We start from the raw sequence: 50,062 nt of genomic DNA on the forward strand, positions 1-50,062 counted from the left end.
TCCACCGGTTGGTAGTCAACCAATGAATCGTCACGAGTTTTCTAGACACTCGCCAGTCGCTTAAAATATAGTTTTTTCGTAGTTCATGGGCGATAGCTGTTTGCTGAAGCTGTGCCTACGCTTTGGATTGTAGAACATCACAATGTAGTCAAAGGTAGCGCGGCGGGCTTCTTCTCATGTATTGTAGGTTTTCTGCGGATGCGCTCGCGTTTAGGCAATTGGAAGAAGTTCTTGACAACGGCATTGTCATGGCAATTTCCGCACCTACTCATGCTCTGTTGCAGATTATGAAGAAATAGATCATGAATGCTTATGTGAAAAAGGGGATGCTCACGGCAGGACTAGTTCATCGGATGCCTTATTCTGTTCGATTCAAGGCATTGAGCTGTTGTTGATGTTGGTCTCTCCCTTGCGGGCTTGGTCGCTGCTTCGCCTACCTAGCGTCTGAATCCATGTCCGAATATGTCCCATTTGAGAACGTGACTGGACAGCCGTGTGGCCTTATCGTTCCTCCGGTATTAATCAATTTATGGAGGAAACCATGACGAAGCAGACAAAGGCAGTCCAGCGCAAAGCCACGACCGGCAAGATCCCGATGTCGCAGCACCGAGCCTCGGCTATCCAGAGCCGGATGATGAAGGACAAGGGTACGGTGTCAAAGAACGATTTCGCGGCCCGCGCAGCACGCGCCTCGGCCAGCAATGGCAAGGCCGGCGGACGACAATGAGCGCCAGGCACGAAACGATGCGGAAAGACACTATCCAACTGGATCCCGCCAAGGTCTGCCTGCGCATCGCCGTGGCCGGCGGGCCGATCAAGGCTCACGCCGTGGGCATGAGCGAAAAGACCATCCACCGCATCAAGAAGGGAGCACCCACGAGCCTGGCCACGGCGCACCGGCTGGCGGCTAACCTTGGCACGACCGTCGAGGACTTGCTACTTCCGCCCGGACGCGACGAAGTGGAACGGCAGTTGCCGCGTAACTGGCTGTACGAGAGCGTTGCACCGTCCGGCGAGGTGCGCCGGCATTTCCCGGCACAGCTCGCCATCGGCGGCGGCCACGAGGGCTACGTCGTCGACGGGCCGCCATCTGGCTGGCAAGACCCGCTCGACGCGCTGCTGAAGTGGCACACACAAGGCGGCAGGAAGATCGTCCTGCGCCGTTCAGCACATGCTTACCTGGTGGAGCTGCACTATTATGAATACAGGCCGGACCATGCACAGGAACTCGATTACTTCGGGGCGAGCGCCTGCCGGTTCTTCGCGCTAGCGCGCACCGGCGACGATTTCAGGAAAGCGGCGTTGAACGAGTTCCATGCCGACTGGATCTGGGGCGACTTGCGGCGCCTGGCAATGGAGAGAGCTGATATCGTCGACGTGGAAGGGGGCATCGCTCCCGCACACCCGCGCGACTACGTGCCGGTCGCACGCTTCTACCGGGGCATGATCGCACGGCGCAAAATGGAAGGCATGCGCGTGTTCGACCAGTTGCATCGTGACTTCCGGCGGGCATTGATCGAGTATCTGGACGGACTGGATCCGCGCCGGGTACACGTGTCGACGCACGGCTTGGGCATCCAGATCCGGATCGCCGCCGTTCGGCCGGCTGTGTACGATCCGTATTGGCAGGAAGACGAACTGTGCATCGAGGTCGACCTGGCGTGGTGGATGCCAGACGGCCGCCTGGCGCCCGCACCGTGGCGCCATGAACACCGTGAACGCATCGTCGCCGCACTCGCCGAGCGCAACTGGGCGGCCGTCTATTCCCCAGGCCTGCCGCTAGCCCACCCAATGAACAGCCAGGACGGCGAGGAAGATCCGCCGCTGGCGCCTGACTTGCACGTCCCATACCGCGTGGCGGAGGCCGTCAAGGCCCTGTACAGCCCAGTGCCCGAAGAATGGGATGGATCGGTCAATATTTCCGCTTAATTCGTTCCTGCCACCCCAGCGCCGCCACAATCCGGTCCGCGACGATGCACAATTGAGCGATGACGACCAGCTGTGAGGCGTGCGCCTTAAGCGGCTCGGCGGAACGCTGCTACACAACGTAGAAGCGCACGTGCGTCACTGTCTAACGAGGTTCTTGATCAAAGAGCGCTGTGGGGCGAAAGCGGCGCGTCGACCAGGTATAAAAATTGCGCGCGCAGTTTCAAATTTTATAGGCGCAAGCTATGAACTTTGGCACCCTAGGCAAGTGATTGTGTCAAAATCTATTGTTCGTAGGCAACTTGATGCCCTCCTACATACCCAATAGCGATCACGCCGAAGGCCATCAGGATGAATTCGTGAGTCTTTTTTTTTTCGAAATCTAGCTGAGGAGAACATGAATAATTGGCTCAAAAAATTATATTTTTGCAAGTTTCGTAATATCGGGGGTAAATACCACCTGTGGGTAGTCGCAGGTACGATGTTGATCGCAATGGGGCTGCTAGCGATCGTTGCAATCCGATACGATAGCCCTCCCGAGTTCGTTTTTTTTCCAGTTGTTACGCTGATAATCTACGCTTACCTCCGCACCATGTGGTCGTATCAACAAACAAACATGATGCTCACTCCCAATGGTGATGGTCGGTGGAGCATACACATGGCTCCACTCGTATCTTTTATCCCATGCTTCTATGCACGGCAATCAAGAGGGTTTATCCTGGATGGGACATTAGCTATCCTAAAGGCTGGAAAGTCCCATGGCTTAACAGGGTCAGTGATACTGCAAAGCCATTTACTTGGTAATGAGCGTACGCGTAGTAAATTAGCACAGCAACTCGCGTTGGAATTACCGTGGTGCAAAATAACACCCTTAGCGCAAACAACCAAGTTAGGTCGTTTTAATGCATGGACACTTTCACAGACGCGCAATGCACGGCTAAAACAAAGCGTCAGTGGAAAGAAAAGAGAATTTAGCAAAGACCGTCCGGTTGGAATGATTGCTATCGAAAACTGAAATGTGACATAGTTTTTCAGTGGATCGAATGGCGTCCTCTTGAAGGCGTCATCAGGGCCGCTCCTCCCTAGGTTCGAATGGCTCGCCGCTCAGGATTACTTTTAGCCGCCCTCCCTGAGCGTCAGCTGCTGCCGATGTTCGGCAAGGAAGGCCCGCTGGCGCGCGTTGTACGGCGGCGGCTCCAGTATCGCGTGCTAGATACCTCGAACCTTAAGCAGTGTTCTTCCAGTGCAGTTTCATCAATACCAACAACATATCATCGTCGTGAAACGAGAAATAGTCCATCTCGAACGGGAATAGGTAAATTCCAGTAACTCGGCTGAAGCATATCGGCGCCGCTCTTGTGGGCTGCGGCGCTCACCTTAGCGCATATTACTCAAGCAGTCTACGATTAAGTTCTTTCCTGATTTTCTGCAATCTGCAGAGCCATTAACCGTTCCAACCCAGTTGGATTTTCAATACCGGCCCTTTGACATACAGAAATAATCTTTTCTTCTTGTGCAATCGTTTGTGCAGCACAGCGCAGTGTAGACAGGAATTCCTCCTTGTCGGCACATGGGGCAAGGGCCGCGGGAAAATTATCAAGGCTCCTTTGAAGGATAGGGTTAGTTCCAGCAATTTTTCTAGCAATACCGATATAGTATTCATGAGAATGTTTACTACCACTCAACACCATACACAGGAAGGCAAAGCCGCATAACAATAGCATACAATATGAAACCAAATCCATTTGGCAATCCTTTAAATTAAATAAGAAATTTCATATTTTATACAACTAAACTATTTAAGCAAATCTTCCAACTCGGATCTCAACATATTTTTAGATTTACTTTTTTGAATTTCAGGGAAAATAGGTTGAGCACCATCAACCGTAGTCAAATATATAGGAAATACAATCACATTATAATCGTGAACAGATATTTTTTTATCAAAAAAAACCCGCTTTATAGCTTCCTTATCAGCATTGCTGCCATGAAGAACAGCGTACTGGGCATGATAATATGCAGAATTATTGGCTTCCTGTATATAGTCGTATGGGCTAAAAATCCATATAGCGATACTTAAACCAACAACACAGCCAGAAAAGTATTTTTTAATCATTTTTCTTACTATTCACGGTACATTAATTTCAATTAAGTCAGCTGCCACTGATTGATGAAGATGTCACCCACATTCCGCTTAACTAATATTGCGCTTATGGGCTACCCGGCACACTGCTTGACCTGCTTTATAAAGCAAGAGTAGAGGAGCCAAGAAAGTCAAACCACAAAGAATGAACGTCCCGCCAAAGACGACGACAAGTACAACAAAATCGTTAAAATTTTTCATACTTTTCCTTGCCGGCGTCGGCCGGTGCGGGGCCTCCAGAGCGCCGAGATATTCTTAGGTAAAGCCTGGGATGACCGCCGCGCATGTGCAGCGACAACCCTTTTTGCCCCCTGGGAGGGGTTTTTCAGACTTAAGATAGGATGCAATCTTGTACTTTCTCCCATCCAGTTTGCTGTGATCAACGCCATTGCAGGGTAGCTTAACACCACTGTGCATCCACTTGAACTCAGTTGCCCCGATCTCCAGCATGCGTAGCAGTTTCAGCCTTGCCCGCTCTTCCTCATTGGTAACAGCAATAATCTCTGGCTTTCGACCGACCACACGGGCGACACCTTGCTCATCGATCGCCACCGTTTCTCCTGGTCGAGCACCGATGGCGTATATCTTCTTGGCGAGGGCGGACTTTCGCCCAACTCCACACATGAAGAAATTGATCTCACTTCCTTCATTGACGGGCAGTTCAAGTTCTCCTCGGTGACGTCGGCCGAAAAGGCGATTAAGTACCAAAGTTATTTTTCTCACAATTTTCCTCGCTGGCCAGCACCGTGCTGACCTTCACATTGCACCAGGCCGCATCATGTGCGGCCGTGAGTGCTGCTGGCCGTTTTCCTCGATCAGTTCATGCGCTTCCAGGCGCACAGTTTACAGGTCAGACGACCATCAAAAAGGTAATGTTCGGTGTCACGTTTGCAGCGGCCGCAGTAGCGCATAATGTTCCTATTTACTTAGATACAGAGCGCTGGTGGCTAGCTTCGCTGCTCTAAAATACTTCAATTTCGTACAGTGTGTAATCACCGTCAAAATGAATTCCCTGTAGTGTGAATTGCGCATTCTTTGAAAGTAAGACTTCCCTCTCATGGCCAAGGTTCTGACCTCTGTGTCCAAAGACGATTGCTCGAGTATTTGACCCGCTCGCTATCCGCAGAATCCAAACATCTTTCGGTGTGTGATAGCTGGAGTGTGTAGCAGCGACTTGCGCACAAAGGCTTGTTGAGATCACTGCCGTGCTGGTAAATTTTGCAAATTGCTTGCCTGCACTATCGCGAGGGTATATGCCTCCGTGAAAGATAACTTGGCCTGGGTGAAGTGGTCGGCCGAACTTCGCCATCTCAATATCAACTCTTGCCGCGTCGTAGTGAGGGTACGAATTTCTGTATTTGTTGATCGCTGGAATGTCTTGCAACCGTGGCATCTCAGCCCGGGCCTCACTGAACGATGGCACCGCATTGAGCTTTTGTTCTATCAAGCTGGGCAACAGGTTATTGTGCAGATTTACTGCACGACGTGCATGACTTAAGGGATCATGAATCTCGAATCCGATCTCCACCGGCGGCAGATGCGGAATCATCCCCGCATTGTCACGAAGTGCGGCAAATTGATCGAACGGCTCGTTGACTAGGGGGTAAATTTCAATGAGAGGAAGTGTAATTGGATTCATTTTGATTTTTTGAGTGCACAGGATTGGAGCTTGCTTCGGTCGGCGTTACCGCTCGTCCTGTGACATGTCATAGTTGTAGGCTGTCGTCGCCACGTCTTCAGCATGGTCACTAAAACGGATCCCCAGCCCGTATAGCCGCTATTCTGCGTATGCGCGCGTCCTAAAGATACATCTGCGTTTTCCTATTTTTTGCTTGGCGGATAGACTGGCATGCGATTCAAAAGATCGAGCAGCTCCTGCCGATCAAGCACCAACTCACAAATTTTGTGAGCAACCCCATCAGCATTTTGGGTCATGACATTCGCAAATACCAACTGCTCGCAACCTCCAGTTCCGTCGGGGTTTTCTTGAGCGTTGGAGTTGAAGTGGAGCCACCGATTTGATACGCGGCATTCCGCGCGATGCTCGATTACGTTGGCTAATCGAATTCTATCCGATCGTGTCGATTTATCACTTTTTGACATCGCTGCGTTTTCCTTTTGTGCTTACTGGATGATCAGCGAGTTCTTGACCGCTTGCAGCGACGGTAAGACATCGCCCAGTTGCTTCTTACTGATCTGGTACTGGTATCCACCAACTACACGGTAGGTGGGTATTTCGGACCAACGTGACCGCTGATTCCGGTCTATCGTGACCTGTCAATCCGGTCCATCGTGACCGCCCATTCCGGTCTATCGTGACCGATTTTGGCCACCACCGGAATCGGCGGTCACGATACCGGAATAGCCGGTCACGATACCGGACCGGCGTCGTGCACAGCAGTAGTGGTGTTACGTATTTTGAAACCCAAACGGGTACGCTTCCAGCTTTTTCTGGAGATCGCGTGCCCGCACCAAGGATCACTATGCGTAAGATCAAAGACGTATTGCGTTTGAAACTGGACGCCCAACTGTCGCACCAGCAGATCGCCGCCGCGCTGGGCATCTCGAAGGGCGTCGTCACCAAGTACGTAGGCCTGGCCGCTGCCGCAGGGTTGGACTGGCCGCAAGCCAGGGACACGGATGAAACCGCGCTGGAGCGGCGCCTGCTGGTGGCGCCGGAGCGGCCGCGTGACCACATCCAGCCGGACTATGGCCGCCTGCACCAGGAGCTGCGCCGCAAGGGTATGACGCTGATGCTGCTGTGGGAGGAGCACCGCGCCGACCACGCCGGTGAGCAGACCTACGGCTACACCCAGTTCTGCGAGAACTACCGCCGCTTTGCCAAGCAACTGAAGCGCTCGATGCGCCAAGTGCACCGCGCCGGTGAAAAGCTGTTCATCGACTACGCCGGCCCCACCATCGGCCTCACCGACGGCACCCGGGCCCACGTGTTCGTGGCGGCGCTGGGCGCCTCCAGCTACACCTACGTCTGCGCCACGCCGCGCGAGACGATGACCGACTGGCTTGAATCGACGGCGCGCGCCCTGAGCTTCTTCGGCGGCGTGCCGCAACTGATCGTGCCCGACAACCCGCGCGCGCTGATCTCGGACGCGAACCGCTACGAGCCACGCAGCAACGACACCGTGCTCGACTTCGCGCGCCATTACGGCACGTCGATCCTGCCGGCGCGGCCATACCATCCACAGGACAAGGCGAAGGCGGAATCGGCGGTGCAGATCGTCGAGAGGTGGATCATGGCGCGCCTGCGGCACCAACAGTTCGCCAGCGTGCACGAGGTCAACGCGGCCATCGCGCCGCTGCTGACGCGGCTCAACGACAAGCCGTTCCAGAAGCTGCCCGGCACCCGGAGCAGCACCTTCGCCGCCATCGACGCGCCGGCCCTGCAGGCGTTGCCGCTGCAGCGCTACGAGATGGCGCACTTCAAAACCGTGAAGACTCACATCGACTACCACGTCGAGGTCGAACGGCACCGCTACAGCGTGCCGCACGCGCTGGTCGGCCAGGTGCTGGAGGCGCGCGTGACGGTGGCCATGGTCGAGCTGCTGCACCGGGGCCAGCGGGTAGCCAGCCACGCCCGTAGCAGCCGCTTCGGCGGCTTTACGACGGTGGCCGCGCACATGCCGGCGGCGCACCGTGCGCACATGGAATGGACGCCGCAGCGGCTGATTCACTGGGGTGCCGGCATCGGCCCGGCGACGGCGGAAGCGGTGACGCGATTGATGGCCGAAAACAAGCATCCGGAGCATGGCTACCGCTCCTGCCTGGGGCTGCTGTCGCTAGCCAAACGCTATGGAAAAGTGCGGATCGAGGCCGCCTGCATGCTGGCCCTGCAGCTGGGCGCCTGCCAGTACCGGCACGTAAATGCCATCCTGAAAAACAACCGTGACCAAAGCACGCCGGCCCCTGCCGGCGACTGGGTCAGCCCTGCGCACGCGCACCTGCGCGGCCCCGGCTACTACCAATGAATGAGGACATGACGATGATGATGCACACCACGCTGGCGCAGTTGCGCTCGCTGAAACTGGACGGCCTGGCGGCCGGCCTTGAAGAACAATTGGCTCAACCGGGCATGGGCGCGCTGAGCTTCGAGGAGCGCGTCGCGTTGCTGGTCGAACGCGAACTGCATTGCCGCAACGACCGCAAGCTGCTGCGTCTGCTCAAGAACGCTAGGCTGAAATATGGCCAAGCCGCCATCGAGGACATCGACAGCCGCGCCGGTCGCGGCATCGACAGGCGCGAGGTCATGAGCCTGGCACTCGGGGACTGGGTCAGCGCCGGCCACAGCGTGCTGGTGACCGGCCCGACCGGGGCCGGCAAGTCGTGGCTGGCCTGCGCGCTGGCGCAGTACGCCTGCCGGCGTGGTTACTCTGCGATCTACCAGCGTGTACCCCGTTTGCAAGAGGAGTTGCGCATCCGGCACGGCAGCGGGGCCTTCGGCAAATGGCTGCTGCAACTGGCCAAGACCGACGTGCTCGTGCTCGACGACTGGGGCATGGGTGCCATCGACGGCATGACGCGCTCGGATCTGCTGGAGATCATTGACGACCGTGCCGGCAACAAGGCCACCATCATCACCAGCCAGTTGCCGGTCGAGCACTGGCACGCATGGATCGGCGACGCCACCATCGCCGACGCCATCCTGGACCGCGTCATGCAGCGTAACCACCGCTTCACACTGACCGGCGATTCGCTGCGCATGCAAAAAACTAAAACCGCTAAAAAGGAGAAAAATATCGACCCATCGTGACCGCAGGCATTAGAATTTAACCGCGTAACACCACCACATGCGCATCGGTCACGATGCGCCGGAATGCGCGGTCACGATGACCGAAATACGCAGTAGATGGTCCCGGTCTTGCTCTTGCCGAGAAAGACATCGACCACCGTACCGATTTTTGACACTTCGCGGTTCTTGAACGTCACTGCTTCCATAGTCGTTTTCCGTTACAAGTCAAGTGGGATCAGCCCCGGTTCGTGCCTTCGGGTTTCCCGCATGGTCTACCAACTCTACCGGAAGGGACCAAGTCGCCGGATGTGACCCAACGATGGCTCGAAGAGAAGCGGCAGCTCCTTCCCCTTTGTTCCATGCGCGCCACTCGTTGTAACCCAAGTAGACGCCGCAGCATTCACTTTCGGTGCCAGAGTGGATTTGTAACCCGCCAGCATAAATTTTCTACATGTGTTTATTCCTTGGGAAGCTTCTTATGCAAAAACTCTACAACCGCCTGATCGAGGCGGACGCTTTCGACCGTGTGATTTGCGAAGTCGGTAGGCATGATACGCTGGCCCCACCACGCACGCCCATATTGCTTGTTCGGTGAGTAAAAAACCTGAACATACATGCTTCCGTCACAGGCAAATATCAGATAGTAGTCTTCGTCATCACGTGAACGGTAGAGGTCACCTCAGATGTAGAACTGCCGCAAAATCTGACCAGGTGCATTGATCGTTGCCATAACTTTTCCGCTCAAGGCGGCCTTTCAGGTCGCCGGCAGCCGGCCGGCTCGGTGCACTACCAAGGCGCGGTTTTCCAATTCGGCTACCGGCCGGTACGGTGACGCCAGGTGGCGCCGGTCTTTTCCTTGAATTTAAGACCTACCCAGGAGCCTCGAGAATATCGACGGTTTGGTCTTGCTCCGAACCTCAAACTGCTCCTCGTCAGTGCGTATGTGATGATCCTGCATGGTTCGATATTCCATTGGCCAGGTATTAGCCATTACTCTATCAAATCGGGGATCCGCGCCGCAGTACTGCACCAGTAACGAAAAAAGACTTGGCGTGATCGCGATTGCAGCTTTTGCAGGGGCACTAAAAACCAAAGTATCGTGGACCGCCGCCAATCCTTCGAACAGCGCTCGAATACCCTGCTCGGATACCGGAGTCAGCGCAAGTGGCGATTCATTACAATGACCATTGATTTCCACCAAGTTCGTCATGGATAATTTCCTTGCTCAAGCCACCTGGCGAGCGCGGCCGTAAATTTTGATGAACGAAACACGATCGAACTCTTTGATCTGAGCCTCGGTCGTATCCTGGTCCGGCATCGAACACCCGCACCCAATACCCAGCGACTTTGCCAACATCGGCTCCATGCCGGCAGCTGCCTCAGTGATGACCAGGCTGCACAGGGCGACGTCGTCGCGCACATCCAGCCCAGGACACGGGGCTGACGCTCCCGGGAAAGCCAGCTGCCCCACTTCGCACAGCTGCTCCTTGCAGCACAGGCCGCAGTGGTTGCACGGCGCAGAGAAAGCGGGTTTTGGCTGGAGTAGCATGGCTAATCTTTTCCTCGATCAGCTGATTCGGCTGCGCACCATACCGCGCAGTACCATCACGCTCAATGCTGCAAGCACAACGAGCGAATATGCAACTAACCATTTCCCCTGATTGATCGCCACCACAGAACCCACGACTTGCGCGCATAGCACTATCCCCAACAGTGCTATTGTGAATCCCTTGCTGGGCCGGTTTTGCTGCTGTTTTATGATAGACATATTTTTCCGGGTTAGATCAAATGCGGCGTATCAGTCCGGCCCGTAGGCCGATGGCACGGGATTCGGTCAGGGTCGCACGGCTCAGACCGTCGCGGCTCTTCCCCATCACTATTTTGTGCGCGGCCTGGTCGTCGATGTTCTCGGCCTGGCTATTGAACTGATACGGCACGATCACCTTGTCCTTGAAATGCTGCGCTATCTGCTCCGCTGTCGGCGGCGGAGGCGTTGCGGTTGCGCGAAGTGCTATGTATGCCCATTGCTTTTGCAGTTCGATATTCATGGTCATCCTCGATCAAAACGGTACGCCTGCAGCCGGCCCGCATGCGGGCGCCCAGGGCGCGATTTCCTTGGGTCAGTGGCGAATGCGGATGTATTCAAGAAAACCAGCTTGCTCTTTCTGCATGCGCAAATTTTTACGTTGGCATATTGCGGCCGTGATGATTATGCAGACCACCAGTAGAGCCTTGAATATTAATCCTGGCACGAAGGTTAGAGTCACGACCAGCAGCACAACGAAGAAAATGAGTTCGCCGGGACGCAGTAGTGCCAAAGTTTTCAGCTTCTTTTTCATGGGTTCGATTTCCGTTCAATCCTGGTTCACGGTCGTTTCAAGCACCTTGATCTTTTTGGCGTTTGCGGAACCCAAAAATAGACCTCCGGCCAGCATCGCAACGCAGCCCAACGAAAGGTATGGCACGATGGCATTGATCTTTTCGATGCTCAGGGCCCCAAGTGTGGCGCCATTGTTCAGCGCGAAGGCCACGATTGCATAGCCAATCAATCCCTGCGGTGCCAGCAGCACCACGATGCGGTACAGAGACAGCTTTTCGCGCAGCTCGCTTATTACTTTTTGATTTCGATCGGTAATCATGTTTATCCTCGCTGGCCAGAACCACGCCGGCCTTCTCAATGCGCCCGCCGCCTTGTGGGCGGCTACTGCACGATCTGTCGTTTTCCTAGACCTTCGTGGCAGGAAGACGGTCGTACTTCACTGCACCGTTTGAAAGCAGCGTGAACACAATATCGGATTGGATAAAAATGTCCGCTGTCACTCCGTTGTAAATCGAATCGCACAACCAAGCTGCCATTGCTGCATTAGCAGCATGCATCTCGATTTCAGTCGTCGGTTTTTTCGCTTTTGCGGCCGCGATCAGCTCTTCGGCGAAGAAGGGAACCGCACCTTCAGTCCAAACCCGGCCGCGCTTACGCGCCTCGGCTTCTCTCGACTCGGCCATAATCGTCAAGCGCAACGCGTCGACTTCCGTCTCTCCTACCAACTTAGTTTGCATGGTCTCATCCATACGATAGACACTTATCAGCATACTATTCCCTATTGTTCATCAAGTACTTCAAGCGCCTCTTCGCCAGCAAGCGTCGGCATCAATTCAAATTGCGACTCCCAGAGGTTCCCGCTTTCGCGTACAAACAGAAAGCCAGCGGTCTCCAGATCCTTCGCGGCTTTAGAAAGCTGCTTGCGCTTTACACCAGTCGCTTCGACCGCTTCAGCCAGAAGCTTGCGAGCAGGCGATCCGAGCCTCACAAGAATTACTGCCGATTCCCGTGCTTGCTCCATCGACTCATGGGCGATCAGCATCATCAGGGTATTCCTTAGTATCTATCAACTTCGACACCACCACGTCGGGCCTTTTTGCGTGCCCCCAGTACAATAATGCCATTAGAAGCCGCGGTCCATCCTAGACACATCAAGCCGGTCGTGACCACAGTCTCAGAGGCGTCAAGTTTCCATATCGCCGTCACCAGCCCCATTACGGCGCTGATCACCAGCATTCCAACGCCTGACTGTACAGCTACTGCACCCGCCCCGGCTTTGTACCAGGCTTCGCGCTCACGGATGAACTGGGGATCCATATCAGTCATCATTCAGCTCCAGTGTCCTTTTACAATCAACCCGACGATAGCAATTGCGCTTCCCACCAACCACTTCCATTCTTTAGCGCAGAACTTTGCACAGGATCGTATCAGACGTGCTGACCAATGCGCCGGCTGATAAGGTTCACCTAAGTAGTCATAAAAAGAGGTGGGCTTTTCATCTCCCCACCATTTTCGGAACCTGTTCATCCTTCTCCTATTCTGTCTTGAGTGCAGCTTGGAGCAGCTTGTGCATGTCGGATTCAGCGATGCTCAGCTTCAACCGGCGAGCTTCCGCCAACGCTGCATTTACCATTACCAACGTGACGTTGTATTGCACTTCGGTTTCCCCGCCCGCACCAACTTCCAGCTGCACAATTCCTAAATCAATCTTCATCTATTCCTCTTTACTCATACCATTGAGTGCTTGCAAGGTTTGTTGAAACTGCTCGCCGTCAAGCCGGCCAGCAATTCGTTCCTGAACGACATGTGCGATGTTCTGACAGGCGATGTCAGCCGGAGCTTGAGTATTACGCCAGCGCTCACCAGCATCCCAACGGTTGACGTGCTTTTCACACTCGCTGCATACGCCAGAGGCGACCTCATAATCTACTCTAAGCCACCAACAGCCATTTTCGCATGCGTGATGATCCTGGCAACCGCAGCCGATGCAGTAGGCGACGCCAGGTGCAAGCTTGTAGTTCATGGCCACTTTTCCGTGTTAGGTTTGGTTCGACAACTGGACCGCATTGGCGGCACATTCAGTGCATTATTCTGCATGTTGCGACGACGATCTCCCAACCGGGCAACGGTTCTATAATTTCTATGTCAGAGCCGGATACACCACTACCCTTTTCGACGCGGCTAGCTAATTTGCCGTCACGCCAGCGTTGGATATGCTTTTCAACCCATGCGTCCACGCCGATGCGATGTTGGTCGGACATCTCATCCCGAATGTACTTGGTTTGCCGCGTTGTCTTGACGCTGTACAAGAGCGCCCCAATCGATGCGATCAAAGCGAAGCATGCGACGATTATTGACAAATACTGAAAAGGCATAGGTATTTTCCGCTCTTACTTGCCTTGCTTGAGGACAATGACCAATTGGATAGGAACACCACTACGCCCGAGCCTCGCCGCGATTTCAAGATCCTCCTGAAAATGCGCCTCCGCTTCCTCTAGGGTAGGGAATTCTGCAACTGTATTTTCTTGACTGTTTTGAACTTCAAAACGCAAGCTCCCTGGCATCATTTCTTCCCGCATTTTCACTCCATCAAAATTTCCGGCTACCGGCCGGGTTCGGGACGCATGCGCCGTTTTCCTCACATCGTATAACTGAATTGGAAGTACCGGCCATCACCCAGCGGAATCGACACAGTGCCCGCGTACTCGTCGCCGGTATAACCGCCGTTTGTGGTCTGGTCCACGTAGTGCTTGCCCCACGCAGCGCCGCCATATTGTTCTTGGCCTTTTGGAGACGAAGCAATCTGGTAGTCGAACGTGTAGCCGTCTGCGGTCAGCTCTTCCACAATGTCCGTATAGACCTCGGCGCTCACGACGCGCTGGACTTCTTGCAGTACTGCCTGTCGTTTCACGTCCTCGGCACGCTCATGCGCAATGTGCGCTGCATCGGCCGCCGCCATCGCGGCGCGGTCTGCCTCACTTAATTTGAATTCGGTTTTCACGATCTTTTCCGATCAGGCCAGGGCTTCGCTGCGGTTCTGGTCAGCTACCGTCCGAGCCAGGCTGCGCAGCAACTTCGACGCATCATCATCCCCACGCTTACCAGCCAAAAGGTAAGCAGCGCCGTTTCGCTTCAAAAGGCCGTTGGTTGCGCGCTTGAACTTGCGGTAGACACGGCTTGCGTTCGTTGCACTCATTTGGTTTGTCCTCGTTGGCCGGCACCGTGCCGACCTTCTCAACTCAGATGCCAACTCGAGGCTGGCGTCAGTACTGCTGTGGGCGTTTGCCTCGATCAGACCAGCTTGTCCCGAATGGACTGGTCGGAGTCTTGTAACACCAACGTGCCTGCATCCAGCGCGGCTTTGACGGCGGCAACCGACTCGTCTTCGGTAAGCCCCCAATACAAGAGCCTTTCCTTAATAACCAATTGATACATTGAATCTACGCCGTGCGACTGGAACGCTTCGACCGCCAATGCAGCCAAACGGCCCCCTCGGTTCGGAAACGGTGTGGTGCCGGACATGATATCGGCTACGCGTTTGGCTTGTGCTTTGTCTTCAATGAGCTCGAAAATGTTCATATTCATATTTTTCCCGGTTAGAGGTAGTGCTTCGCCGCAGACGAAATGACCAGTGCTGCGACTACTGATATCCCGATGATGTATGGAAGCGCCTTCAGGAATTCCTGTCGGCCAACTTCAATTTCTTCGCGCTCTTGATCGTTCATTTGTTTTCCGATCCCGTTACTGCCAATCAGGCAGCGCTGCAAAATCGGCCACTGACATGGCGACGTACTCGACTTTTGGGGCTACCGTCATCCCAGGCACTGGATCACCATGCAACATCAACATTGCTTGGCCAACTTGATTTGCGTGAACAACGAGAACTTCATCGTTCAAGGTCACGCGAGCTGCCAATACCTCAGTCCCGGCCATGATGCGAGCCACGCTAGCAGCATGTTGACTTTGAAAATTATCACTCATCACATTCTTCCTATTTCGGCTTCCGGCCGTTGCGGGCGCCGCTAGGGCGCGATTTCCTATTCAGTATTCGTCGTCGCTCGGTGCAGCTTCCATGATCTGCTAATACGCTGGCCTCTGTCGAGCAACATCACGCACTGATGGATTGCTGCGGCCCATTTCGCAAGTGGAAATATCCAAGGTATCCGACTGTCGGCCGGAGCATGGACTGTTAGCGCCCCATAGACCACCAATCCCAGCACAAGCACTTGCACCCAACTTAGAAGCAATGCATGGATGATTCTATGCCGTCCTCGAACGATCCTGCGATAGAGTTGAATCCAGCGGACTGGCTTTCTTAGACCTCGACGCTTTTTGGTGAATAACTTAGCCCATTGCTCTCGAATTTTTGTTAGAGGTCGCACAAATACTTTACCTTGTTGAGCCGGCGAGCCGGCCGGAGCGGTGGCGCGTTGCTACGCCGGTATTTTCATCGATCTTATGGCGCTGGTTTCAAGAGTTCAAAAAGCAGCGGCGCCTGAGTACGCTCAGCGGCAAAGTCAAAATTGTCGAGCAGTGCATTGACGCCGTCCTGGGTATCAAATGCAGTGCGTAGATGCGACGCAGGGATAACGACACGGCCATTACCTGCCAGCACCTGTCGAGCCAAACTCGGTCCGATTACGCCACACGGTACGGACAGGGGTCCATCAATTCGGCTGAGCAGTTCGAGATTGGCATGTGGCCTTGGCGTTACGATAACCATGAGTTTTTTATTAGACATGTCGGTTTCCTATCCCTGTACTGGTGGCATCGAGCCAAGCATTTCGACGCGGTCAAACTCGATCCCGGCTTCAAGCACCTGATGTTCTACATCGTCCTTCGACGTGCAGCCAGCCACCCGGCCGTCCTCAACATCGCCACGAAGAATTCGGCCAGCCCATTGACCGCTTGCCGCCTTCCATATTTGCAAAATGACTTCATCCATGATGTTGCTCTTTCCCTCGAACTTTATGCGGTCTGAGCCGCGTCAAAAAATGCCGCGATCCATTCATCGGTCGCAGGCTGGACATCGCTGCAACCGCCGTCTGCCGACAGCACGCCATACCAGACATATGCCACACCTGGCAGGCTTGCAAATGCGCGCAGCGTAGCGGCGTAGATGACCGGCTGACCGCCATCATTCGGACGGTCTGGCGTCCAGTAGCGTCCCAACCTTCCAATCCAGAGACGGCCCTCAAGGCTGGTTTCGCCTAGCAACGGAGAACTGCGAGCATCCGCACGGTATTCCAGCTGGCCAGTAGGTGACACCCAGCAATGCAGGTCAGCGTCTTCAACCATCGAGAGGCCCATAATCGAGCCATCCACTACAGTGGACAGGACTACTTCCTTGCGCGGGGTTTTAAAAAGTACCGCAATTTCTGCGTCGACGCTCATGGTGCCATTTTCCTTGGAGAGCAATCAACTCGAAATTGCGCGGTAAAACCAGCACAACAGCCATACCTGACTCGCTACCACTCCCAAATCAATAATCCAACTAGCGATAGGCCAACGTGCACGGATTTCAGGTTTCAGCCCTTTACTAAGAAGGCCAAGAGCGTCAGGTGGCAATTTCATATATTTTCCTTCTAATTCTGGACGATCAGCTTAGCCACCAAAGACCGAGTCAGCAGATCGATCTTCAACAAGCCCTCGGCTTCCATATGATCGACAAGCTCATTAGCCAAATTCACAGAATCTTTCGATCCAGATTGTTTTTGCGGCGCAGTAAGCCACCATCCAGTACCGCGATTGGCCAACTCATATCCAGCCCGCAACTTCTCAATCACATCGTTCTTAGTCATGTCGTTATCTTCTTAGGCTGAGATCGTTGCGCCGGCGGCAAGCAGTTCTCCTTTTCCCAGGAGCTGGCACTCGGCGCAGTAGCGCTCATTGAGGTGGCTTTTCATACCCCAGGAGGACAAGGGGATAGCTGTGTGCATGGTCCGCTCACCGCACAGCCCCCTGGCGTTTGTACCAGCTGTGGACAGGTGGTAGAACCAGGTGCCGGAAACTCCCTCGGTCACGTGCAGGCCTTCACATTTGATCTCGTTCGAATTCATGGATATTTCAGTTCAGGTTACGCGGCCACTGCCGCTTGTTTGTATGCTTTTTCGACAGCGCTTTCAAAGATGCGCTCACCTGTCACCACATGCTCTACCCACACGCGCCAGCCGTTGGCCGCGACTTTCTCGGCGCCGGCCAACGCCTCCCCGCGCTTGATTGCACCTGCAGCGTCCGTTGTCACGCGAGAAAACATGGCCGGGTTCCCAGCCACGTACTTGATGATCCAGTTCTTTTGTGTAGCCACGGTCTTTTCCTAGAGCTTTCGTTTAGCATCTAAAACTACTTTCCGCGCGCCCGATTCGGCAAGAATCTGCTCGTTATGGAGCGTAGCCATCCTGCGCTCGATCGACTGCTTCGCACCGTCATATTCTGTCCACGTAAGCCACTTTCGGGTAACCAGATAATCTGCCCTCTCTTGACACTCTGCGTCGCCTTCAGCGAGAAGCAGTAAATGCGCCTTCTCCGCCCGGCTCACCGGCCGTGCCATATGCGCAACGCAGACAAGCGCAGCCGCTATGCAGCCGATTGTAGTAATTTCATCCATGTCATTTCCTTGTTAGTCGAGTTGTGTCACTAGTGCGCGTACCGGAACGTCCATGCGCTTACCTGCGCTGGCGCCGCCCGTGCGCTCTACTTCCCACATTGACTGGCCACGATATGGCGTTGTCGGTGCAATGGCGCGAACCTCGTTGCCTGATTTCGTGAAAAAGTAGGTTTTACCTGGCTCGATGGTCATGATGCGCTTTCCGTGGCGGCTTGCGTGAGTTGCGCGAATGCGGCAGAGGCGACAGCATCCAGATCAGCGGTAGTTGGAACGCAGAGCCTCGATTCGGCCAGAACATCACCCTGTTGCCGCACAATTACCATAAGCCATTCCATCGAGTCTGCAATGCCTTGCATACGGAACTTCAGCGCGAGATCTTCGATGTCATACTGTGCAATGTGTTCGGCGTGATTCGAGCAGCGCACACTCACCTCAATCGCTTGCGCTGCACCAGGTGCACCGATCATCACCTGCGAACTGATCGCCTCCGATACTTGCGAGAGGTATCGCATCGCCTGCATCGTAATTTTTCTATCACTCATCTATGTCCCGCTACTCGGCGGCCTTTCAAAATACCCCTGCGATCCGGCCGGGACGGTTACGCCAGGTGGCGCGATCATATCCTTGCCGGGACCAGCCGGTGCGGGGCGCCCTAGGCGAAGAAATTTTCCGAGTTGTATCAGATGCGGGAAATCTTTTCGATTGCCTGCTGTTGAACGTCGTTTTCAGCAATGCGGGCCGCCTCCGCTTCGTGCGTTAGCTGAAGATCACGGATCACATTAAGATCGTGCAAACTTAAGGCCGGACGATTTGCGCACCTGTTTCTAAGCTCATCTTTCGCACTCAAACACCAGGTGTAGTCGGCAATTTCCTTAAGTGTCTTGGTTTCCAGAGGCGATTTTCTGTAGCTCACTTCCATGCCTATGCCTAAAAAAATACCTAAACAAATAAACGATATGCCTACCATCACGGTTGATGCTAGTATTAAAACGCTACCAATCACAATAAGCAAGGTAGGGATCATACGCCCGACGATTAAATGGATGACATTTTCTTCATCTGGGACTTCGTTCTTATTCGATCTCTTTTTCATATTTATCCTCGCTGGCCAGCACCTTGCTGACCTTGTCATTGGGTCTGGCCCGTCGCGCAGGCCCTGGATGCTACTGTGTGCAATTTCTCGATCAGGCCGGAGCTTCTCTTCGTTCGTAGACCTCATTAATATCACCACCAAAGACGCTGCGGAAGGCTTCAAGAGCGTCGTTCAGAAGAGAAATGATTTCAGTCATCAGATCCCTGAAAGTCGTTGCTTTCCATCTTAAGTGGGGCCAATGCGGTTCAAGAATCTCGGCGATGTACTGGTCAACACTTTCTGGTTTGTGAGCCATCCTGTTCCGTTCAGCAGGCCACGCCGCCATGTTCACGTACTTCGCCATATTCATGTGTCCCATAACCAGGCCAAACGTGCCGTAGTGGTGCAGCAGTTCGTTAAACCGGTCGCTCTCCGCTCGCGTCATACTCGCTACCAACTCGTCTCGTCGAGGGTTGAAAGGCTCCACAAAGTCCTCTAGGCTTTCGCCCGCATCGCCCACCTGCCTGCAAAACCATCGCTCCCACCAGATCGGAAAATACCGTTCTTGCAATTCGAGGTAAGTCATTCCAACTATATTGGTATTATCCGTGTACCTCTCTGCTCCCGCTTGCAGACCTTTTCGAGATACGATGAATCCGATGTTTGCCCCAGTCTCAGCCATCACAGTGTTAAAAGCGTGGACGACGGTTTGCGGAATCGCTGAATTCCAATTTTTACATTCGACGAGGTAGCGAATTTTGTCGACTGATGCTTCATCCACAGCAAAAACGTCGATCTCCACTTCGCCCCTCGGCGTCTTTAACTTCTCCTCAATCCTGGCACTCAATCCTATTTCGTTGAAGAGCCTTGCAACACCAGCTTGAAGCGCTTTCCAGTCTGGCGGATATGGATCCTCGATCATCTAGTATTTTCCTCATCGGCTTCCGGTTGGGCGCCACCAGGGCGCGATTTCCTTGAATCAGCGGCGCATCAAGATTTACCTCGTTACTTGACCGGCGTGCACCGTTCCGTTCGGGGAAACGGTGCCATCGTGAATGCCACACCCTCCGACTGCCTCAAAACATCGAAAGAGACAACATATTCGCACTTAGCCTTCGTGCCATCGTCGTAGGTCAAAATCGCAACGACTTTGGCCTTGTCGCCCGGCAGAATTTTTACTTCCTGCGGCTCTACTTTGTGAGCACGCTTCATATCAGGTGCGTTAGTGGCCAGCTCTGCTGCTTGTGCTGTGCCGAGCAGGCTAGTCATATATGCCGCCATGACGATAAACTGTTTCATCTAATTTCCTTGCCGGCTACCGGCTGGACTGTCGGGCGCCACCAGGGCGCGATTTCCGATGACATTTAGCGGCGACGGGTGTGAAGCAAACCTTCAACCAACACGATGCCCATAGCGGCGGCCGCTGGCGCGAGGACAAACACCGCAATCGCTGCCGCTACCCAAGCCGGCAGGTACGCATGCACCAGGATTACGAACAGCATTGGAATGCCTAACCCAACAACAGCGTGCGTGCGCTCGAAGAACGCACAAAATACGTCCAGCACGCCGAAGCAGTATGAGAAAGCTACGTCTACAGTTTTTTCTAACATGATTTTTCCTTGCCGGCGCCGGCCGATGCGGGGCGCCCAGGGCGCCGGGAATTTTGCAGCGGACGCAGTAGCGCATCTTTTGTCTAAGACTTCACGTTGTAATTAAGCCGCATTGCGCCGCCTGGGCTTGGGAAATGCGTGCTCACCTTGGCCTACTCACCTGTGGCCGAAAGTGGTTTCCTTCCCAATCGGACAAAGAAATTGATAACGTGTGTGCCCGGTTCAACGCCTGGTTCCATTGGTAGCGTTTGTTGATTTGGGAAAAACGGGTCGATGACGTAAAAGGAATTGAAAGCGACGTTCATTGTACCTACGTGTTTATCCAGATCGCTGTTAGCTAGTCCTCCAGATTTTTTTTCGACCTCCTGAAGAAACTCCTTAACGAGTTCGTCTTCTGAAGTGCCAGAAATTATTGCGTTGCGTGCTTTACAGAATTGAACGGTTTCTTCCAGATTTTTCTTCTGGTACATCAAATCACCAATCTTTTTATACATATATCTCCGCTGAGAGCGGCCTTTCAAATTACCGACTACCGGCCGGTTCGGTGGCGCCAAGCCGCGCCGGAATTTTTCTGTCTGCGATTAGCTTTTGAGGTAGACCGTAAGTGCTTCGCGTTGGCGATCATCCAGTTGCTGCCAAAGCTTCGCTGTGGTCGACGTCGATTCCGGCAACCACAACGAGCGATCACAGGCAGCGAACGCGACCATGATACGTTCGGTCGTTGATACGCTAGAACGCTCTGGGCCAAGCTTCAAGGCCTCGCGGATCGTAACAACAGCGAGCCGGACCGACTGCTCATACGTGAGGGGTTCAATTGACATTCATCACTACTCCATCGGCTGCCGGCCGGTTGCGGGCGCCACTAGGGCGCTTTTTCCATTCAAATATATCGGCGGTAGCAGTAGAGCACCTTGCCTGTTTCCGTTCTGCCTGCAGGCAGCACTAATATGCCGCGTTTGCGTAAAGTTCTACCTCGCTTGGCACTGACGACCTTAATATAAAACCGGCCGCCGTCTGACGGCAGATCAAAAATTTTTCGCTGTGTCGCCACGCTGTTTTCCCCTCGCTGACCAGACACCTCGCCCAGTCCTCTCAATGCCCCATGGCCCGCGGGGTGCTACTGGGCGTTGTCCTCTCAAGCTCAAGCGCCGTAGTGGCCTTCCAGTTTCAGATTCCGGAAGGACCGACGGACGCTTGCAACTATCGGCTTTAAGTTCTCGATCAAAGGGTCCCACCAGGCGATAACTTGCAACGCCGAGTCGGACGAATTAGCCAAGCCGATATCAAGCATCTCGGCAGCAATGCAATCGCGGCGCGGATCGTCGCTTGTGAGTACGTCGTTCGGGCATACCCGACCGTAGAGTGCGATCAGCTTGACTTTATCCTTCTCACGGATGGTTGCCGGATCAATTGGTACGCTAGATTTCATAATCAGTTCTCCTCTATGCGGCAGATTGCGCATCGCGCTGCTCGTATACGATATTGTTTGTCAGGTTGTACTTGATCATCAGATCGACCTTCCGAACTTCTTTGCGGGCAAATTCTTGCATCGTTGCCTCAGACCGTTTTGCCGTAGGATCTAGCGCCAGGCCTGCACGGATATACGCTGTCTCCTGGATAATAGCCAGCAGCTCGTTCAGTTCGCTTTGTACGTGATCAAACATCTGCCGTTTCCTTGATCAGAACAAATAGGCGCGGCCATCACCAGGCAGCGTCCAGTGCGTCGGCTCAAAACCCATCGTGCGGGCAATTTGACGCGCGTGGCCAGGCCCGATGGCGCCGGTCAATTGGTGAGCGCGAACGTCAGCGCCGACGCCTTTAACACGCAACCAGTACACGTCATTCGGGTGACTTGCTGCGAATTTCGCATCGTGCGCCACGATGACTTGGGCCGGAAAGTCGGCTGGTGGGGTCGCGTTGATTATCTGCATGTCTTTTCCTTGAATTAGGCCGCTTGCAGCCAGTGCTCCATTTTAGGGTAGCGAATATCCTCAGCAACCCAAATTCCACGTTTGCACATCCCGGCGTGCGCCAGACCGTTGATACCGATATACTGGTTTGTCTGAAGCATTGACCTGATCTCCGCTCCCGATCCGTTGTACTCCTCGTCCAAGATGATGTTATCCGGCGCCAGACCGATCGCCAAACCGGCCGCCCACGCCCAGGCCGTCGCTTCCGGATCGCTGCACTGAATGGCTGCTCGCTCAAGTGGATGGTCAGGATCTAGGTTCATAGCATTCAGTTCGTCGAACATGCGTTTCATGCCGATGGACAAATTGTCTGACATAAATCCCCGGAATCTCGCCGGCACTATGGCACAGTGGCCGGCCTCGTGCAGCAGCGCCGACGGCGCGCAACTTGGATCGACATGCAAAGCTCCAGACACAATGCGGCAACCGGGTACGAATCCGGACGCGCCGGAAACCTCATGGACTTCCAGTCCAACAGCGAGGAGATGTGTGATTACTGTCTGCAGCATTGATTAGCTCCTTCTTTTTCGCTTGCTTCTGGTCTTTACGGTGCCGCCAGTCTGCGCAGGTCTTTTTCTTGCAGTCCTACGCGGCTTTGCGTCGGGCGATTAATGGTTGTGCCGTATCGATGCCGGCGACGGCTCGGCTGAGCATGTTTGCACGCTCGCGCGCGCGCAACGCATCGAGTTCCCTCGCCAACCGTGCCTGTTCGTTCTTGACCCTCTTTAGCTCGGTGTGCATCGCCTCGACGTTACCCACCCTGGACAGCATCGAGGCCAGCAACAACCATTCGCGGCTGATGGCCCGCTCATGTCGCCAAGCTGGCTGTTCTGCGCGCTTGACTGTCACGTGGCCTGAAAGGACGCGCAAAATGCCTTTGGGTGTTACCTCAACTAGTCCCCACCGCGGAGGCATCTCGTGCACAGCAATAATGCCTTCTGGAACCATGAAGTAGCGGTAGAGGCCCATGCCCGCTGCACCATCTTGCCGATGGGCTTTGGCGCGATCTGCCAAGTAGTCGCTGCGGCTAACCTTTACCTCCACAACCACGGAGCCTTCATCTTCAGCCGCCGTTCTGAATCCGATGGCATCTGGAATCTCGCCGTTCCAGCCGCCTTTGGCTTCCGAAAAGGCCACTTGGCACGCCGGGCCGCTTCGACCAGGTGCGCGCTGGAGCCAGTTTACGGCCAGGCTGCAAAGGTCTTGATGGGTAAAAGGCATGCTGGTCTTTTCCGCTATTTAGTTTGTGTTGGGCGCTGTGCCCAATGAAACGCATACCGAAGTAGAATCGCACCAGAAAAGATAAGCCCGACCATTGCTTGAGATTTATCTGAGAAAGAACTGATGCCAGCAAGATCAGCTATGCAGATGCACGATACTGCGATGCATATTCCAACGATGCTCAAGCGCATTTGACGCTGACCACTAACCGGCATTTTCTCGATGTCTTCAGGCATCGGGATTGCCGGTGGTAGCGATCTTCCGGCGTTCCTCAGTGTTCTGACAGCCCAAATACTCAAGGCAAAACTAACTAGCAAGACTGGAATACCTACTATGAACCACAAATTTTCATCCATATAATCCTCATCAATGGCCAACACCTTGCTGACTACTCATTGCGCAGGCCCGTTCAAGGCGGGCCGTGTGTGCTACTGGGCGATTTCCTAACTCTATCTGGTTGAGTCGCATGCACTAGCTTCGACCATCCAGCCATACTCTTTTTCGCTCTCGGCGCGAACCATCCGCACCGTGCATTCAGCGCCTTTTCCAAAGACGGCTTTAGCAGTCGCCCTATTCCCTTCGATGATTGGTGCATCGTTGACACGAACAGGATCGGCGCTTTGCGTCATACCGACATACTTCGCCGCCAAGAACCGCGCCGCTAAGGGCGTGCCAGGTGGCGCAACTTGCTTGTTCAGCCCACGGTACCCGATCACACCCAGTATTATCGCTACAGCGAAATAAAGTAGTTGATTTCTGCGAACGACATTCATACGAATTCCTATCAGTTTACTCGTATGGCACAGACCTCAATCGGCTGTGGCCCAAAGTGAGGGTGCGTAATCGTTTGAACTTCAAACCCGCGCCACGGCCGCTCGATGATCTTGTCCACGTCGCCGGCGCGTGGATAGCCGCGCTTGATGAACACTCGGTCGAACTGCCGACCCTCCAAGCGCTTCCACCAGGTTGACTTAGCGCGGTACTCAAACAGCTTGGTGCCGGCCCGGATTTGGTCGAAGTACTCGCCCTTCAAATTGAGGTGCAAATCTGCCACGGCTATTTTCCTTAACGCGGCCACGGTCTTCTTGTCGTTCATGAAGCCAGCCACCTTGTCAGCGCTGACTGTTGCCAGCGTCTCGGAACAGTGGTCGCAGCCAAGGACAAACAGGCACTCGACATCGCTCGTGTTGAGCCGCCCTTGCTGAATGTTGGAGCGGTTGATAATAGAGGTCTGCCAGGTCAGTTCGGTACTTCCGCACACCTTGCATGCAATGATGGCCAGTGCCTTGATGTTCATGGTCTACTTTCTGAGTTACTTGTTGACGATCTGTGCAGCACACGCCGGGCAGTAATCCATATGCCCCACTTTTACCCATCCCTCACTGGCAGCATTCTTGCGCAAGGTCGAAGGGCTAACACTGGCAGTATCCTTCGCACCATCCTGATTGAACGGAGCATCTTCAGGACAATCAAATCCGCGCTTTCCGCCGTCGCACATCAAGAGAATTTCAGTCAAAATCGCCACGGTCGTTTTCCTATTAGTCAACCAGACCTTGCGAGAGACAGTCATCGTAGATGTCATCCCAAAGTTCGCGCTCAACTTCGGCATAGTAATCAGCCTCCGCCGTCAACATGGCATCCTCATTGGCGGCCTCGCGCATGATCTCGTCAAGTCCGATTAAAAACTCGCGCTGCTTTGCGACGCCAACGTCCCATGCGGCGGCCAACTCCGGTTCGTCCGCAAACAGGTGCGGGCACTCGGTCATCTGCCGTTCGACCAACATGGCGTTGAACGGAAAGCCTTCAGCCGCGACCAGCGCGACGCGCCACATCTGTTCGTGTTCGCCCAACAGGAAGCGACGGTAGATTTTCGCCAGCGCAAATGCCGCACGGATCTCGAGCGAGGTCGCGCTGTCTGGGAGATTATGGTGGGTCATGCTACGTTTCCTCGAACTTCAGTAGTTCACGTGGTGCATGGGAATCCCATGCTGCTTCAGGTTTTCTCTCCCGGCCTCGACGCTCAAGACCGGGATTCCCATTTTCTCAAGCTTCGCTGCGCGCTCATCGGCTCCTGGTGCAACATCGGACAATGTGGTGCGGTTAAGCCTGCACCCACTTTCGTTCACGCCGCCGATGAGGCGCCAGCCGTTCTCAAGTTGCACCAGAAAGGCGTCACGCATCGGAATGGCTAACGTGCCTGTGAACTGGATACCAGACGCAGATTCGCCAGGATTGACCAAGGCCATCATTAGAAATCCATCGCTGTTTAGGGCGAGGTACTGGCCTGCAAATTCGGCTGCGTTCATGGATCAGTTCCTTTACATTCGGGCCGAAGCCAAATAAGCGTTCAGTTTCGCCTCAATCATTTTTGCCTTCGCTGACTTGCGCACGATCCGCTTAGTCTCCTGGCCACAGCACCGGCATTTCCAAACAGGACGGCTTACGATTTCTCCATCCACTTCTTCATAAGCATTCGTCTTGTCTGCAAGATCGCCACCGCAGATCGGGTTCTTGCACAGGTGGAAGTGAGCGCGTGGCATGGTCGATTTCCTATTGGTGCAAACTGCCGTGTACTTCCGGGTTGTAGCTTGGCCTCAACCCAGCTTCTTTTTCTGCTGTGAACTGCTTCAGCAATCGTTTGTAGCGCTGGAGTTGAAGAAAGGTTTGTGAGAACTTATCGAAGCCATGCCCCAGTTCGTCAAACATCTTTTCTTCCTCAGCCTCTAAGACTCGAATGCCTTCCTGGCAAAAACCGATTCCGTAATTCTTCGCCACGTCATTTCCTTAGAGTGGTTCGATATGAAAGCTGTTCGCAGGCTCATATGCCACATACGTTTCGCATTCGTCGAGCGTGCCAGTCAAATATGTGTCCCCGCTGTAGATGCCGACCACTTTATGAGTCTTCATAGAATCTCTTCTCCGATCAGTTGGAAGGCGTGAAGCGGCACGGGAAGCACGAGCGCAGCAGCATCAAAATCTCGCGCTCCGAGTACTTCCCGTTGCGCTTGATGAAGGTCTTTTTTGCGTGACTACCGTAGCGACGCAAACTAGCAATTTTCTTCATGCTTCTTTTCCTTCCGGGATTAGTTAAAGGCCCACTGAGTGCGCGACATCGGTTTGATGTTGCAGCGCTGGCAAATTGTGCAATAGCCCTTGTATGCACTTGCCACATACTCTGCGTAGCCGTTGGTGACGGCGTAGGCATAATTCGCCTTAAGGGTATCTTGCTTGCTCATGCTGCACTCCATTCTAGGGACGCTGAATTGCGTATCCATATGAAGCATTATATACCCATTGGGTACTTGGTCAAGCGCTTTTGGCAATCTTGTTTGATAATTTTTCGAACTTTCGTTTCAGTTCTTCATGCTCCAAAATCTCGCGCACCAGAACCCACATGGTGGATGGCATTTCGCGGTAATTCGACTTCGCCTCTGGCGGCATTAACCACTTCTTTAACGTTGTTTCAGGCGCTCCAATGCGCTCTGCAAATTCCCGTGGCGTGGGCAAGCCAAGCTTGTCCATCGCCCCACGTAAAAACTCTTGTTGCGTCACTGTTCTTTCATGCATCATCAGCTCACCATTTCAGTACCCAATGAGTATCATAACGCGTCAATGAAGGCCTGTCGAAGTCTTTCTTTCGGGGCTTCAAGGTATGGGTCTACACACTCAAGATTGGCATGACCCAGCATGAGTTGAATCGTTTCCAGCGAATGCCCCTGTTCGAGTAGCCGGGATGCCATCGTGCGCCGGCCAGAATGACTACTACCGCCCTTAATGCCCGCGTCCCGGTACAACTTAGTCACGTGGGATTGCAAGGCGTCACAGGCCGCATAATCGACTTGCTCGCCTGCTTGGTTGATCCGGCGCTTACGGTTCATGCTGTATTTGAACCCCTTGAAGGTTAGCACCAGGGCGCTATCGGGCCGCAGGCCTCGATAACGCTGGGGATCGTCGCTCATGCGCAAACGGCGTTCTATCCTATAGGCTAGGTAGGATTCCAACGCCTCGATGAGCGCCCGATTCGTGGGATAGATGCATCGCTGGCGGCGTCCCTTCGTGATAGCGGCCCGAAGTGATACTTCTTGCCGAATCGCACCGGACGGAAACCGCACATCCTGAACTTCAATCTGTGCGATTTCGCTCACCCTCATCCCGCACATTATCCCCAACAATAGGACGAGAGTATCGCGCTCGGGATCGCGACTTATGGCTGCTGTGACGCGAAGAAGATGCCGGTACTGGCCCGGCTTTAAGACGGCGGCTTGTGCCATGTTGATCCTCTGAATAAGGTTAAAACAGGTTGTATTCAGAGCGAGTCCAATGATGGCCTCTTTTTCCAGCGTAACACAGGCACAGCCTCATTCCTCGGAAAAACCTGTCGCACCTATTTCTAAAACCGTCGCATTAATTTCGAAAAGTCACACGTGGGCGCTACGCGCACCAGGTGGCCAGTTCGTCGACGTTGGCCAGATGCAGCGCTTGCGCGTACTGACAGGAGGGCACCACTGAGGCAGGACCAGCCCAGGGCATGCATGCGTTCGATGCCGTGGTGGCCGCCAGGCCGGCGCGAGGGGCGGCCGGGATTCGTGTAAAAAAACCCAAATCCTGATGTAACTAGCTGGCGAGAAGACGGAAACCGGAAAAAATAGTACGTTAAGCCGACGCGGCCGGCCACTGCAGCGGCATCTGGTGCGCGCCTGGCCCAATAGTGCGCGATTCCGATGCACTCGCCCTGGTGGTGGTCGTGCGCCGACGGCGCCGAGCTGGCCGCGCGCGTTGCACGCTGCAGCTGGCCGACATCGAGCAGCTGGCCAGCTGGAGCGCTGCACGCTCGCGTGGCGATCAAACCGGCGTAGGCCTGGCGACCGCCACAGCATCGCGGACGCGCTTGCACTGGTGTCGGATCTGCGTCGGCGGCAACGGCTGCAACCTCGACATGGTCGATGTCCGCATGCTTCCCAAGATCCTCATCACCATGGCAGGCAGATGCGCCATCCAGGACAGGAGCGCACGGCTCTGCAGTTGGCGGTCGCCGCCTGCAGCGACACCTGGCGATCGCATGGCAAGGTAGTCCGCGGTACCGATGCACTTGGCCTGGTGGCCATCCTGCAGCACGCCGGCAAGCGCCTGCGCGCATCGAGCACTTAGCCGCGCCAGCGTCGCCGACCACGGCCGCAACATCGACCTGGTCGACGTTTGCATGCTCCCCAGGATTCACATCGCCCGGCCCGGTTCGCATACTTCTTCGGCTTTCGAACGCGCTATCCGAACTGGTGCGGGAGTTGAGTGGCATGAGAATGTAGACGCAAACCTTGCATGCCGTCAACATGGGGCGCAAACATATCCCTATTAGACCTTGATAACATCCTTTAAAGTCCCATAAGGGACAAACAGTCCCTATTAGGCCCTGATTGGCCTTGCGCTCAACCTGTGCTTCAGTTACAGTTTGCATGCATAAGAAACTTACTTCCGCCAAATAGGCGGCAATCAAACTAGAAAGATCGACAATGAGCATTATTTCTCAAACGGAAACTTTGATGGTCGTAGGGCAAGATGATGGTCACGATACTCTCAAAACTTGCTTTGGCTGGGATAGCGAGAACCAGAAGTACATGTATGGCTACAATAAAGCACGGGCGATTGAAGGATTGCAGCAAGTAATGTCGGTCGGCACAGACAGCACAACCGGTAGCGCGTATGAAACCGAAGATCGTCGTTTTACTATTGCCGGCTCTCAAAATCTTCTCCGTACATTAGACACACGTATGGACGGGTACCCTATTTCTGATCTCAACCGTACGCTAGTAAACCACGCCCTCTCTGAGTGTGGTTTGGGAGATAAAACAATTTATTTAATCACTGGACTTCCAGTTGACCAGTACTACAAGAATGGTGCCCCGAATCAAACCTTTATCAATCAGAAAATTGATAGCCTTGCAAAGCCCGTCAAGCGTATCGGCAAGGGCCTGAGCCTGGCTAGAATCTTAGGCCAAAGCGTCATCAGCGAAGGAATTGCAGCCTTCTATGACGTCCTCTTTCAGCCTGACGGCAAGTTAGATGCCGCGATTGAGCAGTTAATTAGTCGTCGGCCAATCGGGGTTATGGACCTCGGTGGCAAGACATTAGATATGGCTGTTATTGCGGAAAATGTGAGTTCTGTATATAACGATCGAAGTGGCACAACAAATGTTGGCGTACTGCATCTACTTGATAAGGTTGCAGTACGGATTAAGTCAGAGTACGAGCTGAACGCAAATCCTCCGCTTCCATTTGTAGAAGAAGCTTGTCGCACCAAAAAGTACGAATTGTTCGGTGAAATTGTAGACGTTACCCACATCATCGAGACTGCATGCAAAGAGTACTTGGAAATGGTCAGGAATTACTTTGTTTCGAAATGTGGTGATGGTTCAGATCTAGGCGCCGTTTTATTCGTTGGGGGTGGTACTGAACTCATTCTAAGCATCTTGGGCGTAGATGCTTTTGCATCTATCTACAAGGGCAAGCGTATAATTGCACCAGAAGCAGCGTACGCTAACTCCAGAGGGATGTGGAAATATGGCATGTTCGTCTTAACGGCCTCTGAGCGTGCAGTGAGTGTTCCAACCAAAGCGGCTTAAGCTCTTTTTGGTGATTCTGTGTAAAAGGATGTAACAATGGCGAAGGATAACCTGGAGGGCAAAGGGATCCAGTACAAAGTACTGATTAGACCAACCGTCATCGGTTTACTTGTAATGAAGCGGCTGAACCGTCCTCATGTAGATATGAGCGGTGAGCTACGTCGACTGATCGAACTGGGATACGCTGCCGAACAGTCCGGCTTCATTCTGGACGAGACAACTTTACGGCACGCGGGTCGTATTTGGGATGTTCAACCAGTCCTTAGTGTTCAGTCCAGCACTTCCAATGCATATGGTCAACAAACCACTTCCGTGCCGAATAATGAAGGCCATGAAAAACAGTCCAAGCCTGAGGTGTTGTCATCGAATCCTTCTATCACCGCCTCTTCAGCTATTACATCTAATCCGGAACTTGAACCAGCAGGCTTAAGCGTTGTCAATGAAGGTTCTACGTTAATGAACAACTTGCGAAGACTTTCGTCCTAACTAACTTGTTTTATACATCTAAAGGCGACCTCTCGGTCGCCTTTTTTATTAGGCTCTGTCATTGGTAAATTTGGGAATGATGGAATCACACCCTGTTTGCGCTGTCTGACACTGCAAATTCACCATACAAACAGCAGCACATGCGGACAGCCGAAAGGAGAGGCTTAATCGCGCTGGTTGTTCTCCAGAGCTGACGCTAAGGGCAGGCTGAACTCGCCATGCTGCAGGGTAATTCACCCCACGATGCGACCTTTGCGTTGCTGAAAGCGTGGTGCGGCTAAGCATGGTCTCTCCGGCCAGTCACACGAGATTCTGCACATTCATGGCCATGAACGAAGCCATCATCGTTACCGCTGCGTATTATGAAGCTGCAAAGTCAATGCCCTGATTGGTATGCAGCCGCAAGGCACTTTGGCTCGCGTTTGCCTATTGCCTGCTCGAATCAGCGTCGGTGCGCCAGGCCGCTCATCAGCTAGCCCGGCACCACAACACGTCGTTTCGAAGGCGCGACGGCTATCTCACCATAGCGATGACTGATTGGCCGCTCGGCTTGCATGGCACAGCAGAAGTCGCCAAACTCTCCTTGCAGGAATCTGAAAAAGGCGCGCGGCAGATAACGCGCCCGGCCTGCTGTCATGGCAGCCATGCTTATCAACACAGAATTTCTATACTGCAAGGCTGCTTCCTGGTGGCGAGCGACCGCGCAAGTCAAACGTGGGAATTCGCCACGGGCAATGGGGCGTTGACGAAGTTGCGGCCTCATAGCTGGCTGTCGCGTGTGACCGACAGGGATATTCTGCTAGTCACGGATGACAATGATAGGCTTCACCGTTATCGATATGTCGATCCGGAATTCAAGGCAGGCATATCTGATCTCGACGCCTCCCACCAGATTTTCGGGTACAGTAACACTTGAATGGACTCAGTCAATCAAGGTGTGTCAGGCTATGATTTCCGGGTCACAGTATTCCATTACGAACATGAGGTTGCTACTGCGTAGATACGTCGATTACAAGCAATTGATTAATGTCAAACCATGTGGCTGGATTGATGTGGAAAGTACATTCATAGTGAATGATTTCTACAAGTAAGCAAAAAGTACGCATACGAAAGCGAGACTATATGTGCAACTTGTAAAGGTCTATCACTTATTAGTTGCTATGACGCGCTTGAGAGGGGAGGTGGATGTTCAATTGTTGGTGAATGCATACCAAATCAACACCGAACAGCGACCGCCACATCGGCGGTCGCAGCTTGAGATTTTAGTCAAAATATTAGCAGCTAATGATTTTCTCTAAGTATTTGATTTTAAAGAAGAATCATAAAAAATCCAGAATACAAGAATGCCTAAGTCATTGATTCTTAAGCTTTTCTTCAGATGGCAGTTCCAACGATTCTGCAAATTGCCTCAAAGCCGCCATAGTTTTCTTACCAGCCATATCGACATCCACCCCTTCTTCAATATTGATGACGATTTGATGTGCATGTACTCGGACCTTGAATGCAGAACGTCCGTTCTTGTCCCCGATAGTACGCGGTTCAATTAAAGCTTTCCGTGGACGTTTGCTTTCAAGGGCTCTGTCGAGAATAGTCTTGAGTTCACTGCTCTCGAGCTCAGGCTTATCAATCAAGGTGTCGAGTGCGGTGATAATCGCAGGCAGCGTATTGGGGTGTTTTTCGAGGCTATCTTGTACTACCTTGGCATGACGGTAACTTAGCAGCCCTGGGTATTTTTCAAGCAAATCTAATATTTCTTGTGGCAACTTCAACAAGCCTAAGCACTGCGAAACCCGCCCCTGAGATAAGCCAGTAAGACGTGCTACGTCCTTTTGCGTCGTTGCGAACCCTGCAGTGATCAGTTCCTGATAAGACAATGCACGTTCAAAGTCGCTAAGGCCTTCATTCGTCTCATTGCTTAACAAAGTTGCTTTTTGCGCCTCACGGTCATCAATTTCCAAAACAATTGCGTCTAACTCTGCCCATCCAATTAACCGAGCAGCCCTTGTACGGCGGTGGCCAGCGATTAATTGATACTTCCCGTTTGGAAGCCTACGAACGCGTATCGGTTCATCTTGGCCGCGGGCCTTAAGGGTTTCCCCAAGTGCTTGGATCGCTGTTTCATCGTACTTGTGCCGTGGTTGCCAGGGAGAGTCAACCAAGTCTTGTACCGGTATTTTTACAATAATGCTGGATTCGGTACGGTGGAGGACATCGCTCACTTTAGAATGCTCGACGGGATTATCCGGAATCACCAATTGAGCAGGAACAGGCTTATCAGACTCCTGGAGCATTTCTTCCAGACTTTTTGAGGGTCCCTGAGGTACCGCATTCATGTGCATCGCTGATGGTTTCGTAACCGGTGCCGCGGGCGTAAGTAAAGCCGCCAACGACGCATTGAATTGTGACTCAGATTGTTTGCTTTTCACAATACACCCATTTTTTCTATAAGTACCTTTGCTACTTCTCGCAATTCACGAGCTGCGGTACTACTTGGTCGCGCCAATGCCAACGGCATCCCTTCGTCATCACTTAAGACTTTTTTGAATTCTTCGCTAGAACTTATTTGTTTGTCTAACCACGCCTTCGGGTATTGCTTGGTTAAGGCGATTACTTGAGCGGCAACTCGCACACGGGTCATATCATAGAAGTTACCCAGAATTATCAATTCTGGATATCTATTGTGCTCTTCTTGCATTTCACTGAGGACACCGGCTAAGTAAGAGACGGACTTTGTACTGTATTTTTCCATCGATACTGGGGCGATGACGTAATCACTGGCAAGTAGAGCACCACGAGTGGTTTGATTTTTTGCGGGAGGTGCGTCAAACATTACGACATCGTACTGGGACAGGTCAATATCTAAGTTTCTGCCCGAACGGTTCTCAGCTAAAAATCGAGCAATTGCTAACTCTGGCTTCTTGCTCATAATCGCATCGACCGTGAACAACGCTTCGAGTCTGTCCAAAGTTACTTCAGAAGGAATTAAATGTGGTCCGTTTTCCCCAAAGGGTTTTTTCAACACATCGTTTAATCTAGGAAGTTGGCCGCTATTCTGCCATTGTGGCAATAAATGGCCAAGATGATAGTCCACGCATGTGGAAACCGGTAACCCCGTATCCTTTGCTTCAGTATGAGTCAACTCCGGGTCGTAGCCATACGAGATTGTCAAATTTGCCTGAAAATCTAAATCAACAACAAGTACTTTTAAACCCATCAAGGCGAATAGTGCAGCAAGGTTGGATGTTTGAGTAGTTTTCCCAACGCCACCTTTTGGTGCGTACACAGTAACTATCCGTTTTGCTTTAGCCGTAATACCAAATTTTTTCGCTCGATATGCCGCAAGATCGAAAATATTCTCGATACTGAACAGCCTTGTCTTGGGGCCATCACCTGGCTGACGTTCGATTTGTAGACCAGCATCGTCAGAGTCACGTCTAACAGCGTCAACGCTGATACCCAGAAGAGTAGCCACTGCTTGTACTTTGAAAGGCTTGCGAGTCAAGAGATTCCCCTAATAATTTCACATGCCCAATGGTTACAAACTTTTTAGGTATTTGCAAGGAAAATTGCCGTTTTATGGAAAAATCCTTGCATCTAGGAAAATTCCAGCTGATGCAGTGCAGTGGCGTGATTTTTTAGCTAGCCCGCGAAATTTAAGAGTAAGCGTAAAGCCAGCACCGTCGTGAGTCTGTCGCCAAATTTATCGATGCTGGACTCTCGCCGATAGGATGCGGCGTGTTTAAGTCCGTTGGAATTGGCGCGGCCCAGTGTAGGGTCGAAAGATTTCTACCCGTTTGAACGAATGATCAACGATGTGCGTGAGCTCGCGATGCAGCCAGGCCACGAGATCGTTGGCATTGAACTCGGGGGTCAAGATTTGCGAGTAGATCGCGGCGGAACGCTCGCCGCTGCTGCTAACCGATACCGGGCGCTAGCACCGGTTCTCACGCGTTGTGGGCATGCTATTGGTGACTCGCACAACATGTTTCGCAATCGCGTCGTCCAACGGGCAGTGCGCCGCGCTTGCGGCGTCCGCCCAGCTCGGCAGCAAGGAACGATCCTGGTGGACTCGTTCGCACGCTTAGATGACGGACTCGCGATTAAACTGCAGGGGTCTGCATATGCAGAAGCGCGTCGGCATCAGTTGCGATGTTCACATTGCGCTCACCTACCAGGCCCTGGCAGGGTAGAAACAGCGCCTTCAGGGTGCACATGTAGTTGCGCAGGTCATTAGTGCGCAGCAAGTGTCAAGCTCTCCACGAGGTGTGTAACGTTTACAAGGCTGAGGTGGGGCGCCAGGTGTACTGCGGCCAGCGTAAGTCGGATACCCTCCAACTGCATCTAAAGCTGCGTCTGGGTCATTGCGATGCTGCTTCGGGCAGCCTACGGCCACACGAATCGCCCACGCTTAAGCTGATTTGGCAGCAAGCACTGGCTGCCACAGTTCCACCAGAGCACCTTGACCATGTCGACGCGCCTGCCAAGGGACAGTGACCTGTGGCCGTTGTACTAATCATCGGCCATCGCAGTTTATACTGGCGCAGCCGTGCTGTTCCTGTGGGCGTGCATGGCGGTTACGCCGGCGGACAGCCAGATTTAAGTGTTTGCAGCTAGGCCGATAAACTCTTTATGTATGCTGCCGGCAGCTGAAAATTGCGAATAAAATTTATTTTTGTGAAAATAAATTAAGGCTTCTATCCCCTTGTGTCTTGGCAGTTTTATGAACTAAATTCGCTACAAAGCAACCAAAACTTGTAGATACAGCGGGGTTAGAGAGGTGATTCGTAAGCTCTTCTATCGTTAAATTAAGTCTGCGCGCTATCATTGGAGATGTTGGAAGTTTGCAAAATTCATTTTTAAGGCCATTTTGTTCTTCCTGACTGAGTAGATTGAATGCTTCCCAACCTAGCAAAGACTCTTTGTGCTGTCTTGCTGTTACCTCTTTATCGGCGTTAGCCTCTCGAGCCGTTTTTGATTTTGAACTTTGGCGGCTAATTTCTTCCGTTTCCAAAGCTTGTTCTTTAATCTGTTTATCAATACTGCCAATCAGATAGCCTTCGCGCAAAGCTTTCATGAAATAACCGCCAGCTCGAATACGTATTTTTTTAGCAGTAGCTTGAGTTCGTGTGTATTCAATCGCTTGTTGAATTCGCTCGTCAGTGAAAACTGTTCTGTTCTTGGTGATTTCTTCAAATTCGGATTGGTTTAATCCAAATTCAGTACGTAGTATTTCGTAAGTATTGCGTAAGACAACAAAAGCCACATTTTTGTCATCTTTATGTTGAGAATCTTCCCATTTAAAACGGACATGCCCAATACTTTTAGAGCCCGGCACATTCTGTGTAACCATCACAATTTTCAGACCTGTTACGTCTGCAATTTCGTTGACTGCTACGTCAAGAACTCGTCCTCGAAAGTGCTTAAATACTTTGTAAGTTTTTTTATCACATTCAAGCCATACTCGTAATGATTCTAAGTCAAACCATGGCGTCAGTCCATCGTCCATAAAAGGTTGTAGACGATCGTAAAGGATTTTAGAATAAATTGATTTAAAAACGTAGCGAAGGCTCAGAAGATGCGAGGCTTGCGGATTTTTTATTGCTTTTTGCAATCGTTCTGAAAGTTCAAAAATGAATTCGCCATTATCAATAAAAGCGGATCCCATCAGTGGAACAGCGCCCCAGGGGATTGTATTGTCATCCTGTTCGTCTGGTCCGTTAAGTTCGATAGCCGCTTTTTGTGCTTCGCGAATCAATTTTTTAACGTGAGCTCTATTATCGCTTGTAGTTGCTAAAAGCCATTTGAACAAACCATAGTCAACTCTATACTCTTTTTTAAACTCAGGTTCTGATGCTGCCAAAAAGTAAGCAACGTCAATTAAACGTCTGCCGGCTAAACTGAGGTCGACGATTCGAACAAATGCGTTGCTGCGTCTGAAGCCGAGTGCCTTTGGCGCTTCATTTACGCCACGACCTTCGGGGGCCAGCGATTCAAACAGCACAAGTGCAAGTTGTCTAGAGTTGTCCACGATCACCGCCTGTATTTGTCAATAGGCGAAATCATGCATTGAAAAGGTCACCTTGTCAAAACAATTCCAGTGACTTTGACTATGATTTTATTAGTAAATAGCTTGAGTTATCCACAGGTAGGATGATGTAGTTTAGTTCTTCTTAGAAACAAAACCTACTTACTAGGGGAAACGGAATACCCTTTAAAAACAATAACTTAGCTTTGAAAGGTCACGTAGTTTAGATGTAAAGTTACGGTTTGTGTTGGGAAAAGTCACTAAATTCTCTCGAAAAGTCACTTTTATTGTTGGACCCTATCGCAGAGTTTACGTGAAAGGTTACTGTTCTTGTTCTTCAAAGTCACTGAATTTGTTTAGGTAAAAAATTGCCATTGATGCACTAAAAATATACTGTCAGGTCAAACTATTCGTATGTTTGTTTCAAGTTTTGCACTTGAATCGGTGGAAAGCGTGGTTTGCCAGGCCTTGGACTTGTTTTTGAAGGGTACAAGGTCACAAAAATTGTGGGAGTGTATGTACTCACACCGAAATAACTCACCTCTTGATAGGTATGTGTCGGGGAAAGGTCACTAAAATTGTGGAGTATTCGAAGGTGGAGGCACTACGGAGGTGCCAAACCATGATGAAAGTATCAATTTTTATCTTTAAGGAGCGGCAGGATGGCCAAAATCTTCTTTTCTCCAACAAATATAGTGACTTTGAGGGGAGGGATTTGGCATATGAGCTAGCTTGGCGTAGAACGAAACAATTTTAGTGACCTTTGTGCGTGATTGGGCTCTTGGGTATCTCGGTGACCTTGACTCAGCCTACTAGCAGCACGCTGATGTATGACAGGAGTCAGCCTGTCCTCACTTGGCAAACAGAATTGTTGTTGTCAACGTCGGGGGCTTCGCGAGAACTTAACGTATGATTAACCAGGTTAACCTGTCCGACGACATCTATGCCCTTGATGTTGTTGTGGCTGGCGGCTGAGTATGCAGTATGCGAGCGCAACGAGGGCGAGGCAAGGATTGCTCCTCTTGCGGCGGCCTACGTCCGCTTGGCGTGGACGTGGCTGAGCAACTGGCGTTTGTGCCGGCCAGCATCCGCGTGATACGCCATGTGCGTCCCAAACTGGCGTACTCATGCTGAAACGTGCTCGTGAAGACGCCGAGTCAGCCGATTGAACGCAGCATCGCCGGGCCTGGCCTGCTTGCGCACGTACTGGTGGCTAAGTTCGCCTATCATTTACCCTTATACCGTCAGTCGTTGATTTATGAGCCTAGGACTTCGATCCTGATCGTATCCTGCTGGCGCACTGGGTGGGCGCAGCCAGTGCGCAGCTGCGCCCACTGGTCGACGCGATCTGGCACCACCTGCTGGCTGTCACGAAGCTGCATGCAGACGACACGCCTGTGCCAGTACTCGTGTCTGGCAACGGGAAGATCGAAAGCGGGCGGCTATGGACCTATGTGCGCGATGATCGACCTGCCGGCGACATCGCGCCACCAGCAGAATGGTTCGCCTACTCGCCAGATCACAAAGGTATCCATCCGCAAACCAACCAGGCTAAATTCGATGACGCATTACAGGCCTACGGATATGCGGGGTTTAACGCCTTGTTTGAAAAGGCATGGTTAACGAAGTGGCCTGCTGTGCGCATGCGGGGCGTAAATTCCATGACCTGCATGCCGCGGCGCGGGTAAACCCCGCTGACCACTGAGGCGCTGCACGTATCGCCGAGCTGTATTTGTTCGAGGTCGATAACCGGGGTAAACCGCCTGGCGAATGAGGGCTGATTCGGCAAGGCTGCTCGCGTCCGCTGCTCGATGACCTTGAGCTTTAGCTGCGCACCAAATCTGATACGTTGTCGAGTAATTCCGACACGGTGGCGGTGATCCTGATTGCGCTCAAACTCTCGCCGGCACTGCTGAGTTACTGTGACGACGACGCAATCGAGATCGACAATTCGGCCTCGGAACGAGGTTTGCGAGGTATGGCCATAGGCCGCCGCAACTAACTGTTAGCAGGCGTCGACGGCGGAGGCGAGCGGGCCGCCGCGATCTATTCGTTGATTTGAAGGGCCCAGCTCAATGGCGTCGATCCTGAGGTTGTGCTACGCAATATGCTAACTCACATCGTTGACCTCCCGGCCTACCGTGTTGACGAATTCTTGACTTGGCACTTCGCAGCGCAGATCCCAACGGCTTGAAACACGCCCCTTCCCCGCGGGGTAATGCAATCATCAAGAAATATATCGATAGGCCCAAGACGGCATTGGTTTTCTGTTTAATTCTTTGGCATCATTGCTGCCATTCGACCGACCATAGTTCGGATGTCGTCCAATTTCAGGTGCTCTTCATTTCGTAAGAGTTGTTTGTAGAGTAATGACACGATTTGAATTCCATCGACTGCGCGTACTGGAATCGATATGGGTGTTCGGGCACGTTGGATAATTCGAACGAAATAGTGCGTATTTTGGAATTCAATCTGGAGTGATTTTTCGTGATTTCTGCCGTGGCCATCGAATTTAACATGTGATACCAAATTCTCAAAAAGGCCCAGGGTCAGATAGGCCTCTTGAACGGTAAGCTGTATGGTTATTTTGTTTTGCCAATCATACCTTTTGAGATCGCCGGCAGTGCCCATATGGAGGGCTCCTTCGAGCTGGATCGTATGTTGGTTTCCTGAACGTGTGCGGGCTTCCGATATACAGAGGGCGGCGTTAGTACTGAAAATTTTGAAGGAATAGTAGGGCGGTTCCGCGAGTGCTTTCGTTGAAGTGTCAGTGATCGCTAAATCAAGACCAATACCGTGAAGGTAAGCGATTGCGCGCGCTCGGTTACCGCTATTCATTTTGGCTATCTTAATCGTCTGAAGCCCTATGGATCCGTCGTCCTTGGCCGCAGCGATGAGTCGAACCAGGTCAAAGTGGAAGCCCAAATTCTCGACCGTATTGCGCACGCCAGGCGCGAGTAAATGAACTACGGCCGCTAAGTGCTCTCGGCGTCCTGTGTCGCCGAGAGCAAACCATTTCAAGTCATCCGCGAACGCTTTACCTTCGGCTGTACCGACGAGTTGCTGTAGCTCTCCGCTTGTGACGGATGGCAAACGTGCTGAGGCAAGCGTAGAGAGAATAATGGAGAGTTTCATTTCTTCTTGTCTTCGTTGATCTGCATGAATTTGTAGTCAGCAGCTGATCTTTCGAGGGCCAAGCCCAAGATGTCTTTGAGATCATCAGGAAGTGTTCCATTTTCCAATTGTCGTTTGGCGAAAGTGTTGCGCAAGGTTCTACCACCTGACCGAGACAAGTCCAGTCCAGCGCGTGCAAAGGTGGATCGTATCTGAACGTAAACGGTTTTTTTCGTCATTTTGTCGCCGGCCATATTTGCCGGGAATACGAAATGGCCTGGAATCTTCATTTGGTCGCGTTCCCTAAGCCAGGGGTGAAGTTCATCGACGCCCGCGCGAGGTAATAACGTTACATGTTCGTAACTTGTGTCGTGCTTTTCGTCAGGTGTGATGGTCAATTCGATTGCTCCATCTATCTCTACCTGTTTGCCAACTTCTTCGAGTAGCAGGCCAACCGCCTCAGATACTCGAAGCCCTGCGAGCGCCATCACCACCTGCATTGCACGATCACGCCGTCTTTTCCAACCATCGAATGCTGTTTTTTGTCGGCGCCGCGGGGATGCAGACGGAAGTGCGTCGAAGAATCGCAGAAGCTGATCGCTGGAAAGGGACCGTCCAGCTGCATCCTTTGCAAATTCACCAGGGGCAGTAGTGAGCATCGTAAGTCGAGCCGGATTGGGGACAATACCGAGATGGTCGTAGCACCGCTCGATTAATCGGAGGTATCTGAAGGCAATTTTGCTATTGAGCAAACGTTTACCATTTTCAGTGCGGTTGATGAATCGTAACAAGTCGAATTGAGTGATTGTGGACAGTGTTTTCTGCTCAGCAACCATCCATTTGACGAAGTTGCCGAACATGAAAATATAGGTCTTTGCAGACTCGGTTGATAAGGTTCTCAGGATCAAATCAGCTGGTTGTCGAAGACTTGTTCTTGCAAAGTCATCAGTGAATACGAAGGATGAAAACGAAGCGATGGGATCTTCGTCCCACGAAGTTAGTTTTTTCATGTTCGAAGTCCATTAATAGTGCATCGAGTCTAGCATAAAATGTAACTAACCAACCATTTGTCGATGAATTAAAGGGACTCTACTGCTACGGACTTCGGTGAGGAAGAGGTTGACTCTTTGGACTCGTTTTAGCTCTTTTTATTCTTTTAGCTCTTTTAGCACCGGGTTAGCGGGGTCGCCAGGGCCATCGGACTTGGAAGAGTCCGGTACGGTACCGGAGTTGGTAATGCTGATGGGGATGGGTGGGTTAGTTACAAAAAATGACGATGCTTTGGATGTCTTTTAAAAACTTGGCGTCGAATACTGACCGCTAGGGCGCGATTAATCAACAGGGAATCTGCGTGAAAATTGAAGCTGAATCGTTTTCCAACATGCTCACGTAACAGGAGGTACTGGCGACTATGGCGGGTAAAATTTTAAAAACGGGAAGATGGACACAGTGACATGGTAAAAGGGTGCGTATGGTCATGATTACTGGGGAATCCCACTTTTTTGACGACAAATACTGTGCCGAGGTATTGCCAACCGCTACTAATTTTTCTGATTGCCTCTGCTAGACATGCCGCAGAAGTTGCTGTACATTAATGATGTCGGCTTACGGCATTGTTTCTCCTACCCACTTACCTATGTTCCCATTGGTAAGTGACGATAGTCACTAACTCCTTTTTAACCCCGCTATGCGGAATCTATTAGGAGTAGTGCGCCATGACCATCTTGACCCAATCGGCAATTGCAGCTCACCAGGCTAAACTGGTTCAACCACAAGAAGGCCAACGCTATTCCCAGTACCCCGTTCATGAAATGGAGTTTTGGAATAATCTGTTTGCCTTCGCAAAGAACCCGAATACCGCCCAGCAAGTGCTGAACGAAATCGGGGACATTGAAAACGAACCCTGTATCGAAAACGATCGCGTTTTCCGCAACGTGCAGCACGCTCGTAATCTGGCAAAGATCGCTTTGCTGAACTAATTAGTGCTGAACGAGCACTAAGCATTTGGCGACAGGAACCTGGCAACCCAGGATCTTGTCGGCCATTGCCAACGCCATATTGGCCACGTCGACCAGTCGGCGTGCCCTTGCCTCGGTATCCATTTCGCGCATCGTATTGCTGAACAGACTGACCAGGTTCTCTTCAGTAGGGCTGTCCGGATCGCTCACACCTCCCGCCTCACGTATCCAACGCTCATAAGCTTCATCGGAGACAGCGTTCAAATCAGTTGGCATAACATTCCTTTATTTAATAATGCCACCATTGTAGGCGCTCGATAGCATCACGCAAGTCACCCCCTCCACATTCTCGAATCAGCACTGATTAAGCGCTGATCCTTCACGGAACACCTCTTTCTATTGCCGCCCTGCGGCATTTACTGGAGGTTCTATGCACTCAACAAACCCGGTCGCGTTACTAAAGCCGGCTGTGGTCATCCAGCTGGACATCTTCGACTGTTTCGACGACATCCCAGTCGATCATCAGAAACCCATCGAAGCTAAATCACCTGCCCCCAAACCATTGCACGACGGCCACCCGCCTTCAACCAAGTCCGTCAAACCTGGATTGAAATCCAAGCCGACTCGCACTCCATTGGTTCCAGCGAAAAAAAAAACTGACGCCAGAGAGTTGCTCGTCGATCCGGACGAACCGGAGTCGGTAAATCTGGAATCAATCGAAGCTGGCGACAGTCCCGAGCATATCCTTGCCAAGCGCATGTTTCTGCGAATGATGTGGGACATTGAAGGCAAGTCGGAAGATGTCGAACCCGATCTCTTCGGTCAGACGTCGGTCACTGGCACCAAATCAAACCAAGCTGACCAAAATCGGCTCGATGCTCTTATCTGGCTATACAGCCTCAATCCTGACGGAAGCCTCGTTAGCATCGAGTGGGTATGCGATGAACTCGGATTCGATCCGCATCGCGTGCGCCGTATCGTTGGTCGCAGCATGCGCAAGGAAATCAAACGCGTGGTGCAGTTGCTATCCACCATCGTGAGCCCGCAACACGCTCACGTCTGCGAGGAAAAAATTTCCGATTACCTCGATATTTCCAATTGGAGTTTCAACTAATGCGTGCGTCTTGAACGCTCCGCACCCTTTCTACAATCACCATCAAGGATGTATTTTATGAACAATGCTCTCTCTTCGCTGTTCGCCCAGGCCCCCGGCCTGGCCAGCTCCTTCAATGACATCTTCACCGACAAGGTCGCTGTACAGGTGGCGCCACCAACACCGGCAGCATTGCCAGTACCAGACGCAGTTCCTTCCAACAAAGCTGGCGAATAGTCAGATCACCAATTATCACGAGGCCATATCATGCAAGCATACGGACACAAACGCAGCTACCGCGTCGAAACGGAGGCAATCCACGCTGGCCAACCGGAACCGCGCAAGCAGGCGCCGAAAGGCTGTAACAATGCACGTCGCAAGTCTGCTCGCCAGGCAGCGCGTACCGACATCAAAGCGGCGATCTTCCACTGATCTGTCCGCGTACTATCGAACCCACCGTCGCCCCTCTCAAAGGGGCGGCAACCACCTTCACGTTCATCACTGCTGCCTGCATCGATGAGCCTTCCCGCTCTTCTCATTAAAACGCCGAATCACGGCATCAATGGGAGAATCACATGAAAATTCTGCACGCCTCGGACCTGCACTACTCTCCGGGCAATTTGGATGAAGCGGATCGTTGCTTCGGCCATGCAGTCGAACAAGCAATCGTCAACGACGTCGCAGTTGCGATGCTCACTGGCGATTTGACTGACCACGCTCTGGACGGTCACTCTCCAGCACTGCTGGCACTGGCAAAACGCATTAAGCAGCTGGCCGACCACTGCCCAGTATTCCTGCTGCAAGGTACCTTCTCTCATGAGCCGGTAGGACTGCTCAAGATGCTGGAAATGATCGGAGCTAATCATCCCATTGTCGTTTCTGACAAGATCGGCATGATTGGCCTCGCGGACGGGAAATGGCTCGACTATGACCCGACCTACGCCGATGTGCAATATGACCTGGTTATCACCAGCGTGCCGACCGTCAACAAGGCTGAACTGGCCTTGGTAGTGGGCGCCGACAATGCAAGTGTCGAAATGGGGAATCACCTGGCAGCACTTCTTGGTCTGTTCGGTCCTGCAAACGCTGCGTTACGCCGCCGCGGTGTTCCTACCGTACTGGCAAGTCACGGTACCGTCGATGGATCTCTTAATGAATCCGGCGTGCCGATGGCGGGAATGGACCACGAGTTTTCACTCGGTGCTCTGTTCTCAGCCAACACGAGCGCGACGATGCTCGGTCACATCCACATGCACCAGCAATGGACACGTGAGCATGACGGCCGTATGCAGCGCATCGCGTATCCAGGCTCGATCGGTCGGTACCACTACGGGGAGCTTGGGGAGAAATACTGCCTCATCTGGGAAGTATCAGCCGATACGGCCGACTTTACCCTAGTGCAAACGCCATCGAAACGCATGATTGAAATCGCATTCGAAGGCATTCCAAACCTGGACGAGCTGGCCACCGTAGCGGAGCAATGCCGCGGTGCCTTTGTTCGTGTCAGGTACTCGGTCGACGAAGAGTTCGCCAGGACAATTGATCGCCAAGCGATCAAGCAAATCCTGGGCGCCTCCGCCGAAGTGAAGATCGAGGGCGAGGTGCTTACAATTCAACGTCAACGCTGCGCCGGCATCTCGTCGCTATCGTCAGTTGAAGAACGATTCATCAAGTGGTGCGAGTTCACGCAAACACCAACGTCAGGTCTGGCCGAGCGGCTGTCCCAGCTGCAAACGATGGCGCCAGAGGATATCGCAAGCGCTTTCAATTCCACCAACAAACGCCCAGGGCAATCGGCACCTGATCCATCAGGCCCGCCTGCAAACACACGCCATTCGGAAACCGAGTTTGAAGATCAAATTGTTTGAATTCATCCCACTTTCACATCACGAGGAACCCATGATTCAAGCAATTATAGAAGCAATGAAGCAGGAAATCGCAAAGTACAAGCTGGAGCTGCTGCAACACTATCCGAAGGACCTGGAGATTGACATGGCGACACTTGAACGCTTCGCGCACCCTGGGATGAAAATCGCATGGATGGTTGGGGACAGTCATACACACATCGCCCCGCTAGGAGTGCATCAGAAGCTGAACGAGATTCCCACGTATTTGACAAGACTGGCGAATAACGACCGCTTTTATGTCCTCTCGATCGGCCACGGCCCAGCGCAGTTCTCGTTGAAAGAAATCACACGCGATGAATTTGCCGCGCTGGTCAATACGACGATTCCGTACAAGAGCGTTGGGCCGGTCGAAGCGTTCTGGCTATACAGCAATAATGCACGTGTTGGAACCTGCGTTCTCACCCGCGAGGGAACTTACGAAAAACCTGTGTACAAGATCTCGCTCACACCAATGGGCGGCATCAGCAAGATCGACCGCGAAGCCCTGAAGGAATGGGGCCAGCAAGCCGTCACAAGTAAATCAGGCTCGTTGTTTTCATACAGCCAGGTCGAATGGCTGGCATCGATCGATATGCCACTTGCCGCGTAAAAAACGGAATACTGGGACCTACCTCAAACGGGTAGGTGCCAGGCTTACCTTCAAATTTTCTTGCTCTTCGATGCGCCGCATCGATGAGCACAGCTCATGTTTTTTACTCGCCGATCTTCGGCACTCATTACGCCATGTGTGTACCTCTGGAATTTGCAGTTGCACGACAGATCGTCACCTCGGCTGACATTCGATCTATTTCTCACTTGGAATATATCGCTCCATCAACGGTCCGCACCGCGCGAGCCGAATTCATTCAACGATATAACGGAATCGACAATATGCTCAACACCCTCCCACTCGCAGCGCCAAATGGCGCTAACCTACAAGTTACCTCCCTCACCACCATTCCAGCGGAGTTCATCTTTGACCGCTATGCCCAAAACATCATAGGTGGCAATCGCCACATATATGACACGCTAGAGGTACATGGCGTGCGCAGCTATGAGGCCGGTTTCGACGATGCCACGCACTATGAAATCGACAACTTGAACCCGACAACTTTCTCCGTCTACATCCGCTTAAAAGGCGAGGGCGTTGAATGTGTTGGCGACTTCACTCGCTATGCCGATGCCGTCCAGTACGGCACCGAACTGAGCGCCCAATACAGCTGGCCGATGCGTAACTTTGTCCTCGACAGATTCCGTATGACCACCATCGCCAAATTGCAATAGCCGCCAAACCGCCGACGATGAGTCGGCGGTGTCGCGGGCCCATCTTTAACCAGGTGTATTTACCTGCTATGATGGCGTTGTCTCCCTGAGGCATAGAATCATACGCAAACTCACACTCACTCTGCTTCCCGATGGTCCCATCGGCAAGCTGCTTGCCAGCTGACTCCATTAAAAACACCGCTATGCGGTATGGAGCCAAATTGAAACCACTCAAACTCACACTGCAAGGCTTTACTGGCATATCCGCTGCTTTTGGCCGGGACAGCCTGGTACTCGATCTTCAAACCATTCCCCAAGATGCCTCGCTCGTTGCGCTTGTAGGCCCCAATGGCGCCGGAAAAAGTACAGTCCTGGACAATCTTCACCCATTCAGAATTATGCCTTCCCGCGCAACTACGCTCGGACCCGGTGGCTTCTCGTACTGGACGCAAATCTACGGCGCCACGGCAATGAAAGAACTGCTGTGGGAGAACGATTGTGTACTCTATCGAACCCTCCTGTCATTTAAGACGACGGGCAAAACCCAGAAATCGGATTGCTACCTGTATCAGTGGGACACAGCAGTTCAAGAATGGAGGCCGGTTCAGCTTGATGATGGCACGCTCTCGGACGGAAAGACGGCCACGTATGATCGCTGCGTTGATACCATCCTGGGGCCGCCGGAGAAGTTTTTCACGGCCCATTTCTCAGCGCAAGGTCGCAAATCTCTCGCATCCTACGGCACTGGCGACATTAAGTCGATTCTGGCTTCGGTGCTGAACCTTCAGGGCTTGCGTACGCTTTCTTCCAACGCGGCACTGGTTGGCAAGTTCCTCCGCCAGCAGCTCGCGGGTATCAACGACGAATTGGCCGAAGCACGCAACCAGGACAACACCGCAGCTGTACTGACTGGTGAAGTCACACGGGTTGATGAACTCATTCGCGCCGGCTGCGCAGATGAAGTCACGGCTCAAGCAAACGTCAACGGTGCGCGTGAAAAATTGGCAGGTATTCTCGCCAAACGAGATGCACAGGCAAAGAACGCTGAGGAAGTTCGATTTCTGACCGAGCAAATCGGCGTGGTCTTCAGCAAGGCGGCCAGCAGCAGGGCGAGCGTGGACACTCAGTACGCTCGTGAACAAATGCGTCATCAATCCGAGGCCGCCAGCGTAAAAGCTGCGATCACATCTGTGCAAATCAACGTACAGTCGAATGAAGCGGAAATGCGCAGGCTCAATGCTGTGCTGACTGAGAAGAGTGCAGTAGCGCAAGCGGTGGGACGTCTTCACCAACGCCAGCACGACCTCGAACAAATCGACGGCGCAGTCGACGCGCACCAGGTTACGCTGGCCGGTGCTGCAGTAATGCGAACCGAGTTGAATGTGCTCATCGCAGACCATTCGAAGCTGGCATCGGATGGACAAGCAAAGACCATCCGTATCAAGAGCCTTAAGGAGACTGCCGGGCTGGTTGAGCAGGTTCCTTGTAAAGGCTCGCAGATGCAATTGGCCTGTCCGTTAATGGAGCAAGCAAACGCTGCAATGCGGGATGTTCCGGCTCACGAAGCGGAGCAAGCCGCCAAGCGATTAACCTATCAGGAGATCAGCCGCAAGGTAAAAGATCTTCAATCAAGGGTAGCCGGCTTCGATACCATCGAGGCGGAGGTGAGAGTCTTGCAGAAGAAGAGAAAGATGGCTGCAGATGCTCTCGACGCTGACAACCGTCTTGCAGCGCGTGCCCCGCTTATCGCCGACGCTGAAACTCGACTGCCAGTGCTGGCCGATACAATTGCGCAACAGCGTCAAGACATCGCCGCTGCTAACGATCGCATGATGCAGGTTTCGACAATACTTGCTGCAATCGAGTCGGAAAAGGTGCAGGCCCTGGCCCTCATAGAGGGTACCAGTCTGGCTGAAACCAAAGTGCTCGAGGAGCGCCTGGCTAAGCTGGAAAAGCCGGTATCCGACGCCGAGGTAGCGGCTTACCAAAGTGCCGTTGCGCTTGCTGGCGCTGCACTGGTCGAAGTTCAGGCCCGTGCCCGTGCTCTCAGCGAACAGAAAGTTACTTTTTTGGGCAAGCTCGAGGCAGTGCGTACGCTGGCTGCGCGCTCCGTTCAGGTGAAAGAGCAAGCCGAGCGCCTGTTTGAAGAAATCGCAAAATGGAAGCTGCTGGAGAAAGGTTTAGGCAACGATGGCTGCGTGGCGTTGAGTATCGACGACTCAGGACCAGAGATTGCCGCGATTTGCAACAACCTGCTCTCGGACTGCTTTGAAGGGCGCTTTGTCGTGCGCCTCGATACGCAAAGCGAGACGAAGACTGGCAACATGAAGGAGACCTTTGATATAAAGGTCTTTGACGGCCATCGGGGTACCGAAAAGTCACTTGGCGACATGTCAGGTGGCGAAGAGGTACTGGTGAACGAGTGCCTGACACGCTCGGTTGCGCTGTATGCATCGCAGTCAAGTATGACCCACTGCGAGACCTTATTTACCGACGAAACTGACGGTGCACTAGATCCCGAAGCAAAGCGTACGTTCATGCAAATGAAGCGAGCCGTTCTCAAGCAAGGTGGCTATGGTCGCGAGTTTTTCATTACCCACACGCCAGAATTGTGGGAGATGGCGGACTACAAGATCATGATGGCCGAGCTGTAATTTCAAACACCCTGGCGCTATGCACCAGGGTGTTCCCGTACTTAATAGTAAGCCCTTTTCCCTGCAACTAAAATCCTGTAAAATGATTTTGTCGGTCCCCGGCATTGTCTTACATCCCCCAGCTGTTCGATACCAAGTATCGGAGAGCGATCATAAATGCTCACTCCTTGCTAACGCCGAATTTCGGCATTCACGGAGAATTCCCAATGAGCCAAAATCCCAAGTTCCCAGATAAAGTTGTTGACTTACCATATGGACTGCTGATTTTTCCATTTGCAACCATGGAAGCAGTTGGCGCCAAAATAATGGCAACATTCACAAATAAGTCTAAGGCCCAACCAAAACCACTGCACGAGGTTAGCCACGGAGTAAGCTTACCCAATATCACCAAAAACTTGCAGTATCAAGTCGCTGATCGGGTCTATAGCAGAGAGATCAACGGTCGCAAAGTAAGTTTTTATCATTACTACACGGCCGATGTAATTCGTATAGTGTGCCGCGAGTTGCGTCATATTAAGCCAATCGATTTTACGCCGCTCATAGCTGATGACTCCGCAGTGGTGTTTGACATCGATGGAGCCATTCAATGGGTGCGTCAAAATGGACTCAAACCTGTTGCGTTGATACGCACAGAAGAGAATCCAAAATATCCCAAAAAGGCGACCACTACGTTATCGCATACCCCCCCTTGGGATAACGAAGAAAAACAGGCGAAGAATAAGCCTACGCCCGTTTCAACATCCCCATCTCAGTCGACCATCGTTCCGGCAACAGGGAGTAAGAGTGCACCGTTCACGGGCAGGGTTGTTTCATTTGGAACATCACAGCGTACCGGTAACGGAGATGGTAAACCCTACATCACCTACGCGATGAAAATTCGATCCGAAACAGGCGCCTATGATAAGGAATTCATTGGTGAACATCTTTCCGATCTTGTGGCTGATATGAAGCTACAGGTTGGTCAGTTGATCCGTATTCAGCTCCTTGGCAAGCACTATTTTGAAGTGGAGGTTGACGGCAAAATGGAACAGCGCAACCGAAATCACTTCGCAATCAATATCATCTAACATCATAGGAAATTAATATGGCATCAGTAAATAAAGTCATCATCGTCGGCAATCTGGGCCGAGACCCGGAAATCCGCTACATGCCTAGCGGCGACGCGATCGCCAACATCGCCGTGGCCACTTCGTACAAATCGAAGGATCGCAACACGGGCGAACAAAAAGAATTAACAGAGTGGCACCGTATCTCGTTCTTCGGCCGCCTGGCGGAAATCGTCGGCCAGTACCTGAAAAAAGGTTCGTCCGTCTACGTCGAAGGCCGTCTGCAAACCCGTAAATACACGGA

Annotated in this window: 82 protein-coding genes and 1 pseudogene; 21 read left to right on the plus strand and 62 right to left on the minus strand. The window is 52.5% G+C overall.

All coding sequences use genetic code 11. The features are described 5' to 3' along the window. Positions 1–60: 60 nt before the first annotated feature. Positions 61–290, minus strand: a pseudogene (locus K0F85_RS29010) (IS3 family transposase); the annotation flags it as partial. A 251-nt stretch (positions 291–541) separates the two neighbouring features. On the opposite strand from K0F85_RS29010, the gene K0F85_RS24255 reads away from it, so the two are divergent. The 3 genes from K0F85_RS24255 (at position 542) to K0F85_RS24265 (ending at position 2,941) form a co-directional block, all read left to right on the plus strand. Continuing rightward, positions 542–727 (plus strand): hypothetical protein, encoded by a 186-nt coding sequence (locus K0F85_RS24255; RefSeq protein ID WP_219118432.1) that lies wholly within the window; start codon positions 542–544, stop codon positions 725–727. A gap of 17 nt (positions 728–744) precedes the next feature. After that, on the plus strand, positions 745–1,929 hold the full coding sequence (locus K0F85_RS24260) for a helix-turn-helix transcriptional regulator (RefSeq protein ID WP_219118433.1): 1,185 nt from the start codon (positions 745–747) through the stop codon (positions 1,927–1,929). Positions 1,930–2,323: 394 nt separating this feature from the next. Further along, positions 2,324–2,941: a hypothetical protein gene (locus K0F85_RS24265; RefSeq protein WP_219118434.1), complete on the plus strand. Its 618-nt coding sequence runs from the start codon at positions 2,324–2,326 to the stop codon at positions 2,939–2,941. 391 nt (positions 2,942–3,332) lie between these two features. Here K0F85_RS24265 and K0F85_RS24270 read toward each other — a convergent pair whose 3' ends face one another. The 5 genes from K0F85_RS24270 to K0F85_RS24290 all read right to left on the minus strand — a co-directional run bounded on the left by K0F85_RS24270 (position 3,333) and on the right by K0F85_RS24290 (position 6,172). After that, positions 3,333–3,671 (minus strand): hypothetical protein, encoded by a 339-nt coding sequence (locus K0F85_RS24270; protein WP_219118435.1) that lies wholly within the window; start codon positions 3,669–3,671, stop codon positions 3,333–3,335. Positions 3,672–3,721: 50 nt separating this feature from the next. Further along, positions 3,722–4,042 carry a hypothetical protein gene (locus tag K0F85_RS24275; protein ID WP_219118436.1) on the minus strand — a complete coding sequence of 107 codons (321 nt, stop codon included), beginning with the start codon at positions 4,040–4,042 and terminating at the stop codon, positions 3,722–3,724. 282 nt (positions 4,043–4,324) lie between these two features. Then, positions 4,325–4,792: a hypothetical protein gene (locus tag K0F85_RS24280; RefSeq protein WP_219118437.1), complete on the minus strand. Its 468-nt coding sequence runs from the start codon at positions 4,790–4,792 to the stop codon at positions 4,325–4,327. Between the two features lie 238 nt (positions 4,793–5,030). Continuing rightward, positions 5,031–5,708, minus strand: a complete 678-nt coding sequence (locus K0F85_RS24285; RefSeq protein ID WP_219118438.1) for a hypothetical protein — start codon at positions 5,706–5,708, stop codon at positions 5,031–5,033. Positions 5,709–5,890: 182 nt separating this feature from the next. Then, complete coding sequence (locus K0F85_RS24290; RefSeq protein ID WP_219118439.1) at positions 5,891–6,172, minus strand: hypothetical protein; 282 nt, start codon at positions 6,170–6,172, stop codon at positions 5,891–5,893. 359 nt (positions 6,173–6,531) lie between these two features. Here K0F85_RS24290 and istA point away from each other — a divergent pair, with 359 nt between their 5' ends. Together istA and istB are read left to right on the plus strand one after the other, a co-directional pair. Continuing rightward, positions 6,532–8,055 (plus strand): IS21 family transposase, encoded by a 1,524-nt coding sequence (gene istA, locus K0F85_RS24295; RefSeq protein WP_219118440.1) that lies wholly within the window; start codon positions 6,532–6,534, stop codon positions 8,053–8,055. A gap of 14 nt (positions 8,056–8,069) precedes the next feature. After that, on the plus strand, positions 8,070–8,837 hold the full coding sequence (gene istB, locus K0F85_RS24300; protein WP_219118441.1) for an IS21-like element helper ATPase IstB: 768 nt from the start codon (positions 8,070–8,072) through the stop codon (positions 8,835–8,837). An 841-nt stretch (positions 8,838–9,678) separates the two neighbouring features. Here istB and K0F85_RS24305 read toward each other — a convergent pair. The 49 genes from K0F85_RS24305 to K0F85_RS24540 form a co-directional block, all read right to left on the minus strand. Continuing rightward, positions 9,679–10,026, minus strand: coding sequence for a hypothetical protein (locus K0F85_RS24305; RefSeq protein ID WP_076572342.1), 348 nt, complete (start codon positions 10,024–10,026; stop codon positions 9,679–9,681). 15 nt (positions 10,027–10,041) lie between these two features. After that, positions 10,042–10,236, minus strand: a complete 195-nt coding sequence (locus K0F85_RS24310; protein WP_219118442.1) for a hypothetical protein — start codon at positions 10,234–10,236, stop codon at positions 10,042–10,044. 147 nt (positions 10,237–10,383) lie between these two features. Beyond that, a complete protein-coding gene (locus tag K0F85_RS24315) occupies positions 10,384–10,584 on the minus strand; it encodes a hypothetical protein (protein WP_219118443.1) in 201 nt (66 codons plus the stop codon). A gap of 16 nt (positions 10,585–10,600) precedes the next feature. After that, complete coding sequence (locus tag K0F85_RS24320; protein ID WP_219118444.1) at positions 10,601–10,864, minus strand: hypothetical protein; 264 nt, start codon at positions 10,862–10,864, stop codon at positions 10,601–10,603. A 72-nt stretch (positions 10,865–10,936) separates the two neighbouring features. After that, positions 10,937–11,155 carry a hypothetical protein gene (locus K0F85_RS24325; RefSeq protein ID WP_219118445.1) on the minus strand — a complete coding sequence of 73 codons (219 nt, stop codon included), beginning with the start codon at positions 11,153–11,155 and terminating at the stop codon, positions 10,937–10,939. A 15-nt stretch (positions 11,156–11,170) separates the two neighbouring features. Then, positions 11,171–11,455, minus strand: a complete 285-nt coding sequence (locus tag K0F85_RS24330) for a hypothetical protein (RefSeq protein ID WP_219118446.1) — start codon at positions 11,453–11,455, stop codon at positions 11,171–11,173. An 85-nt stretch (positions 11,456–11,540) separates the two neighbouring features. Continuing rightward, positions 11,541–11,873: a hypothetical protein gene (locus K0F85_RS24335; protein WP_219118447.1), complete on the minus strand. Its 333-nt coding sequence runs from the start codon at positions 11,871–11,873 to the stop codon at positions 11,541–11,543. Between the two features lie 41 nt (positions 11,874–11,914). Then, positions 11,915–12,181, minus strand: coding sequence for a hypothetical protein (locus K0F85_RS24340; protein WP_219118448.1), 267 nt, complete (start codon positions 12,179–12,181; stop codon positions 11,915–11,917). Positions 12,182–12,192: 11 nt separating this feature from the next. Continuing rightward, entirely contained in the window at positions 12,193–12,465 is a 273-nt protein-coding gene (locus K0F85_RS24345) for a hypothetical protein (RefSeq protein WP_219118449.1), read from the minus strand. Positions 12,466–12,670: 205 nt separating this feature from the next. After that, positions 12,671–12,850, minus strand: coding sequence for a hypothetical protein (locus K0F85_RS24350; RefSeq protein ID WP_219118450.1), 180 nt, complete (start codon positions 12,848–12,850; stop codon positions 12,671–12,673). Further along, positions 12,851–13,159, minus strand: a complete 309-nt coding sequence (locus tag K0F85_RS24355) for a hypothetical protein (protein ID WP_219118451.1) — start codon at positions 13,157–13,159, stop codon at positions 12,851–12,853. A gap of 367 nt (positions 13,160–13,526) precedes the next feature. After that, entirely contained in the window at positions 13,527–13,715 is a 189-nt protein-coding gene (locus K0F85_RS24360) for a hypothetical protein (protein ID WP_219118452.1), read from the minus strand. A 59-nt stretch (positions 13,716–13,774) separates the two neighbouring features. Next, positions 13,775–14,137 (minus strand): hypothetical protein, encoded by a 363-nt coding sequence (locus K0F85_RS24365; RefSeq protein WP_219118453.1) that lies wholly within the window; start codon positions 14,135–14,137, stop codon positions 13,775–13,777. 12 nt (positions 14,138–14,149) lie between these two features. Then, the gene (locus K0F85_RS24370) at positions 14,150–14,332 is read right to left on the minus strand and encodes a hypothetical protein (protein WP_219118454.1); all 183 of its coding nucleotides are present in this window, start codon (positions 14,330–14,332) and stop codon (positions 14,150–14,152) included. Positions 14,333–14,427: 95 nt separating this feature from the next. Further along, positions 14,428–14,721, minus strand: a complete 294-nt coding sequence (locus tag K0F85_RS24375) for a hypothetical protein (protein WP_219118455.1) — start codon at positions 14,719–14,721, stop codon at positions 14,428–14,430. Positions 14,722–14,732: 11 nt separating this feature from the next. Further along, entirely contained in the window at positions 14,733–14,861 is a 129-nt protein-coding gene (locus K0F85_RS29015; RefSeq protein ID WP_257638150.1) for a hypothetical protein, read from the minus strand. Positions 14,862–14,877: 16 nt separating this feature from the next. After that, positions 14,878–15,117, minus strand: a complete 240-nt coding sequence (locus tag K0F85_RS24380; protein WP_219118456.1) for a hypothetical protein — start codon at positions 15,115–15,117, stop codon at positions 14,878–14,880. A gap of 475 nt (positions 15,118–15,592) precedes the next feature. Next, on the minus strand, positions 15,593–15,877 hold the full coding sequence (locus K0F85_RS24385; RefSeq protein ID WP_219118457.1) for a hypothetical protein: 285 nt from the start codon (positions 15,875–15,877) through the stop codon (positions 15,593–15,595). Positions 15,878–15,886: 9 nt separating this feature from the next. Further along, entirely contained in the window at positions 15,887–16,081 is a 195-nt protein-coding gene (locus K0F85_RS24390) for a hypothetical protein (RefSeq protein WP_219118458.1), read from the minus strand. Positions 16,082–16,104: 23 nt separating this feature from the next. Next, positions 16,105–16,530 (minus strand): hypothetical protein, encoded by a 426-nt coding sequence (locus K0F85_RS24395; RefSeq protein WP_219118459.1) that lies wholly within the window; start codon positions 16,528–16,530, stop codon positions 16,105–16,107. A gap of 191 nt (positions 16,531–16,721) precedes the next feature. Continuing rightward, the gene (locus K0F85_RS24400; RefSeq protein ID WP_219118460.1) at positions 16,722–16,937 is read right to left on the minus strand and encodes a hypothetical protein; all 216 of its coding nucleotides are present in this window, start codon (positions 16,935–16,937) and stop codon (positions 16,722–16,724) included. Between the two features lie 12 nt (positions 16,938–16,949). Further along, positions 16,950–17,195 (minus strand): hypothetical protein, encoded by a 246-nt coding sequence (locus K0F85_RS24405; protein WP_219118461.1) that lies wholly within the window; start codon positions 17,193–17,195, stop codon positions 16,950–16,952. Positions 17,196–17,212: 17 nt separating this feature from the next. Continuing rightward, positions 17,213–17,443, minus strand: coding sequence for a hypothetical protein (locus tag K0F85_RS24410; protein ID WP_219118462.1), 231 nt, complete (start codon positions 17,441–17,443; stop codon positions 17,213–17,215). Positions 17,444–17,452: 9 nt separating this feature from the next. Continuing rightward, positions 17,453–17,743: a hypothetical protein gene (locus K0F85_RS24415; RefSeq protein WP_219118463.1), complete on the minus strand. Its 291-nt coding sequence runs from the start codon at positions 17,741–17,743 to the stop codon at positions 17,453–17,455. Positions 17,744–17,755: 12 nt separating this feature from the next. After that, a complete protein-coding gene (locus K0F85_RS24420) occupies positions 17,756–17,935 on the minus strand; it encodes a hypothetical protein (protein WP_219118464.1) in 180 nt (59 codons plus the stop codon). Then, positions 17,932–18,285 carry a hypothetical protein gene (locus tag K0F85_RS24425; RefSeq protein WP_219118465.1) on the minus strand — a complete coding sequence of 118 codons (354 nt, stop codon included), beginning with the start codon at positions 18,283–18,285 and terminating at the stop codon, positions 17,932–17,934. The genes K0F85_RS24420 and K0F85_RS24425 overlap by 4 nt, the downstream gene beginning before the upstream one ends. 137 nt (positions 18,286–18,422) lie before the next feature. Then, positions 18,423–18,836 (minus strand): hypothetical protein, encoded by a 414-nt coding sequence (locus tag K0F85_RS24430; RefSeq protein ID WP_219118466.1) that lies wholly within the window; start codon positions 18,834–18,836, stop codon positions 18,423–18,425. A 91-nt stretch (positions 18,837–18,927) separates the two neighbouring features. Beyond that, positions 18,928–19,737 (minus strand): restriction endonuclease, encoded by an 810-nt coding sequence (locus K0F85_RS24435; protein ID WP_219118467.1) that lies wholly within the window; start codon positions 19,735–19,737, stop codon positions 18,928–18,930. Positions 19,738–19,820: 83 nt separating this feature from the next. After that, a complete protein-coding gene (locus K0F85_RS24440; protein WP_219118468.1) occupies positions 19,821–20,114 on the minus strand; it encodes a hypothetical protein in 294 nt (97 codons plus the stop codon). A gap of 65 nt (positions 20,115–20,179) precedes the next feature. Beyond that, on the minus strand, positions 20,180–20,425 hold the full coding sequence (locus K0F85_RS24445; RefSeq protein WP_219118469.1) for a hypothetical protein: 246 nt from the start codon (positions 20,423–20,425) through the stop codon (positions 20,180–20,182). Positions 20,426–20,577: 152 nt separating this feature from the next. Beyond that, entirely contained in the window at positions 20,578–20,919 is a 342-nt protein-coding gene (locus K0F85_RS24450) for a hypothetical protein (RefSeq protein WP_070300541.1), read from the minus strand. A gap of 87 nt (positions 20,920–21,006) precedes the next feature. Next, positions 21,007–21,246, minus strand: coding sequence for a hypothetical protein (locus K0F85_RS24455; RefSeq protein ID WP_219118470.1), 240 nt, complete (start codon positions 21,244–21,246; stop codon positions 21,007–21,009). A 320-nt stretch (positions 21,247–21,566) separates the two neighbouring features. Next, complete coding sequence (locus tag K0F85_RS24460; protein ID WP_219118471.1) at positions 21,567–21,854, minus strand: hypothetical protein; 288 nt, start codon at positions 21,852–21,854, stop codon at positions 21,567–21,569. A gap of 13 nt (positions 21,855–21,867) precedes the next feature. After that, positions 21,868–22,089 (minus strand): hypothetical protein, encoded by a 222-nt coding sequence (locus K0F85_RS24465; RefSeq protein WP_070221284.1) that lies wholly within the window; start codon positions 22,087–22,089, stop codon positions 21,868–21,870. Positions 22,090–22,104: 15 nt separating this feature from the next. Then, positions 22,105–22,356, minus strand: a complete 252-nt coding sequence (locus K0F85_RS24470; RefSeq protein WP_070221282.1) for a hypothetical protein — start codon at positions 22,354–22,356, stop codon at positions 22,105–22,107. A gap of 14 nt (positions 22,357–22,370) precedes the next feature. Next, positions 22,371–22,904 (minus strand): hypothetical protein, encoded by a 534-nt coding sequence (locus K0F85_RS24475; protein WP_070221280.1) that lies wholly within the window; start codon positions 22,902–22,904, stop codon positions 22,371–22,373. A 76-nt stretch (positions 22,905–22,980) separates the two neighbouring features. After that, positions 22,981–23,616 (minus strand): adenylosuccinate synthase, encoded by a 636-nt coding sequence (locus K0F85_RS24480; protein WP_219118472.1) that lies wholly within the window; start codon positions 23,614–23,616, stop codon positions 22,981–22,983. A gap of 14 nt (positions 23,617–23,630) precedes the next feature. Then, positions 23,631–23,972: a hypothetical protein gene (locus K0F85_RS24485; protein ID WP_219118473.1), complete on the minus strand. Its 342-nt coding sequence runs from the start codon at positions 23,970–23,972 to the stop codon at positions 23,631–23,633. A 93-nt stretch (positions 23,973–24,065) separates the two neighbouring features. Continuing rightward, a complete protein-coding gene (locus tag K0F85_RS24490; RefSeq protein WP_219118474.1) occupies positions 24,066–24,389 on the minus strand; it encodes a hypothetical protein in 324 nt (107 codons plus the stop codon). Between the two features lie 11 nt (positions 24,390–24,400). Next, positions 24,401–24,913 carry a hypothetical protein gene (locus K0F85_RS29160; RefSeq protein WP_306985922.1) on the minus strand — a complete coding sequence of 171 codons (513 nt, stop codon included), beginning with the start codon at positions 24,911–24,913 and terminating at the stop codon, positions 24,401–24,403. A gap of 15 nt (positions 24,914–24,928) precedes the next feature. Beyond that, entirely contained in the window at positions 24,929–25,141 is a 213-nt protein-coding gene (locus tag K0F85_RS24500) for a hypothetical protein (RefSeq protein WP_219118475.1), read from the minus strand. Positions 25,142–25,154: 13 nt separating this feature from the next. Further along, a complete protein-coding gene (locus K0F85_RS24505; RefSeq protein ID WP_219118476.1) occupies positions 25,155–25,553 on the minus strand; it encodes a hypothetical protein in 399 nt (132 codons plus the stop codon). Between the two features lie 18 nt (positions 25,554–25,571). Beyond that, positions 25,572–25,922: a hypothetical protein gene (locus K0F85_RS24510; RefSeq protein ID WP_219118477.1), complete on the minus strand. Its 351-nt coding sequence runs from the start codon at positions 25,920–25,922 to the stop codon at positions 25,572–25,574. Positions 25,923–25,934: 12 nt separating this feature from the next. Beyond that, positions 25,935–26,156 carry a hypothetical protein gene (locus K0F85_RS24515; protein ID WP_219118478.1) on the minus strand — a complete coding sequence of 74 codons (222 nt, stop codon included), beginning with the start codon at positions 26,154–26,156 and terminating at the stop codon, positions 25,935–25,937. 10 nt (positions 26,157–26,166) lie between these two features. Further along, entirely contained in the window at positions 26,167–26,391 is a 225-nt protein-coding gene (locus tag K0F85_RS24520) for a hypothetical protein (protein WP_219118479.1), read from the minus strand. A gap of 148 nt (positions 26,392–26,539) precedes the next feature. After that, complete coding sequence (locus K0F85_RS24525) at positions 26,540–26,680, minus strand: hypothetical protein (protein WP_219118480.1); 141 nt, start codon at positions 26,678–26,680, stop codon at positions 26,540–26,542. Positions 26,681–26,699: 19 nt separating this feature from the next. Next, entirely contained in the window at positions 26,700–26,852 is a 153-nt protein-coding gene (locus K0F85_RS24530; RefSeq protein WP_219118481.1) for a hypothetical protein, read from the minus strand. 70 nt (positions 26,853–26,922) lie between these two features. Beyond that, the gene (locus tag K0F85_RS24535; RefSeq protein ID WP_219118482.1) at positions 26,923–27,186 is read right to left on the minus strand and encodes a hypothetical protein; all 264 of its coding nucleotides are present in this window, start codon (positions 27,184–27,186) and stop codon (positions 26,923–26,925) included. Between the two features lie 29 nt (positions 27,187–27,215). Further along, positions 27,216–27,887 (minus strand): site-specific integrase, encoded by a 672-nt coding sequence (locus K0F85_RS24540; RefSeq protein ID WP_219118483.1) that lies wholly within the window; start codon positions 27,885–27,887, stop codon positions 27,216–27,218. A gap of 715 nt (positions 27,888–28,602) precedes the next feature. On the opposite strand from K0F85_RS24540, the gene K0F85_RS24545 reads away from it, so the two are divergent. From K0F85_RS24545 to K0F85_RS24560, 4 genes are all read left to right on the plus strand, one after another. After that, positions 28,603–28,764, plus strand: coding sequence for a hypothetical protein (locus tag K0F85_RS24545; protein ID WP_219118484.1), 162 nt, complete (start codon positions 28,603–28,605; stop codon positions 28,762–28,764). A 359-nt stretch (positions 28,765–29,123) separates the two neighbouring features. Beyond that, a complete protein-coding gene (gene parM, locus K0F85_RS24550; RefSeq protein WP_219118485.1) occupies positions 29,124–30,233 on the plus strand; it encodes a ParM/StbA family protein in 1,110 nt (369 codons plus the stop codon). A 36-nt stretch (positions 30,234–30,269) separates the two neighbouring features. Continuing rightward, positions 30,270–30,719 carry a hypothetical protein gene (locus tag K0F85_RS24555; RefSeq protein WP_219118486.1) on the plus strand — a complete coding sequence of 150 codons (450 nt, stop codon included), beginning with the start codon at positions 30,270–30,272 and terminating at the stop codon, positions 30,717–30,719. A 529-nt stretch (positions 30,720–31,248) separates the two neighbouring features. Continuing rightward, complete coding sequence (locus tag K0F85_RS24560) at positions 31,249–31,635, plus strand: hypothetical protein (RefSeq protein ID WP_219118487.1); 387 nt, start codon at positions 31,249–31,251, stop codon at positions 31,633–31,635. Between the two features lie 436 nt (positions 31,636–32,071). Here K0F85_RS24560 and K0F85_RS24565 read toward each other — a convergent pair whose 3' ends face one another. From K0F85_RS24565 to K0F85_RS24580, 4 genes are all read right to left on the minus strand, one after another. Then, on the minus strand, positions 32,072–33,145 hold the full coding sequence (locus K0F85_RS24565; RefSeq protein WP_219118488.1) for a ParB/RepB/Spo0J family partition protein: 1,074 nt from the start codon (positions 33,143–33,145) through the stop codon (positions 32,072–32,074). Beyond that, entirely contained in the window at positions 33,142–34,221 is a 1,080-nt protein-coding gene (locus tag K0F85_RS24570) for a ParA family protein (protein ID WP_219118489.1), read from the minus strand. The genes K0F85_RS24565 and K0F85_RS24570 overlap by 4 nt, the downstream gene beginning before the upstream one ends. An 881-nt stretch (positions 34,222–35,102) precedes the next feature. Beyond that, positions 35,103–35,210, minus strand: a complete 108-nt coding sequence (gene tnpB, locus K0F85_RS29245; protein ID WP_374198814.1) for an IS66 family insertion sequence element accessory protein TnpB — start codon at positions 35,208–35,210, stop codon at positions 35,103–35,105. Positions 35,211–35,385: 175 nt separating this feature from the next. Then, entirely contained in the window at positions 35,386–36,747 is a 1,362-nt protein-coding gene (locus K0F85_RS24580) for a replication initiation protein (protein WP_219118490.1), read from the minus strand. Between the two features lie 981 nt (positions 36,748–37,728). On the opposite strand from K0F85_RS24580, the gene K0F85_RS29020 reads away from it, so the two are divergent. The 3 genes from K0F85_RS29020 (at position 37,729) to K0F85_RS29030 (ending at position 38,746) form a co-directional block, all read left to right on the plus strand. Beyond that, the gene (locus tag K0F85_RS29020) at positions 37,729–37,878 is read left to right on the plus strand and encodes an IS66 family transposase zinc-finger binding domain-containing protein (RefSeq protein WP_257638151.1); all 150 of its coding nucleotides are present in this window, start codon (positions 37,729–37,731) and stop codon (positions 37,876–37,878) included. A 170-nt stretch (positions 37,879–38,048) separates the two neighbouring features. Continuing rightward, positions 38,049–38,432, plus strand: a complete 384-nt coding sequence (locus K0F85_RS29025) for an IS66 family transposase (protein ID WP_257638152.1) — start codon at positions 38,049–38,051, stop codon at positions 38,430–38,432. A 188-nt stretch (positions 38,433–38,620) separates the two neighbouring features. Continuing rightward, entirely contained in the window at positions 38,621–38,746 is a 126-nt protein-coding gene (locus K0F85_RS29030; protein ID WP_257638154.1) for a transposase, read from the plus strand. 269 nt (positions 38,747–39,015) lie between these two features. Here K0F85_RS29030 and K0F85_RS24590 read toward each other — a convergent pair whose 3' ends face one another. Together K0F85_RS24590 and xerC are read right to left on the minus strand one after the other, a co-directional pair. Then, complete coding sequence (locus K0F85_RS24590) at positions 39,016–39,879, minus strand: hypothetical protein (protein WP_219118491.1); 864 nt, start codon at positions 39,877–39,879, stop codon at positions 39,016–39,018. Continuing rightward, positions 39,876–40,868, minus strand: coding sequence for a tyrosine recombinase XerC (gene xerC / locus K0F85_RS24595; protein WP_219118492.1), 993 nt, complete (start codon positions 40,866–40,868; stop codon positions 39,876–39,878). The genes K0F85_RS24590 and xerC overlap by 4 nt, the downstream gene beginning before the upstream one ends. A gap of 705 nt (positions 40,869–41,573) precedes the next feature. On the opposite strand from xerC, the gene K0F85_RS24600 reads away from it, so the two are divergent. Then, positions 41,574–41,837: a hypothetical protein gene (locus K0F85_RS24600; RefSeq protein WP_219118493.1), complete on the plus strand. Its 264-nt coding sequence runs from the start codon at positions 41,574–41,576 to the stop codon at positions 41,835–41,837. On the opposite strand, the gene K0F85_RS24605 is transcribed toward K0F85_RS24600, so the two are convergent. Beyond that, the gene (locus tag K0F85_RS24605; RefSeq protein ID WP_219118494.1) at positions 41,838–42,092 is read right to left on the minus strand and encodes a hypothetical protein; all 255 of its coding nucleotides are present in this window, start codon (positions 42,090–42,092) and stop codon (positions 41,838–41,840) included. Between the two features lie 154 nt (positions 42,093–42,246). Here K0F85_RS24605 and K0F85_RS24610 point away from each other — a divergent pair, with 154 nt between their 5' ends. The 8 genes from K0F85_RS24610 to ssb form a co-directional block, all read left to right on the plus strand. Further along, a complete protein-coding gene (locus tag K0F85_RS24610) occupies positions 42,247–42,930 on the plus strand; it encodes a hypothetical protein (protein WP_058048758.1) in 684 nt (227 codons plus the stop codon). A gap of 57 nt (positions 42,931–42,987) precedes the next feature. Beyond that, entirely contained in the window at positions 42,988–43,146 is a 159-nt protein-coding gene (locus tag K0F85_RS24615) for a hypothetical protein (protein WP_219118495.1), read from the plus strand. 338 nt (positions 43,147–43,484) lie between these two features. Next, positions 43,485–44,777, plus strand: coding sequence for a metallophosphoesterase (locus K0F85_RS24620; protein ID WP_219118496.1), 1,293 nt, complete (start codon positions 43,485–43,487; stop codon positions 44,775–44,777). Then, on the plus strand, positions 44,758–45,405 hold the full coding sequence (locus tag K0F85_RS24625; RefSeq protein ID WP_219118497.1) for a hypothetical protein: 648 nt from the start codon (positions 44,758–44,760) through the stop codon (positions 45,403–45,405). The genes K0F85_RS24620 and K0F85_RS24625 overlap by 20 nt, the downstream gene beginning before the upstream one ends. A gap of 83 nt (positions 45,406–45,488) precedes the next feature. Then, entirely contained in the window at positions 45,489–46,079 is a 591-nt protein-coding gene (locus K0F85_RS24630) for a hypothetical protein (protein WP_219118498.1), read from the plus strand. 200 nt (positions 46,080–46,279) lie between these two features. Next, a complete protein-coding gene (locus K0F85_RS24635; RefSeq protein ID WP_219118499.1) occupies positions 46,280–48,712 on the plus strand; it encodes a hypothetical protein in 2,433 nt (810 codons plus the stop codon). 206 nt (positions 48,713–48,918) lie between these two features. After that, entirely contained in the window at positions 48,919–49,779 is an 861-nt protein-coding gene (locus tag K0F85_RS24640; protein WP_219118500.1) for a hypothetical protein, read from the plus strand. A gap of 17 nt (positions 49,780–49,796) precedes the next feature. Then, on the plus strand, positions 49,797–50,062 hold a 266-nt coding region (gene ssb / locus K0F85_RS24645), incomplete at its 3' end, for a single-stranded DNA-binding protein (protein WP_219118501.1).

This window comes from Janthinobacterium sp. UMAB-56 (assembly GCF_900095265.1).
Taxonomy (GTDB): Bacteria; Pseudomonadota; Gammaproteobacteria; order Burkholderiales; family Burkholderiaceae_D; genus Janthinobacterium.

Excerpts from the sequence above, each read along its gene's own strand:
- K0F85_RS24470 (WP_070221282.1), bottom strand. The coding sequence starts at position 22,356 with ATGCAGATAATCAACGCGACCCCACCAGCCGACTTTCCGGCCCAAGTC.
- K0F85_RS24590 (WP_219118491.1), bottom strand. The coding sequence starts at position 39,879 with ATGAAACTCTCCATTATTCTCTCTACGCTTGCCTCAGCACGTTTGCCA.
- K0F85_RS24605 (WP_219118494.1), bottom strand. The coding sequence starts at position 42,092 with ATGCCAACTGATTTGAACGCTGTCTCCGATGAAGCTTATGAGCGTTGG.
- K0F85_RS24360 (WP_219118452.1), bottom strand. The coding sequence starts at position 13,715 with ATGCGGGAAGAAATGATGCCAGGGAGCTTGCGTTTTGAAGTTCAAAAC.
- K0F85_RS24285 (WP_219118438.1), bottom strand. The coding sequence starts at position 5,708 with ATGAATCCAATTACACTTCCTCTCATTGAAATTTACCCCCTAGTCAAC.
- K0F85_RS24315 (WP_219118443.1), bottom strand. The coding sequence starts at position 10,584 with ATGTCTATCATAAAACAGCAGCAAAACCGGCCCAGCAAGGGATTCACA.
- K0F85_RS24405 (WP_219118461.1), bottom strand. The coding sequence starts at position 17,195 with ATGAATTCGAACGAGATCAAATGTGAAGGCCTGCACGTGACCGAGGGA.
- K0F85_RS24435 (WP_219118467.1), bottom strand. The coding sequence starts at position 19,737 with ATGATCGAGGATCCATATCCGCCAGACTGGAAAGCGCTTCAAGCTGGT.
- K0F85_RS24610 (WP_058048758.1), top strand. The coding sequence starts at position 42,247 with ATGCACTCAACAAACCCGGTCGCGTTACTAAAGCCGGCTGTGGTCATC.
- K0F85_RS24465 (WP_070221284.1), bottom strand. The coding sequence starts at position 22,089 with ATGTTTGATCACGTACAAAGCGAACTGAACGAGCTGCTGGCTATTATC.
- K0F85_RS24445 (WP_219118469.1), bottom strand. The coding sequence starts at position 20,425 with ATGTTAGAAAAAACTGTAGACGTAGCTTTCTCATACTGCTTCGGCGTG.
- K0F85_RS24460 (WP_219118471.1), bottom strand. The coding sequence starts at position 21,854 with ATGAAATCTAGCGTACCAATTGATCCGGCAACCATCCGTGAGAAGGAT.
- K0F85_RS24640 (WP_219118500.1), top strand. The coding sequence starts at position 48,919 with ATGAGCCAAAATCCCAAGTTCCCAGATAAAGTTGTTGACTTACCATAT.
- K0F85_RS24320 (WP_219118444.1), bottom strand. The coding sequence starts at position 10,864 with ATGAATATCGAACTGCAAAAGCAATGGGCATACATAGCACTTCGCGCA.
- K0F85_RS24345 (WP_219118449.1), bottom strand. The coding sequence starts at position 12,465 with ATGATGACTGATATGGATCCCCAGTTCATCCGTGAGCGCGAAGCCTGG.
- K0F85_RS24415 (WP_219118463.1), bottom strand. The coding sequence starts at position 17,743 with ATGGATGAAATTACTACAATCGGCTGCATAGCGGCTGCGCTTGTCTGC.
- K0F85_RS24615 (WP_219118495.1), top strand. The coding sequence starts at position 42,988 with ATGAACAATGCTCTCTCTTCGCTGTTCGCCCAGGCCCCCGGCCTGGCC.
- K0F85_RS24535 (WP_219118482.1), bottom strand. The coding sequence starts at position 27,186 with ATGATGCATGAAAGAACAGTGACGCAACAAGAGTTTTTACGTGGGGCG.
- K0F85_RS29160 (WP_306985922.1), bottom strand. The coding sequence starts at position 24,913 with ATGAACATCAAGGCACTGGCCATCATTGCATGCAAGGTGTGCGGAAGT.
- K0F85_RS24385 (WP_219118457.1), bottom strand. The coding sequence starts at position 15,877 with ATGTCTAATAAAAAACTCATGGTTATCGTAACGCCAAGGCCACATGCC.
- K0F85_RS24475 (WP_070221280.1), bottom strand. The coding sequence starts at position 22,904 with ATGCTGCAGACAGTAATCACACATCTCCTCGCTGTTGGACTGGAAGTC.
- K0F85_RS24265 (WP_219118434.1), top strand. The coding sequence starts at position 2,324 with ATGAATAATTGGCTCAAAAAATTATATTTTTGCAAGTTTCGTAATATC.
- K0F85_RS24530 (WP_219118481.1), bottom strand. The coding sequence starts at position 26,852 with ATGAGCAAGCAAGATACCCTTAAGGCGAATTATGCCTACGCCGTCACC.
- K0F85_RS24455 (WP_219118470.1), bottom strand. The coding sequence starts at position 21,246 with ATGTCAATTGAACCCCTCACGTATGAGCAGTCGGTCCGGCTCGCTGTT.
- K0F85_RS24525 (WP_219118480.1), bottom strand. The coding sequence starts at position 26,680 with ATGAAGAAAATTGCTAGTTTGCGTCGCTACGGTAGTCACGCAAAAAAG.
- K0F85_RS24630 (WP_219118498.1), top strand. The coding sequence starts at position 45,489 with ATGAGCACAGCTCATGTTTTTTACTCGCCGATCTTCGGCACTCATTAC.
- K0F85_RS24515 (WP_219118478.1), bottom strand. The coding sequence starts at position 26,156 with ATGCCACGCGCTCACTTCCACCTGTGCAAGAACCCGATCTGCGGTGGC.
- K0F85_RS24545 (WP_219118484.1), top strand. The coding sequence starts at position 28,603 with ATGCGCCATCCAGGACAGGAGCGCACGGCTCTGCAGTTGGCGGTCGCC.
- K0F85_RS24450 (WP_070300541.1), bottom strand. The coding sequence starts at position 20,919 with ATGTATAAAAAGATTGGTGATTTGATGTACCAGAAGAAAAATCTGGAA.
- K0F85_RS24400 (WP_219118460.1), bottom strand. The coding sequence starts at position 16,937 with ATGACTAAGAACGATGTGATTGAGAAGTTGCGGGCTGGATATGAGTTG.
- K0F85_RS24375 (WP_219118455.1), bottom strand. The coding sequence starts at position 14,721 with ATGAATATGAACATTTTCGAGCTCATTGAAGACAAAGCACAAGCCAAA.
- K0F85_RS24270 (WP_219118435.1), bottom strand. The coding sequence starts at position 3,671 with ATGGATTTGGTTTCATATTGTATGCTATTGTTATGCGGCTTTGCCTTC.
- K0F85_RS24620 (WP_219118496.1), top strand. The coding sequence starts at position 43,485 with ATGAAAATTCTGCACGCCTCGGACCTGCACTACTCTCCGGGCAATTTG.
- K0F85_RS24390 (WP_219118458.1), bottom strand. The coding sequence starts at position 16,081 with ATGGATGAAGTCATTTTGCAAATATGGAAGGCGGCAAGCGGTCAATGG.
- K0F85_RS24430 (WP_219118466.1), bottom strand. The coding sequence starts at position 18,836 with ATGAAAAAGAGATCGAATAAGAACGAAGTCCCAGATGAAGAAAATGTC.
- parM (WP_219118485.1), top strand. The coding sequence starts at position 29,124 with ATGAGCATTATTTCTCAAACGGAAACTTTGATGGTCGTAGGGCAAGAT.
- K0F85_RS24380 (WP_219118456.1), bottom strand. The coding sequence starts at position 15,117 with ATGAGTGATAATTTTCAAAGTCAACATGCTGCTAGCGTGGCTCGCATC.
- K0F85_RS24440 (WP_219118468.1), bottom strand. The coding sequence starts at position 20,114 with ATGAAACAGTTTATCGTCATGGCGGCATATATGACTAGCCTGCTCGGC.
- K0F85_RS24560 (WP_219118487.1), top strand. The coding sequence starts at position 31,249 with ATGACTGATTGGCCGCTCGGCTTGCATGGCACAGCAGAAGTCGCCAAA.
- K0F85_RS24485 (WP_219118473.1), bottom strand. The coding sequence starts at position 23,972 with ATGGATGAAAATTTGTGGTTCATAGTAGGTATTCCAGTCTTGCTAGTT.
- K0F85_RS24420 (WP_219118464.1), bottom strand. The coding sequence starts at position 17,935 with ATGACCATCGAGCCAGGTAAAACCTACTTTTTCACGAAATCAGGCAAC.
- K0F85_RS24255 (WP_219118432.1), top strand. The coding sequence starts at position 542 with ATGACGAAGCAGACAAAGGCAGTCCAGCGCAAAGCCACGACCGGCAAG.
- xerC (WP_219118492.1), bottom strand. The coding sequence starts at position 40,868 with ATGAAAAAACTAACTTCGTGGGACGAAGATCCCATCGCTTCGTTTTCA.
- K0F85_RS24355 (WP_219118451.1), bottom strand. The coding sequence starts at position 13,159 with ATGAACTACAAGCTTGCACCTGGCGTCGCCTACTGCATCGGCTGCGGT.
- K0F85_RS24395 (WP_219118459.1), bottom strand. The coding sequence starts at position 16,530 with ATGAGCGTCGACGCAGAAATTGCGGTACTTTTTAAAACCCCGCGCAAG.
- K0F85_RS24325 (WP_219118445.1), bottom strand. The coding sequence starts at position 11,155 with ATGAAAAAGAAGCTGAAAACTTTGGCACTACTGCGTCCCGGCGAACTC.
- K0F85_RS24490 (WP_219118474.1), bottom strand. The coding sequence starts at position 24,389 with ATGAATGTCGTTCGCAGAAATCAACTACTTTATTTCGCTGTAGCGATA.
- K0F85_RS24305 (WP_076572342.1), bottom strand. The coding sequence starts at position 10,026 with ATGACGAACTTGGTGGAAATCAATGGTCATTGTAATGAATCGCCACTT.
- K0F85_RS24505 (WP_219118476.1), bottom strand. The coding sequence starts at position 25,553 with ATGACCCACCATAATCTCCCAGACAGCGCGACCTCGCTCGAGATCCGT.
- K0F85_RS24350 (WP_219118450.1), bottom strand. The coding sequence starts at position 12,850 with ATGAAGATTGATTTAGGAATTGTGCAGCTGGAAGTTGGTGCGGGCGGG.
- K0F85_RS24330 (WP_219118446.1), bottom strand. The coding sequence starts at position 11,455 with ATGATTACCGATCGAAATCAAAAAGTAATAAGCGAGCTGCGCGAAAAG.
- K0F85_RS24540 (WP_219118483.1), bottom strand. The coding sequence starts at position 27,887 with ATGGCACAAGCCGCCGTCTTAAAGCCGGGCCAGTACCGGCATCTTCTT.
- K0F85_RS24275 (WP_219118436.1), bottom strand. The coding sequence starts at position 4,042 with ATGATTAAAAAATACTTTTCTGGCTGTGTTGTTGGTTTAAGTATCGCT.
- K0F85_RS29020 (WP_257638151.1), top strand. The coding sequence starts at position 37,729 with ATGCGAGCGCAACGAGGGCGAGGCAAGGATTGCTCCTCTTGCGGCGGC.
- istB (WP_219118441.1), top strand. The coding sequence starts at position 8,070 with ATGATGATGCACACCACGCTGGCGCAGTTGCGCTCGCTGAAACTGGAC.
- K0F85_RS24370 (WP_219118454.1), bottom strand. The coding sequence starts at position 14,332 with ATGAGTGCAACGAACGCAAGCCGTGTCTACCGCAAGTTCAAGCGCGCA.
- K0F85_RS24510 (WP_219118477.1), bottom strand. The coding sequence starts at position 25,922 with ATGAACGCAGCCGAATTTGCAGGCCAGTACCTCGCCCTAAACAGCGAT.
- K0F85_RS24260 (WP_219118433.1), top strand. The coding sequence starts at position 745 with ATGCGGAAAGACACTATCCAACTGGATCCCGCCAAGGTCTGCCTGCGC.
- K0F85_RS24340 (WP_219118448.1), bottom strand. The coding sequence starts at position 12,181 with ATGATGCTGATCGCCCATGAGTCGATGGAGCAAGCACGGGAATCGGCA.
- K0F85_RS24480 (WP_219118472.1), bottom strand. The coding sequence starts at position 23,616 with ATGCCTTTTACCCATCAAGACCTTTGCAGCCTGGCCGTAAACTGGCTC.
- K0F85_RS24335 (WP_219118447.1), bottom strand. The coding sequence starts at position 11,873 with ATGCAAACTAAGTTGGTAGGAGAGACGGAAGTCGACGCGTTGCGCTTG.
- K0F85_RS24290 (WP_219118439.1), bottom strand. The coding sequence starts at position 6,172 with ATGTCAAAAAGTGATAAATCGACACGATCGGATAGAATTCGATTAGCC.
- K0F85_RS24425 (WP_219118465.1), bottom strand. The coding sequence starts at position 18,285 with ATGAGTGATAGAAAAATTACGATGCAGGCGATGCGATACCTCTCGCAA.
- K0F85_RS29015 (WP_257638150.1), bottom strand. The coding sequence starts at position 14,861 with ATGAACGATCAAGAGCGCGAAGAAATTGAAGTTGGCCGACAGGAATTC.
- K0F85_RS24555 (WP_219118486.1), top strand. The coding sequence starts at position 30,270 with ATGGCGAAGGATAACCTGGAGGGCAAAGGGATCCAGTACAAAGTACTG.
- K0F85_RS24600 (WP_219118493.1), top strand. The coding sequence starts at position 41,574 with ATGACCATCTTGACCCAATCGGCAATTGCAGCTCACCAGGCTAAACTG.